This is a genomic window from Rubritalea tangerina (genome assembly GCF_042683245.1).
Lineage (GTDB): Bacteria > Verrucomicrobiota > Verrucomicrobiia > Verrucomicrobiales > Akkermansiaceae > Rubritalea > Rubritalea tangerina.
This window is the reverse complement of record NZ_JBHUJB010000009.1, coordinates 57672-115342: the sequence shown is the minus strand read 5'-3', so window position 1 is coordinate 115342 and position 57671 is coordinate 57672. Positions and strand designations below refer to the sequence as shown.

Annotated in this window: 52 protein-coding genes (1 of these 52 only partly in view); 37 read left to right on the top strand and 15 right to left on the bottom strand. The window is 49.3% G+C overall.

The genetic code is table 11. The features are described from left to right. Both ACFSW8_RS01825 and ACFSW8_RS01820 read left to right on the top strand, forming a co-directional pair. A protein-coding gene (locus ACFSW8_RS01825) for a sulfatase family protein (protein ID WP_377089922.1) crosses the window boundary here: on the top strand, positions 1 to 235 show its end. The gene continues 1340 nt to the left of window position 1, outside the view; the window shows 235 of its 1575 coding nt (coding positions 1341–1575); its start codon lies beyond the left edge, outside the window; it ends in the stop codon at positions 233 to 235. A gap of 9 nt (positions 236 to 244) precedes the next feature. Next, a complete protein-coding gene (locus tag ACFSW8_RS01820; protein WP_377091534.1) occupies positions 245 to 1729 on the top strand; it encodes a sulfatase in 1485 nt (494 codons plus the stop codon). An 86-nt stretch (positions 1730 to 1815) separates the two neighbouring features. Here ACFSW8_RS01820 and ACFSW8_RS01815 read toward each other — a convergent pair whose 3' ends face one another. The 11 genes from ACFSW8_RS01815 to ACFSW8_RS01765 all read right to left on the bottom strand — a co-directional run bounded on the left by ACFSW8_RS01815 (position 1816) and on the right by ACFSW8_RS01765 (position 16905). After that, positions 1816 to 3069, bottom strand: a complete 1254-nt coding sequence (locus tag ACFSW8_RS01815) for an aspartate aminotransferase family protein (protein WP_377089923.1) — start codon at positions 3067 to 3069, stop codon at positions 1816 to 1818. Positions 3070 to 3227: 158 nt separating this feature from the next. Further along, positions 3228 to 3986: an Hsp33 family molecular chaperone HslO gene (locus ACFSW8_RS01810; protein WP_377089924.1), complete on the bottom strand. Its 759-nt coding sequence runs from the start codon at positions 3984 to 3986 to the stop codon at positions 3228 to 3230. Between the two features lie 210 nt (positions 3987 to 4196). Beyond that, entirely contained in the window at positions 4197 to 4568 is a 372-nt protein-coding gene (locus ACFSW8_RS01805; protein ID WP_377089925.1) for an Hsp20/alpha crystallin family protein, read from the bottom strand. Positions 4569 to 4585: 17 nt separating this feature from the next. Next, positions 4586 to 4948, bottom strand: a complete 363-nt coding sequence (locus ACFSW8_RS01800; RefSeq protein ID WP_377089926.1) for an Hsp20/alpha crystallin family protein — start codon at positions 4946 to 4948, stop codon at positions 4586 to 4588. 178 nt (positions 4949 to 5126) lie between these two features. After that, positions 5127 to 6656, bottom strand: a complete 1530-nt coding sequence (locus tag ACFSW8_RS01795) for an RtcB family protein (RefSeq protein WP_377089927.1) — start codon at positions 6654 to 6656, stop codon at positions 5127 to 5129. Between the two features lie 310 nt (positions 6657 to 6966). Then, the gene (locus tag ACFSW8_RS01790; protein ID WP_377089928.1) at positions 6967 to 9834 is read right to left on the bottom strand and encodes a S8 family serine peptidase; all 2868 of its coding nucleotides are present in this window, start codon (positions 9832 to 9834) and stop codon (positions 6967 to 6969) included. 477 nt (positions 9835 to 10311) lie between these two features. Next, a complete protein-coding gene (locus ACFSW8_RS01785; protein ID WP_377089929.1) occupies positions 10312 to 11259 on the bottom strand; it encodes a LysM peptidoglycan-binding domain-containing protein in 948 nt (315 codons plus the stop codon). An 835-nt stretch (positions 11260 to 12094) separates the two neighbouring features. Next, the gene (locus ACFSW8_RS01780) at positions 12095 to 13333 is read right to left on the bottom strand and encodes a BaiN/RdsA family NAD(P)/FAD-dependent oxidoreductase (RefSeq protein WP_377089932.1); all 1239 of its coding nucleotides are present in this window, start codon (positions 13331 to 13333) and stop codon (positions 12095 to 12097) included. A gap of 228 nt (positions 13334 to 13561) precedes the next feature. Then, positions 13562 to 13855 carry a hypothetical protein gene (locus ACFSW8_RS01775; RefSeq protein ID WP_377089933.1) on the bottom strand — a complete coding sequence of 98 codons (294 nt, stop codon included), beginning with the start codon at positions 13853 to 13855 and terminating at the stop codon, positions 13562 to 13564. 15 nt (positions 13856 to 13870) lie between these two features. Next, positions 13871 to 15775, bottom strand: a complete 1905-nt coding sequence (locus ACFSW8_RS01770; protein WP_377089935.1) for an ABC transporter ATP-binding protein — start codon at positions 15773 to 15775, stop codon at positions 13871 to 13873. Between the two features lie 221 nt (positions 15776 to 15996). After that, positions 15997 to 16905 carry a PEP-CTERM sorting domain-containing protein gene (locus ACFSW8_RS01765; protein WP_377089937.1) on the bottom strand — a complete coding sequence of 303 codons (909 nt, stop codon included), beginning with the start codon at positions 16903 to 16905 and terminating at the stop codon, positions 15997 to 15999. 107 nt (positions 16906 to 17012) lie between these two features. Between ACFSW8_RS01765 and ACFSW8_RS01760 the strand changes: the two genes are divergently transcribed. The 15 genes from ACFSW8_RS01760 to ACFSW8_RS01690 all read left to right on the top strand — a co-directional run bounded on the left by ACFSW8_RS01760 (position 17013) and on the right by ACFSW8_RS01690 (position 33785). Next, the gene (locus ACFSW8_RS01760) at positions 17013 to 18137 is read left to right on the top strand and encodes a helix-turn-helix domain-containing protein (RefSeq protein WP_377089939.1); all 1125 of its coding nucleotides are present in this window, start codon (positions 17013 to 17015) and stop codon (positions 18135 to 18137) included. A gap of 113 nt (positions 18138 to 18250) precedes the next feature. Beyond that, complete coding sequence (locus ACFSW8_RS01755) at positions 18251 to 20971, top strand: helicase-related protein (RefSeq protein WP_377089940.1); 2721 nt, start codon at positions 18251 to 18253, stop codon at positions 20969 to 20971. Positions 20972 to 21051: 80 nt separating this feature from the next. Further along, positions 21052 to 21642, top strand: coding sequence for a LysE family transporter (locus tag ACFSW8_RS01750; protein WP_377177295.1), 591 nt, complete (start codon positions 21052 to 21054; stop codon positions 21640 to 21642). A gap of 79 nt (positions 21643 to 21721) precedes the next feature. Then, positions 21722 to 22930: a hypothetical protein gene (locus tag ACFSW8_RS01745; RefSeq protein ID WP_377089942.1), complete on the top strand. Its 1209-nt coding sequence runs from the start codon at positions 21722 to 21724 to the stop codon at positions 22928 to 22930. A gap of 27 nt (positions 22931 to 22957) precedes the next feature. Then, positions 22958 to 23626, top strand: a complete 669-nt coding sequence (locus tag ACFSW8_RS01740; protein WP_377089943.1) for a MotA/TolQ/ExbB proton channel family protein — start codon at positions 22958 to 22960, stop codon at positions 23624 to 23626. Between the two features lie 21 nt (positions 23627 to 23647). Next, positions 23648 to 24070 carry an ExbD/TolR family protein gene (locus tag ACFSW8_RS01735; RefSeq protein WP_377089945.1) on the top strand — a complete coding sequence of 141 codons (423 nt, stop codon included), beginning with the start codon at positions 23648 to 23650 and terminating at the stop codon, positions 24068 to 24070. Next, positions 24067 to 24645 carry a peptide deformylase gene (def, locus tag ACFSW8_RS01730; RefSeq protein ID WP_377089946.1) on the top strand — a complete coding sequence of 193 codons (579 nt, stop codon included), beginning with the start codon at positions 24067 to 24069 and terminating at the stop codon, positions 24643 to 24645. The genes ACFSW8_RS01735 and def overlap by 4 nt, the downstream gene beginning before the upstream one ends. A gap of 461 nt (positions 24646 to 25106) precedes the next feature. Then, positions 25107 to 27032 (top strand): beta-N-acetylhexosaminidase, encoded by a 1926-nt coding sequence (locus ACFSW8_RS01725; protein ID WP_377177293.1) that lies wholly within the window; start codon positions 25107 to 25109, stop codon positions 27030 to 27032. 177 nt (positions 27033 to 27209) lie between these two features. Continuing rightward, a complete protein-coding gene (locus ACFSW8_RS01720) occupies positions 27210 to 29033 on the top strand; it encodes a GreA/GreB family elongation factor (protein WP_377177291.1) in 1824 nt (607 codons plus the stop codon). Positions 29034 to 29154: 121 nt separating this feature from the next. Next, on the top strand, positions 29155 to 30438 hold the full coding sequence (gene eno, locus ACFSW8_RS01715; RefSeq protein ID WP_377089950.1) for a phosphopyruvate hydratase: 1284 nt from the start codon (positions 29155 to 29157) through the stop codon (positions 30436 to 30438). Between the two features lie 114 nt (positions 30439 to 30552). Next, the gene (locus ACFSW8_RS01710) at positions 30553 to 30915 is read left to right on the top strand and encodes an FtsB family cell division protein (RefSeq protein ID WP_377089951.1); all 363 of its coding nucleotides are present in this window, start codon (positions 30553 to 30555) and stop codon (positions 30913 to 30915) included. A gap of 202 nt (positions 30916 to 31117) precedes the next feature. Further along, entirely contained in the window at positions 31118 to 31612 is a 495-nt protein-coding gene (locus ACFSW8_RS01705; RefSeq protein ID WP_377089953.1) for a lactoylglutathione lyase family protein, read from the top strand. Positions 31613 to 31670: 58 nt separating this feature from the next. Then, positions 31671 to 32384 carry a phosphoribosylaminoimidazolesuccinocarboxamide synthase gene (gene purC, locus ACFSW8_RS01700; protein ID WP_377089954.1) on the top strand — a complete coding sequence of 238 codons (714 nt, stop codon included), beginning with the start codon at positions 31671 to 31673 and terminating at the stop codon, positions 32382 to 32384. Positions 32385 to 32576: 192 nt separating this feature from the next. Next, positions 32577 to 33446, top strand: a complete 870-nt coding sequence (locus ACFSW8_RS01695) for a phosphoenolpyruvate hydrolase family protein (protein WP_377091536.1) — start codon at positions 32577 to 32579, stop codon at positions 33444 to 33446. An 18-nt stretch (positions 33447 to 33464) separates the two neighbouring features. Then, the gene (locus ACFSW8_RS01690; protein ID WP_377089956.1) at positions 33465 to 33785 is read left to right on the top strand and encodes a Dabb family protein; all 321 of its coding nucleotides are present in this window, start codon (positions 33465 to 33467) and stop codon (positions 33783 to 33785) included. Between the two features lie 89 nt (positions 33786 to 33874). On the opposite strand, the gene ACFSW8_RS01685 is transcribed toward ACFSW8_RS01690, so the two are convergent. Both ACFSW8_RS01685 and ACFSW8_RS01680 read right to left on the bottom strand, forming a co-directional pair. After that, positions 33875 to 34651, bottom strand: a complete 777-nt coding sequence (locus ACFSW8_RS01685; RefSeq protein WP_377089959.1) for a PEP-CTERM sorting domain-containing protein — start codon at positions 34649 to 34651, stop codon at positions 33875 to 33877. Between the two features lie 92 nt (positions 34652 to 34743). Continuing rightward, complete coding sequence (locus ACFSW8_RS01680) at positions 34744 to 35352, bottom strand: MBL fold metallo-hydrolase (protein WP_377089960.1); 609 nt, start codon at positions 35350 to 35352, stop codon at positions 34744 to 34746. Positions 35353 to 35475: 123 nt separating this feature from the next. Here ACFSW8_RS01680 and ACFSW8_RS01675 point away from each other — a divergent pair, with 123 nt between their 5' ends. From ACFSW8_RS01675 to ACFSW8_RS01640, 8 genes are all read left to right on the top strand, one after another. Continuing rightward, positions 35476 to 35877, top strand: coding sequence for a hypothetical protein (locus ACFSW8_RS01675; protein WP_377089963.1), 402 nt, complete (start codon positions 35476 to 35478; stop codon positions 35875 to 35877). Between the two features lie 62 nt (positions 35878 to 35939). Then, entirely contained in the window at positions 35940 to 36698 is a 759-nt protein-coding gene (locus ACFSW8_RS01670; RefSeq protein ID WP_377089964.1) for an RDD family protein, read from the top strand. Positions 36699 to 36705: 7 nt separating this feature from the next. Beyond that, complete coding sequence (locus tag ACFSW8_RS01665) at positions 36706 to 37680, top strand: stage II sporulation protein M (protein WP_377089965.1); 975 nt, start codon at positions 36706 to 36708, stop codon at positions 37678 to 37680. Further along, positions 37670 to 39154 (top strand): DUF4129 domain-containing protein, encoded by a 1485-nt coding sequence (locus ACFSW8_RS01660; protein WP_377177289.1) that lies wholly within the window; start codon positions 37670 to 37672, stop codon positions 39152 to 39154. Before ACFSW8_RS01665 ends, ACFSW8_RS01660 begins: the two co-directional genes overlap by 11 nt. A gap of 17 nt (positions 39155 to 39171) precedes the next feature. Next, entirely contained in the window at positions 39172 to 40353 is a 1182-nt protein-coding gene (locus ACFSW8_RS01655) for a DUF4350 domain-containing protein (RefSeq protein ID WP_377177287.1), read from the top strand. After that, positions 40350 to 41342, top strand: coding sequence for an AAA family ATPase (locus ACFSW8_RS01650; protein WP_377089969.1), 993 nt, complete (start codon positions 40350 to 40352; stop codon positions 41340 to 41342). The genes ACFSW8_RS01655 and ACFSW8_RS01650 overlap by 4 nt, the downstream gene beginning before the upstream one ends. Positions 41343 to 41384: 42 nt before the next feature. Continuing rightward, a complete protein-coding gene (locus tag ACFSW8_RS01645; RefSeq protein WP_377177285.1) occupies positions 41385 to 42761 on the top strand; it encodes a DUF58 domain-containing protein in 1377 nt (458 codons plus the stop codon). Between the two features lie 5 nt (positions 42762 to 42766). Further along, on the top strand, positions 42767 to 43600 hold the full coding sequence (locus ACFSW8_RS01640; protein WP_377091540.1) for an SIR2 family NAD-dependent protein deacylase: 834 nt from the start codon (positions 42767 to 42769) through the stop codon (positions 43598 to 43600). Positions 43601 to 43616: 16 nt separating this feature from the next. On the opposite strand, the gene ACFSW8_RS01635 is transcribed toward ACFSW8_RS01640, so the two are convergent. Together ACFSW8_RS01635 and ACFSW8_RS01630 are read right to left on the bottom strand one after the other, a co-directional pair. Further along, positions 43617 to 45239 carry a hypothetical protein gene (locus ACFSW8_RS01635; protein WP_377089970.1) on the bottom strand — a complete coding sequence of 541 codons (1623 nt, stop codon included), beginning with the start codon at positions 45237 to 45239 and terminating at the stop codon, positions 43617 to 43619. Positions 45240 to 45253: 14 nt separating this feature from the next. After that, positions 45254 to 45682 (bottom strand): hypothetical protein, encoded by a 429-nt coding sequence (locus ACFSW8_RS01630; RefSeq protein WP_377089971.1) that lies wholly within the window; start codon positions 45680 to 45682, stop codon positions 45254 to 45256. A gap of 161 nt (positions 45683 to 45843) precedes the next feature. On the opposite strand from ACFSW8_RS01630, the gene htpG reads away from it, so the two are divergent. The 12 genes from htpG to ACFSW8_RS01570 all read left to right on the top strand — a co-directional run bounded on the left by htpG (position 45844) and on the right by ACFSW8_RS01570 (position 57506). Further along, complete coding sequence (gene htpG, locus ACFSW8_RS01625) at positions 45844 to 47679, top strand: molecular chaperone HtpG (protein ID WP_377089972.1); 1836 nt, start codon at positions 45844 to 45846, stop codon at positions 47677 to 47679. A 98-nt stretch (positions 47680 to 47777) separates the two neighbouring features. Continuing rightward, entirely contained in the window at positions 47778 to 48308 is a 531-nt protein-coding gene (locus ACFSW8_RS01620; RefSeq protein ID WP_377089973.1) for a dihydrofolate reductase family protein, read from the top strand. 204 nt (positions 48309 to 48512) lie between these two features. Further along, positions 48513 to 49115 carry a nitroreductase family protein gene (locus ACFSW8_RS01615; protein ID WP_377089975.1) on the top strand — a complete coding sequence of 201 codons (603 nt, stop codon included), beginning with the start codon at positions 48513 to 48515 and terminating at the stop codon, positions 49113 to 49115. 167 nt (positions 49116 to 49282) lie between these two features. Further along, the gene (locus ACFSW8_RS01610) at positions 49283 to 50239 is read left to right on the top strand and encodes a PhoH family protein (protein ID WP_377177283.1); all 957 of its coding nucleotides are present in this window, start codon (positions 49283 to 49285) and stop codon (positions 50237 to 50239) included. A gap of 285 nt (positions 50240 to 50524) precedes the next feature. Next, positions 50525 to 52156 (top strand): HD family phosphohydrolase, encoded by a 1632-nt coding sequence (locus tag ACFSW8_RS01605; RefSeq protein WP_377177281.1) that lies wholly within the window; start codon positions 50525 to 50527, stop codon positions 52154 to 52156. Between the two features lie 2 nt (positions 52157 to 52158). After that, positions 52159 to 52590, top strand: coding sequence for an rRNA maturation RNase YbeY (gene ybeY, locus ACFSW8_RS01600; RefSeq protein WP_377089979.1), 432 nt, complete (start codon positions 52159 to 52161; stop codon positions 52588 to 52590). Between the two features lie 228 nt (positions 52591 to 52818). Then, a complete protein-coding gene (locus ACFSW8_RS01595; RefSeq protein ID WP_377089981.1) occupies positions 52819 to 54405 on the top strand; it encodes an NAD(P)/FAD-dependent oxidoreductase in 1587 nt (528 codons plus the stop codon). A 13-nt stretch (positions 54406 to 54418) separates the two neighbouring features. Next, on the top strand, positions 54419 to 55036 hold the full coding sequence (locus ACFSW8_RS01590; protein WP_377177278.1) for a ribonuclease HII: 618 nt from the start codon (positions 54419 to 54421) through the stop codon (positions 55034 to 55036). A 42-nt stretch (positions 55037 to 55078) separates the two neighbouring features. After that, positions 55079 to 55513 carry a YraN family protein gene (locus tag ACFSW8_RS01585; protein WP_377089984.1) on the top strand — a complete coding sequence of 145 codons (435 nt, stop codon included), beginning with the start codon at positions 55079 to 55081 and terminating at the stop codon, positions 55511 to 55513. A 226-nt stretch (positions 55514 to 55739) separates the two neighbouring features. Further along, a complete protein-coding gene (locus ACFSW8_RS01580; protein WP_377177276.1) occupies positions 55740 to 56315 on the top strand; it encodes a MotA/TolQ/ExbB proton channel family protein in 576 nt (191 codons plus the stop codon). Next, entirely contained in the window at positions 56312 to 56725 is a 414-nt protein-coding gene (locus ACFSW8_RS01575) for an ExbD/TolR family protein (RefSeq protein WP_377089986.1), read from the top strand. Before ACFSW8_RS01580 ends, ACFSW8_RS01575 begins: the two co-directional genes overlap by 4 nt. A 1-nt stretch (position 56726) precedes the next feature. Next, positions 56727 to 57506 (top strand): hypothetical protein, encoded by a 780-nt coding sequence (locus ACFSW8_RS01570; protein ID WP_377089987.1) that lies wholly within the window; start codon positions 56727 to 56729, stop codon positions 57504 to 57506. The last annotated feature ends 165 nt before the right edge of the window (positions 57507 to 57671 follow it).

Genomic DNA, 57671 nt, shown 5'->3' with positions numbered 1-57671 from the left:
TGCTGTGCCTCAGCATTATGGTGTGCGGACTAAAACTCATAAGCTATTTTATCTGCCTGCGACTCAAGAATGGCAGATGTTTGATTTGGTGAAAGACCCAGAGGAAATGGTTAGTGTGTATGAGAACCCTGAGTATTCGAAGGTTAGGGAGGAACTTACGCAGGAGTACTATCGTCTCCGCGCATACTATGAGGCTCCTAGCTACGAGGAGTATGCACCTAAAAAGAAAAAATAGAAACTCGTGATGATGCGCCTTCGTTCTTTTATAAAACCAACAGGAATTGTCTCCGTATTCGGTAGTTTATTGTTATTACCGCTGCAGGCTGAGGATCAAAAGACTCAGTACAACGTGCTGTTTATGATCGCGGATGATCTAACAGCTACGGCTCTTTCTTGTTATGAGAACAAGGCGTGTCAGACACCCAACATTGATAAATTGGCAAGTGCGGGGACACGTTTCACCCATGCATATTGTCAATTTCCCGTATGCGGGCCATCGCGTGCATCTTTCATGAGTGGCTACTACCCCCATGCTACGAAGACCTTTGGTTACACGAGTGGCCGTAAGGCAATCGGTGCTGAACGTGCGACTTGGAGTCAACATTTCAAGAATCACGGTTATCAGGCGACAAGGGTCAGCAAGATATTTCACATGGGCGTTCCTGGGGATATTGAGAGGGGGACGAATGGAGCTGATGATGTTGCGTCCTGGTCCGAGCGTTTCAATAGTCAAGGGCCTGAGGTGTTTTGTCCGGGGAAAGCTGTCTTGTTACAAGGGAATCCTGATGGGACAAAAAAAGTGCGCGGCGGGAACACGCTAGAGTACAACATTGCTGAAGGGGATGACTTGGTACATTCAGATGGGAAGACTGCAGCCAAAGCGGTTGAGTTGATTGCACAATACAAAAATCAACCCTTCTTTTTAGCCGTTGGATTTGTAAGGCCTCACGTTCCATTTGTGGCACCGGCAAAGTACTATGATGCGTATCCATTTGATCGAGTGCAACTACCTGAGAGTGTGGATGGAGATTGGGAGGACATTCCGAAGGCTGGAATTAATTATCGGACAAGCCCTGGGATGCAGTTAGATGACAGGATGAAGCGTGAGGGGATTGGTGCATATTATGCGTCTGTGAGTTATATGGATGCACAATTGGGTAAGGTGATGGATGCCTTAGAGAAGAATGGTTTATCGGACAATACGATTGTTATTTTCACTAGTGATCATGGCTTTCACCTCAATGAGCACGACTTTTGGATGAAAGTTGGTTTGATGGAAGAATCGTCACGAGTACCGCTTATTATTAAGGTTCCGGGGCAGAAGCCAGCAGTATGTCATTCCTTCGCCGAGTTACTGGATCTTTATCCGACAGTGTCTGAGTTGTGCGGACTTCCTGTACCTGAGCACATTCAAGGGAAGTCACTCAAGCCCGTGTTTGAGGATCCTACATTTAGTGTGCGTGACTTTGCATTCAGCGTGAATGGGAAGTCATTGTTAGTTCGCAACAAGAAATGGGCGTATATCCAGCATGGTGAAGATGCATCGTTAGGGATGCAGCTTTACGATATGGAGAATGATCCAAAGCAATTTACTAACTTAGCGCAGCAGGAAGGTTTCAAGGCGACTGTGGCGCAATTACAGGGGGTCTTGAAAGCAAAGTTGGAAGAGGTGCGCAGCAACGACCTTGGGATTGATTATACGCCTAGGAAGAAAAAGCGTAAGAAGTAAGATTTATCGAGATCAAAGCAAACGCCCTGAAGGTAGACACTTCAGGGCGTTTTACTATCTGTGAATGGTTATAGAATCACGAAGTATTATGAGGTAAGGGAATCGAGGGCTGTTCTCATGAGCGAGAGTGCTGTATCGACTTCTTCGGCTGAGACATTGAGCGGCGGAAGCCATCTGACGACTTCAGCACCTGCGGGCACTGTGAGTAAGCCAAGTTCGGTAAGTTTCAAGACGAGGGCTAAGGCAGGAGTGACGCCTTCAGCGGTGTTTATGCTATCGGCATTGAGTGCAATTCCTAGCATGAGGCCTTTACCTCTCACCTCACTAATCGCTGGGTGGTTCCATGTGTTCAGGGTGTCGCGAACCTGTTGTTCACGTTCAATGACATTTTTGTTGAGTTCGGCTTCTTTGATTTCACGGAGCACTGCGAGTGAGGCTGCGCAGGCTAGGGGATTTCCGCCGTAAGTCGAGCCGTGCGTTCTGGGGCCGAGTTGGCTGCTCAACGTTAGCTGTGGGGCAATTTCTCTATCTGAAACCCAGAAGGCACCGATGGGAAAACCACCGCCCATGCCTTTGGCCCATGAAATGGCATCTGGTTGGATTTCAGGTGCGATTGCTCTCCATGCCATGTCGTGGCCGAGTCTGCCGAATCCGGCTTGGACTTCATCGAACATGAGTAGAAGGTCATGGTCGATGCAGAGGGCTTGGAGGCCACGGAGGAAGTCAGCTGTAGCACTGAAGATGCCGCCTTCTCCTTGGATGGGTTCGAGGAGGATGGCAGCGGTTTTGTCAGTAATTTGTGCTTTGACTGAATCGAGGTCGTTATAGGTGGCATAGTTGACACCGGGGAGGATAGGAGCGAAGCCCTCCTGAATAGCGTCTTGTCCAGTGGCTGTCAGTGTTCCCATGGTTCTGCCATGGAATGAATTTCTGAAAGTGATTACTTCGTGTCTTGCTGAGCCATCTGGAGCTGGTCTGGCATTACCAAATTTACGAGCGAGTTTGATGAGCCCTTCATTGGCCTCGGCACCAGAATTTGAGAAGAAGACCTTACCTGGAATTTTGACGAAGTCATCGACGATTGTTTTGGCGAGCTCGGCTTGTTGAGGGATTTCGTAGAGGTTTGAGCAATGCATGAGTGTGCTTGCTTGTGCTTTGATCGCCTCAACGAGTCGTGGGTGGCAATGGCCGATAGAGCAGACCGCAATGCCGGTGCAGAAGTCTAGGTATTTCTTACCTTGGTTGTCCCATAGCCATGAGCCTTGGGCTTTCTCGGGGACGAGTGGAAACCTGCCGTATGTAGGAAGGACGTATTGAGTGAATGTGTCATGAACAGACATCGGAATAAAATAGTAAAGTGTTTGGGGTTGTTTGTGTGCTAGCGTCGGTAGCTAGCCATGTTTGTTAGGCCACTTGGAATAAACTGCATTATGCACCAGCAGTAGTCAGGGATAATCTGAGAAATGGTGCCCATGTAGTCATTCGGACCGAGGTGGTATTAAAACATGTCAGGGGTGATGATATGTTTACCACCACAGCGCGGGCATGTGATTTCGAGAGCATCATCATCCTGGAAAAGAGCTTCGGCATTCCCTTTGAATTGGGCGAGGGAGGGTAGGAACTTTTCAGGTGAGCAACCACAATGGAAGCGAAACTTACGGGTTTCGAGGAGTTTAGTGGGCTCCGTCTCTGTGAGTTTTTCGACATCTTCTGTGGTGAGGTTTTCTAGCCATTCGAGATCGCAATCTGGTTGTGCTGCAATGAGGACAAAGTTTTCGTCTGCGAGTTTGAATGCGCGAGCTGGGCGTTGTTCACTTTGGGAGTAGTAGCTCTCGATCCAGTGGACTGGGTCATTGTCTTCGAGTTCGATGGTGGAGCGTCGTGCTTCTTTACCGTCAACGACTGTTTGGCTGTAGAGGAGATTTCGGTCACCTTCTTTGACGCCTTCGGTGAAGAGGTGTCCAGTAATGCTTTCGTGGACTGAGCTCCCAGTGGCGAAGAAATTAACACGCGGGGCACGCAGGTTGACGGTCCAAGCAACGGTTTCGGCCCATGGGCGCGCGGTGAGGTGGAGTGTCAGGAATGCGAGCTTTTCTTTGATGATGGTATCGAGCTGTTCTTTATGACGCAGCTTGTTTTCCATGAGGTGGATATAGTAGTCCGTGTAGATGGGAGTGAACTGTCCACGCAGCATGAGAGCATTTCTGCCGCGTACGAAAATGGACTCAACTTTGGTGAAATCTTCTACTGTTTCCATGGTGGTGGTGTGCTCGAGATTGGCGTGGCAGCCGGCATGAGCATTTGGTGGTTAGGTGAGAATGAGTGGCGAATGCCGAGAATTTGCTGGGGTTTATGGCGTATGGAGTAATTTGTGAAGTGTAAAAGCGATTACTCCCACACCCTCCGAGGAGGATGCGGGAGATCTACTCTACCTACACAATGAAAACGGTTATTGGGTAAAGTGCTCTCAGTTGGATATCTCTATCTGACGTGGGAGGCTCTCTTTTCGGCGTCCAATATGAAGAGTGAGAACGCCGAGGTTAAAATGTGCTTCGATCGAGCTCGGGTCGAGGTCGGGGTGGACATTGAGCTGGAGTTCGTAGGCGGTGATGGGGGAGTATGAACGTACTGGTTTCCAGCCTTCAGGAAGGGCATCGTTGCGTTTTGCCTTTAGCTGAACGCGTTGTTTCTCAGTGGTGATTGCGAGTTGTTCTTTTGACACTCCCGGAAGGTCAACGGTGACGGTTACGCCTGTTTCGTTAGGGTTTGTCTGGTAGTGAGGGCGAACGGTGTTCTTAGTCTCAATGCCGGATGCTGGATTATTACAAAGTTGGTTCATTTCTTGGCAAGTGGTTGTTATTGGATGGTGATTGTTTTGAGTGCCTCGGTTTCTTTTTTGGGCAAAGTGATCTCGAGAACCCCCTGGTCGAGTTTAGCGTGGATGGCCTGAGTATCGACTTCGTCACCCAAGGCGAAGCGATGGCTTACTGGTTGGCGTTTATGGGGGGCGCCTTCTTTGGATTCGGCTTTGAGTTCGAGTGCTTTATTTTCGACCTTGAGGTTCAGTTCACTTTTTTCGAAGCCAGGGAGGTCCACACGGATGGCCCAGCCTTCTGAGGTTGAGAAGAGTTGGTGGTTCTGTGGGCGACTCACATCTTCGAAGAAGGAGTTGAAGTCGCGAAGTAAGCTGGAGTTGTGAAAGGGTGTGAATGTTCTCATCTGAATGTTTTATTGTTTGATTTCATAATTGCATCTTGTGTGCCAACTTTGGTTTGAATGTCATTTGTTGTTGTATGTGAGTGCTTTATTGGTTTTTTGGGCTTTCTTTCAGTTTTTTCTCATAGCTAGATTTTGTGACAAAATGTATCCATTGGTGTCATTTTGCCACGTCAGATTGTCACTCTTCGGTAAGCCAATCATGTTGGCGCATTTTTCTACGATTGGATCGATGATGGATTTGGCGGAGTTGTTTTGGTGTGAGTGGTTTTTCGTATTTAGGTGAACGGCCGGCCATAATGCAGCCGAGTGGGTGGATTTCTGCAATGACGTCAGCGAGTTGGTAGGATTGAATTTGTTGGCGGATCGTTGTGGGGGATTTGTATGCGATCGGGCATTCTGTGACATCGGGTTCGCCGAGAAACCAGCGGGCGTCGATGTGCTCAGTGCCGCTTGTGATGGCGTCTTGGATCTGTGGTCGAGCGCCACGTTGGAGTTTTTTGAGGAGTGCTTTTCGTGCGAGATTGCGTCCGGCACCGTGTGGTGAAAAGCTCAGGTATTCTCCTTGGTTTTTACCGAGAGTGAGAAGGATGGGGGCAGCCATGTTCAGAGGGATGAGACCGAGGAGTGGGTTGCCGTTGGAGTCAGACCAAGCCGGAGTTGCTCCTTTGCCATGGTAATAGAGGTTGTCCCTTCTCCAGACAAAGTTGTGTTCATTGCCAATTGAAGCCACTAATGGGCTTTGGATTTGCTGAAGAAACCTTTGATGAATGGTGGCGTGGTTAGCTTTCGTCCAACGGGAGACATATTGGAGTGCTTCCCAGTAGTTTTTCCCTTCAGGGCAAAGTGTGCTGATCCAGGCTGCTGCATCTGGAATATTGGAGGCGTATTTACGTGTGTGTTTTATAGCGGCTTCTAGGCCTCTTTTATAGAGGGCGGCTCCGAGGCCCCGGGAGCCATGGTGGGTGATGAGTACTTTGAGTTGTGTATGTGATTTAAGTGCGTTGGCCAGCTCTTGGTGCCCCTGGGCTGACAGTGTTTCTGTCAAGTCACTGGTAATTTTTATTTCTCCAAGGAAGGCGAAGTGATTTCCGTCTCCTTGGTCGGCCATATGCATATGCGCTTTGGATTCAAGCCTTCTGAGAAAAGGGTTGTTCCATATTGGCTCATCAAGGACGGGGTGGTGGATTTGCTCATTAGGAGCTCTGCCTCCTGGTCCAAATCGAGTGATCGACTGAAGTGAGTCAAGGAGATTAGCCACGGGAGCGTCTGCATCAAAGAAGCTGGCATGTAAGGAACAGCTGATGTCTGAGCTATGGGCTGCAGGGATGATCGCATCTTTGACAGCAATCGCCCCTCCCACGGGCATGCTTGCTACGTCGCTACCAGCAGGGCAGGCGTCGGGCATTAGGCTGCCCTCGACAACCATTGGGCAGCGGAGCAGTTCCTGCATTTGCTTCAATGTCTTTGTTAGGTTTTTTGTCTCTACGGGATCTGAAGCATCAATGGCTAGGCTTAGAGGGGCAGGTTGATCTCTGAGGGTGAGTGATCCGTGATGTTCTGGGTATTTTCTTTTGAGTTGTTTGATGAGGTAGGAAACGGATTGGATCCCTTTGTTAGAGATGATGTCTAATCCGCTTGCGTAGATTTGTTCGAGAACTGGTCCGTCATTGAAGCCTGCCTCGAGAAGGTGTGTTTTTTGAAATTTCAAAATAAAAAGAAGTAAGTAAAAATAGTGCATGGTGTGGTGAGACACCGCGACCACCTGTGGGTGGTCAGCTGGGAAAAGTGGGCACAAAAAAGCCCTGCGAGCGGCGTGCATCAGCAGGGCGGAGTATGAAGTATATCTCTACTCAGCCGTGCTAGAGTGCACGCTCGCTACGTCGGATGCGATATGTTGAGTTGAGAAGCATGATGTGTTTGTAGGTTGCTGTGAGGTGTGGAGTCAAGGCTGATTTTTATGTGCTGCTTCAATTGTTATGCAAGCGCGCTGATCTAATTGGGGGCATGTGGGATGATGATCATTCGACTTGTACGTGCAGGCGTATGAATAGGTGCGGGTCTGAGCTCTCTATGCTGGCCCCATCTTCTGAGATGATGAATCCAGTAGAATACCAATCTAGTAGATTATCCGACCATTGAGGGGTTAGGGTGACACCCTCTCGCATGGCGTCGGAGTATTCCAGAGTGAGGGAGTTCGATACTTTTGTGAATGAAATAGTTCTGTTAGGAGATGTGATGTCGCTTCCAAGAGCCCATTCTAACAAGTTGCTAGTACCGTCATTGTCGACGTCGGAATCGGGTTCGATATCTTGTCCGCTGAGTCCTAGTTGGCTGGCAAAAAGGGCTGATGGAGGGAGTGAGTTAAGGTAGCTATGGGTAATTTGGTTTGATGAGAGGGAATAGTTAAAGAGTTGGACTGTATCGATTGTAGCGGCGAGGTGATGGTTAGCAGTTGATGAAGATCCGATATAGCTGACTTGGTCGAAGCTTTGGGCGGGATGTGTGGAAGTGTTAGAGTGTGACGACCATGTGTTACCATCATTGAGAGTAAGGGTGGCTTGGGTGGGGGTGATATTGAGGGCAATAAATGACCAAGTGTTGGTAGGTGGGCTGAGCTGGCTTTGGCTTGTTGTGGTTTGGTTATTGCTTGTCCAAGTGTAGCCAAGTTGTTGTTGGTTGTTGAGAAAGATTTCGCATTCTCCGGTGGATGACAGGCCATGGAAGAGTATGGATTTCGAGTCGTTAGGGAGAGTAGGTTTGATCCAAGCGCAGAGGCTGAATGTGTCCGAGTCGAGATCAAGAGGGGGAAGTAGCATGGCACCGGTGATGCCGTTGAGAAAGAGGCCGGGGCCTTGACGGCCTTGGGTGAAGGCTGTTCCACTGGGTGTAGTTTGAGCGTTTCGACCATTTCCGGAGTCGTCTACGATGGAGTTATTCGACTCATTCATATTCCAACGTGCGAAAGCGCTTGGCCGATGACCTTGCATGATGAGGCTGAAGTGTTGCTGGCCGCCAAGGAGGGAGCCTTTATGGGTGATTTGTAGTTGGTAAAGTCCTTTGACTGGTAAACTGAGGATGATTTGTTCAACGTTATCGCGGTAGTTATCGCCATTTGTGGCAGGGGTAGATGGTGATGAGGGATTGAGTATCCAGGGGTATATGGTGTCTCCAGATGGGGTGATGAGTCGAATGTCTAGGTCGTTGACTAGGCTGAGCTGGGGGTTGTCTAGGCCTGAAATCGGGGTGGGGGGAACGGGGTCGGTCCAACATAATGTGATGCGCAAGGTCTGGCTTGTTCCATCCCAGTGAAAGTCTCTAGTGAATTCTGGGGACTCGTTAGAAAGGGTGTTTTCAGTGAGTGAGTGAAAGTTTGGGTTATTAGCCTGAGTGTCGAGGATTTGAAGAGCCTTGACGGTATTGACGAGTCCCCAGCCGTATTGGTAATCGGGACCAGGGTTGCCTAGGTCATCGGCAGTGTGGATGAGGAGGCCTTTTAAGCTGCTGGCTCGCATCCGTTGATTGGGGAACAAATTGGAATAATGTTGTTGGATGAGGAGTGCTGCACCCATGGCTGAGGGGCTAGCCATTGAGGTGCCGCTAAGGGAACGGTAACTCCCGTTAGATCCTGAATCTGCCGAGGTGAGGCTGACACCGTTCGCTACGATATCTGGTTTGATACGACCGTCATCTGTAGGCCCCCAGCTACTGAAGGTGGAGATATTCGCTTGGTTTACTGAGCGAGTGGCGTTTGAAACTCCGTCGTATGTAGCTCCGACGGTGATAACATTTTTAGCGACAGCTTCTCCAGCGATGGTGTCGTATTGGAGGTCTCTTTCTCGTGGTGGGTGTACGGCGTTTGAATAGTTGGCGACGCTCCATTGGTTTCCACCTAACCAAATGAAGCAGATTTCACCGTTTTGCGGGCCATCTGTTCGGTCATTACCTGCGGCCCAGAAAGAAGTGTAGTAGGGGGCAGCGGAGCAGATGTTATCTAGGTTCCAGACGTTTTGGTTATATTGGCCAAAGAGGGTATGTTCTGAGTTACTAGAGCTTACCCAATGCCAACCAGTGTATCCTGTAAAATTGGCATAGACCCAACCTGCAATGGGGCCGTAAGAATGGTTAGACGTTGTGATTTTGTCGTTATCATTAGGGGACGCTGCCGCAATGCTAGCAATTTCAGCCAAGTCATTATTCCAATCGTGGCTGAGGAGTGTGGCGGCTGGAGCTAGTCCGAGAGCAAGGCTATTGCTACCATTTCCTAGAATGGTGCCAGAGACATGCGTATGGTGGTACGAAAGCGTGGTTGCGGAATCGTTTGTGGTGACTCGACCTGAGAATTCATTATGGCTGGTTCTTGCTGCGTTGCTATCCCAAATGGCTGAGGACACACCAGCTCCATTGAGTTGGTAAGTGTTTCTGGCATTAGTTGCGTTGACGGTAATGGAGGCATTGACATTTTTCGTGCTGCGGTAGAGTGGGGCGCCCTCATGCATTCCCATGAGTTGGTATTCCATGCCTTCGTTGGTAGTTCCAGAGCGAGGTAGATTGGGGTGATTGGGGATGTGTGCTACTTGTTGTGTGTGCCAATTCTGTAGGCTGCGAACTACTTGTTGACGGACTTGTGGGTTTGCGAGCGTTGTCTTGTGGATTCTCGGCAGTGCGGACTGAGGGGGTAGGGTGTTCGTGTCGTGGGAGGATGTGCGTGTGTGGGGGGGATCTGGGGCTTGTTTACTCGAATTCGTCTCGTTCGTGATTGAGACGCTGGAGGGGGCAGCAGTAGCAAGTGGGGAATTGAGACTCAGAGATTGGTCCTGAGGTTTGACGCCATAAGGTGAGAGCAGGAGACATGTACCTGCAATCAGAAGGTAGCAATAGGGTTTCATTTTGGCTTACTTGGGGGGGAGTTTGCCAGATGCTAGTGTAGTGTCAGATAGGTCCTGTTTAAATGGATGAGAGAGTCATAGAGGGAAATTTGTTATAACCTTTTTATTAGGGTTTGCGTTTCCGCGTCAGTTGTCTCTTACACGCGAAACTTCCGACGCACTTTTCAAGCGCCATATGATAGCAACTCGACTTTTCATCATGTTATCCATTACTGCTCTGACACCGCACTAGGGCAAATCTCAGTATGCTCGATAAGTGATAGATGCGTCAATCAGTTGACTTAGCGGTGACGCATGGGGCTGATAGTATCGATGAAGAGCTAACCTTTGGTAGGTGTGAACTCAATTTGGATACCTAAATTAAGCTGCTGAAGGGTGTGGTTAGAAAAACGATAACAAAAGCGTGGGGGTGAAACGAAAAACGCTCAGAAGTGGTGACTTCTGAGCGTTTTTGCCTTCGTTAGAAAACAATCCAGATTAGTGCTGGTTATTTGGGATGTAGAGTTCTGAGCCCTGAGCGAGGACGGTGCTCTTGGAGAGCTTCAGTCCGTTCATTTCATTGATTTGTTCGACACTTGCTCCGTAGACTGAGGCAAATTCGCCGAAGGTCATTTGGCGGTTGACTGTGACAGTGCGTACCTTGGAGTGCTTGGGGGTGTGAGCCACTTTTTGAGTTTGTTGGCTGGGTTTGGAAGCTTTAGCGACAGGCTTTGGTTTGGGCTCTTGTTTCGCGATCGCTTGTGTTTTCTCCTGCTTTGCCGGTGCTTTACTAGGAGTAGCACTAGTGGTTTCAGTAGTCGCAAGGGCGATGCTCTGACCTGGACGTAGTTTGCGTGGGTCGAGTCCTTGATTTTGCTCCAGGATATTAGCGACTGTCGTATTGTTCTTTCGTGCGATGCCGTAGAGCGTGTCCCCTTTTTTGACTACGTAGTCTCTAGTGGAGCTGGTTGCTTGTGGAACTTCAGGCTGAGTGGCTGGTGGAATAGGGGCTGGGAGTACCTCCGCCTTAGCAATGGCCTTTGGTGTTTGTGAGACAGGTTCAGCTTTTGCAACGGAACTTGGTAGGCTGATGCTTTGGCCAATAGAAAGTCTGTTAGGATTGATGCCCTTGTTGGCATTCAGCAATGCATTGAGTGAGACTCCATGTTTGCGTGCAATTTTGCACATGCTGTCGCCTTTGACTACTTTGTAGTTCTCTTGATGACTGGGTGTCATCTGCGGGGCTTGCTTGGCGATCATTTGCTTTGGGGTGGCATTGTTTTTGGCCAGTAGCGCGTGCAGGGAATCGATCTCTTTTTCGAGTGCTTGGATGGTGCGTTCTTGGTCTGCGCAACGTGCGCGCAAGATGTCGGATTCACTTGCGGCAGAGGCAACTGGGCTGAGTGATCCAATGACGGTGGCTGTAACGAGGGCAATTGGTTTCATAGCACATCGATACTTTCTTAAAATTTTTAATTTGTAAAGATTGAAATTCAGGAAATCTTAGAAGCTAAAGGAATAGAAGCTTATATTTCAAGTGATGATATGTAGTAGAATCGTTTGAAATACGAAATCTAAGGTTAGATTCTAGCATGTAATTCGCTAGATAGTTAGAATTTTTTAAAATTCTAATAAGGGGCGCGGGTGGGGCGAGTGGCGGAAACGAGAGCTCATACCCAATCGGACTTCAAAAGAGACAAATGATGATTTTTGGGGGGGCTTGATATATTGCGCTACGCGAAAGAAATGTAGGGTCGGGCTGTTTGTTTATAAATCAGCGTTTCTGTTCAGTCATTACGGGCGTGTGGCACTGCTTCATGAGCCTTGATTTCTGAACACATTGGACCGTCAAGCGGCTCTTATGACTCACGGAGTGGTATGAGATGTGTTGAGTGGTCTCCTATGGTTTTCACCTTTGGATTGAGCATGGGGCTCGTGGTGAAGATAGAGTTTTCAAGACCAATGGGTTGAGGAATGGCAACTCAATCATTTTTATGCCTGAAGTCTTTCAGACTTCTTGTTGGTTTTTTTTGCAAGTCCCCAGAGTTGGCTTTGTCATTCTGGGCTAGGAGCCTAAACCTCGATGCGGTTTTTCAGGAGTTTGTATCCCATTGGGATCGGGTGGGGGGCGCAAGTTTGTTGGCGCTGTGTTACCCAATCGGACTTCAATATAGGCACATGCTCCTTATTGGGGGGCTTGATAGAGTGCACTCAGCGAAATAAAAATAGGGTAAGGAAAGTTTGCTCTCGCAATGATGGCCAATGCGTAGCTGAAACAAGGCTAGAGTGGGTAGTCTGTGGCGATTGCATCACCAGCGTGATGGCCACTCATCCAAGCGTTTTGGAAATTGAAGCCACCTGTGATGCCGTCGACGTTCATGACTTCACCAGCGAAGTAAAGGCCGGGGCATCGTTTACTTTGCATGGTTTTAAGGTTGATCTCATTGAGAAGAACGCCGCCAGCGGTGACGAACTCATCTTTGTTTAAGCTTTTACCCTGGACGGGCAATTTGCAGTGGTTGATGAGTTGGCTGAGGGTGTGGGCCTGATTTTTTGGTAGTTGTGCCCATGTTTGTTGTGGGGGGATCTGGGCTGTTTCCAACATTTTAGCCCAAAGTCGTTTGGGGATGGCGTCGAAGGGACAGCGTGTGGAGAGCTGGCGTTTCCCCCATTCGTTGCGCAGTTGGCTGATGCGCTGAGCGGCGTCGGTGTGGGGGAGCCAATTGACGTGGAGGGTGCATTGGTATTGGATGCTTTCCAGTTCACGTGCACCCCAGGCTGAGAGTCTAAGGATTCCGGGGCCACTGAGTCCCCAGTGGGTGATGAGGAGTGGGCCTTCGGCTTTGAGTTTGGTGTTCTCAATGCTGACATGAGTCTCTGTTACTGAAAGGCCTGGAAGGTCTTTAATTAATGGATGATCTATCTTGAACGTGAAGAGAGAGGGTACTGGAGGCTCGAGAGTGTGACCGAGTTGTTCGGCAAGTTTCGCACCAGCGGTGAGCCGGGTGCCACCCGTGGCAATTAGAACACAGCGGGCGCGGTGTGACTCCCCCTTGTCGGTGTGCACGAGGAAGCGCGCACCATCTGGCTGATTTTCTTCCAGGGGAATGATGGATTTTACGCCATTAGAAGTTTCTATTTGAACACCAGCGGAATGCGCTGCCTGCATGAGGCAGTCGATGACAGTCTGTGAGTCATCAGTGACGGGGAACATGCGGCCGTCGGCTTCAGTTTTGAGTTCCACGCCACGTGATTGAAACCAATCGACTGTATCTTGTGCGCCCCAGCGGTGGAGTGGACCGATGAGGCTTTTTTCACCTCTTGGATAGAATTTCGATAGAGCTTTGGGGTCGAAGCAATGGTGGGTGACATTACAACGGCCACCACCAGATATTTTTACTTTTGTGAGGAGTTTGGGGGATTTTTCGAGCATCAAGACATTCTCAGCTCCGTTCTCGGCGGCCGTGATGGAGCCAAAGAAGCCTGCTGCGCCGCCGCCAACTGTAATTAAGTGAAACATAAGCTAAAATTCGTTTGAGGCTTTTTATATGAGTGGAGTCAAAAGTGACACTAGGTGGTCAGAATATGGGCGAGTGCAAGAGGTATAAGCATTGATGTTTCTCTACCCAATCGTACTTTAAAAGAGACTAATGCTGATTTTTGCGGGCAATGGATCCATTCGCTACTCAAGAGAAAATAAGATCGGGCTCTTTGCTTACAAACCAGCGTTATTTTTCAGTCTGGATGCTTAGAGCGGGTAGGGGCCATCTTCATCTTCCCCATGCCATCCGAGTTTACGGAAGGCGGCAATGATTTGAGTGAAGGTGGTGTCTTCGCCCTCGGCTTCTTCGATCGTAGCGGAAGTGGTGAGTCCATTGATTGATTCAATGGAGATGACGGTTTGTTTGCCCTCGAAATTAATCCAATCTCCCCACGATTGTTTGTCATGGCTGGCGGGGAGTTTTTGTTTTTTGAGAGCGGAGACGACCTCGCGGATGGTGGCTGGTGGTTCGGAATCGGGTAGGTGGACGCGTGTTTCCATGGGGTGGTATGTCAGTTAGTCTTTTGAGTGGAATTCATCCCAAGCGGCTTTGACTGCGCTGAGTTCTTCCCAGCGGTCATAGAGTGAGGTGACTTTGGATTGAGCCTCTTTTAGCCGAGTTTCAAAGTCTTGGTAGTCGTGGGTGTGTTCTGCGTAGAAGTTGGGAGCGGCAATAATGGCTTCTTGTTTGGCGGCTTCTTCTTCAGCGATGAGGATATCTTCTTCGATAGTTTCGAGTTCACGCTCTTCGCTCCATTTTAGTTTGCGAGGCTTTTCGCTTTGTTGTTTCTTTGGTTTTTCTTTTTGTGCGAGCATGCTTTCGTAGTTGGCACGCTGGGCATCACGTTCGGCTTTTTTCTCGAGGTAGTAATCGTATGATCCGACGTTGTAATGGAGGGAGCCATCGTCTTCGAATGCGAGAATGCCTGTGCAGACACGGTTCAGGAAGTAGCGGTCGTGGGAGACGACAAGGACAGACCCTTGGAAGTGTGCGAGGGCTTCCTCAAGTAACCTGAGGGTGTTCAGGTCGAGGTCATTGGTTGGCTCATCCAAAACGAGGACGTTCCCCCCACGTTTGAGAATTTTTGCGAGGAGCACACGTGAGCGCTCACCTCCGGAGAGAAGCTCTATCTTTGTATTAATACGGTCATCATTAAAGAGGAAGCGCTTCAGATAAGCGCGTAGGCCGAGGGTCTCGTCACCTAGTTTGACGTATTCTTGGCCTTCTCCGACTTCGTCGAATATGGACTTTTGCTCATCTAACAACAATCGATTTTGGTCGACATAATTAATGTCTGTACGCGCACCGACTTTGACGGTTCCCTCTGAGGGTGGGAGCATTCCGAGGAGTGTTTTGATGAGGGTGGATTTACCCATGCCATTACGTCCGACGATACCGATACGTTCCTTGGGTTCGAGTTTGAAGTCGAGTTTGCGGAAGAGGGTGCGGTCTCCGACTGTTTGGGTGAGGCCATGGGCTTCGATGACAACATTGGGGAGTTTGGCCGCTGGTGGAATGATAAGGTCGACGTCGACTTCTTTTTCAGGCGGGGCTTGGTCGGCGACTTCGAAGTATTTCTCCATGCGGTCACGCGATTTGGTACGACGCGCTGAGGGGCGTCGTCTGACCCATTCGAGTTCCTTTTTGAGGAAGCGTTGGCGTTTATGTTCATTGACAGCTTCTTGGGCCATGCGCTCAGCGCGCGACACAAGGTAGTCGGTGTAGTTTCCATCGTAGGCGATGCATTTGCCGCGTGCGATTTCGACGATGCGGGTTGCGATACGATCGAGGAAGTATCGGTCGTGGGTGACGAAGAGGCAGGTTCCGTTGTAGCGCGAGAGGAAGGTTTCTAGCCATTCGATGGAGCCGGTATCGAGGTGGTTGGTGGGTTCGTCTAGTATGAGGAAGTCGGGTTGGGCGAGCAGAGCGCGAGCGAGGGCGACGCGTCGTTTTTCGCCGCCTGAGAGAGTTTTGATTTGGCGATCTGCTTCTGGGGCGTGAAGGTTGGTGAGGAGGGATTGGGCGCGAGAGTCGACGGTCCAAGCATCGTGGTGGTTGATCTTTTCGAGGAGTTCCGCACCTGCCTTACTTGTGGGGTCGCAGTTGTCGTAGGCCTCGAGCATATCGAGGATGTACTGGGCGCCTGAGAGTGTGGCCTCGAGAACGGTGTGTTCCTCGTTGAGCTCAAAGTTTTGTGGGAGGTATCCGGTGACGAGCTCATTACGGGTTGTCCATTCTCCGGAATCCGGGGTGTCTGCGCCAGCGCAGATTTTCATGAATGTGGATTTGCCTGAGCCATTTCGCCCGACGAGGCCGATGCGTTCCCCTTGATGGATTGCCAGAGTGGCACCATCGAGGACGGTGTGGTGGGAATAACTGACCTTTAGTTCGGATGCTGAGGCGATCGCAGGTTCGGACATGCGGGAGGTTTAGCAGCGAGCTGGCATTAGTCAATGGGGCAGGACTTGATTCTGCAGGTGAGTGCCGAGAGTGGCTTCATTGGGGGGATGTTTGGGGGATGTTGGGGGATGTTGGGGGATGTTGGGGGATGTTGGGGGATGTTGGGGGAGGGAAGCAAAGCGCCCCACAATGATGTTGTGGGGCGCGCTGAGGAGTTGATTGTTTATTTGTGAGCTTGGTGTTACTTGCGGCGGCGCATGACCAGAGCGAGGCCGGCTAGAGAGAGGAGGGCTGCGCTGGTCGGTTCGGGTACCGCTACAATGGACACTGAAATGGAATCAGCATTTTGGTTAAGTACCGCGCTCATACTTGGGTCTAGTCCATTGACGATAAAGTTGGATTGGTCGAAGTTCGTATATGCATTTGCGATGTTGTCCACGAGCGTGTAGGTTTCACCGATTGTAGCACCGGTGAAATCGACACGGAGCTTTGAAGCTGCGTCGACATTGAGATTAGCTCCCGCCAGGGTCAATGTGGAAGCGTCACCTCCGGAGAGCTCACTGAACATGAGAGTCGCATTAGAGCCAAGTGTAACGAAGTCTTGCGGGCTTGAGTCGAAGGTGACACCCGTCTCGAAATTTATGAGACCACTGGTGACTTCGAAGCCTTTTTGTACTTGGTAGACACTTCCACTTTCAAAGTTAACGGTACCGAAGCCCGTTCCTGAATAATCACCGCCGAAGGAACGGCCCAAAAACATATAGGCTCCAGCACCTGCGATATCAATGCGACCTCCTGAGTTTACATTGAGTGTGCCTGAGTTGCCGGAGCCAGCCCCGATCCAGAGGTCGGAAGAGCGGCCCACCCCCCCTGAGCGGAGTTGGAGTTCAAAACTGTTGGTATCAAGAGTCGAGTTGACGATGATGTCAGTGACAGCCGTACCATTAGCCAAGAGGTAATTTGCAGTGAGCTGAGAGGGTGCATTTACCACACCAGGTGGGTTTGAGGCATTGGTTGGAAGTACGCCTTCACTCCAGTTTGAAGCGTTATTGAAGTTAGTGTCTACGGCGTTTGTGAAAATATTCGCGGCGTAGGTGGTCGACAGGGCGCTGATAGTGGAGAGGCTGATCAGGGGTATTAATTTATTCATATCTGTATGCATTGAGGTCTTGCTAAGATAGGGTGAGTTTGGGTGTTTTGTCTTTGGATGATTGCGAAATAATTGTGTACTTTTGCGAAGTTGTGATATGAGAGGTTATGAAGAGAAAGCGTACGATAGGGGTCTTGATGGATTGGTACCGGCCAGGGGTGATTGATGGTCTCAAAGCATATTGTTCTGAGCATGAAGGGTGGCAGTTAGATGTACGCTGGGCACCAAGGGCTGATTGGGTTGATCGCGCTATTTTAGGGCAGTGGGATGCAGTGGTGAGTCATATATTGACTTCTAAGGGGACTGTAGAGTTGATTGAGAGCTTAGGTATGCCCCACGTGAGCTTGAACCGCTCTACCAAGGCTGCATTGAATGTTTTTAGTGATTTTTCCGCATGTGCTGAATTGATGGTGCAGGAATTCAAAAGTGTTGGGTGTGAAGTTTTTTTAGCTCCTGTGGTTGAGGGTGGAAATATTCAGGCTGAGGTGTTAGTTACGGAATTAGTGAGAGAAGCTGCAGGGTTAGGGGGGATGGAGGTTGTGGAGAGAAGGTTTGATGCGGGTGTTCCTTTCACGGAGAGGCTGGAGCAATTGGTTGCCTTTACAGGCGAACTGAAGGGGAAGCGGGTTGGGTTTGGGACGCCGCATACAGGGATTGCGTATGGCTTTATCTATAGCCTGTTAGGTGCGGGTATACGCTTGCCTGAGGATATAGCGGTTATCAGTTTGGCTAAGGATATTCAGAGGCCTGAAGAGATGGCGCGGGTGCCTGTGACGACGGTGGAATTAGATCATTGGTCGAGTGGGTATAGGGCGGCTGAGTTGTTAGCGCGGGCTGGGTGTGAGCGAGAGACTATCTATGTGAGGCCCATTGGTATTCAACGAAGGGAGAGTACAGGTGGGGGAGGGGCGCATGACCACAGGGTGGCTCGTGCACTGGAGTTGATAGAGTTATTGGCACATGAGCCGATAGGGGTTGAGGCGATTTCAAGCCGCTGTGGTATTGGTCGGAGGACATTAGAGCAACGATTTCATAAGGTCACAGGCAAGACGCTGATGGGGGCAATCAATGCAAAGAGGATGGATTTAGCAGAGGGGTATTTAAGGGGGGGCAATGACACTATAGAAGTTATCGCAGAAAAAGTCGGCTATAGTTCTGGGCATTATTTATCGCGGGTGTTTAAGCGTGAGATGGGGATGACCCCCGGGGCATACCGGAGAATGTTTCGCTAGTTAGAAATTGTTCTAAGGGGTTGGGATTTCGGAGGTTGTTGCTTGGGGGCTAAAGTGGGTTCAAAAAATGATTGCACAGTGGGTGATGGTGAGTAGCTTGCGCGTCCGCATTTATGGAAAGAGTAGAGATCATACCGGGGCAGAGATGGGTAAGTGATTCTGAGCCTGAAATGGGTTTGGGAATGATACTGAAGGTCGAGCATGCCACGGTGGAGATATTATTTCCAGCGGCTGAGGAGGCGCGTTGTTATGCACGTGAGAGTGCTCCTTTGAGACGTGTGATCTTTAAGAAGGGGGAGGTAATTTTGACCCATGAGGGTGAGGAATTGGTCGTCAATGCTACCAAGGAGGCCAGTGGCTTAGTGATTTATTTATGTGACGGTGGATCTGAGGTTCCGGAGGCGATGTTATCTGACCACATGGGATTTAATAAGCCACAGGATAGGCTTTTTGGTGCGCAAGTGGATGAGAACTCTGTGTTTCGTTTGAGAGCAGAGGCTTTGTACCGTCAGCATCAGATTCGAAAAAGTCCGTTGCGTGGCTATGTGGGGGGGAGGACCGACTTGCTGCCGCATCAGATTTCCATTGTGGATGAAGTGGCGAAGCGATTGATGCCGAGGGTTTTGTTAGCGGATGAAGTTGGGTTAGGGAAGACGATTGAGGCGTGTATGATCATGCATCGATTGCACCTGACGGGGCGCGCTGACCGAGTGTTGATCTTGTTGCCAGAGCCATTAATTAACCAATGGTTTGTGGAGCTGCTGCGTCGATTTAATATGCTTTTCAGCATCTTTGATGAGGAAAGGTGTGCATCGATTCAGGAGAACGACCCGGAGGGTAATCCTTTTCTGGATAGTCAGCTAGTGATCGCGAGTGTTGATTTTCTTGCGTACAATGAGGAACGAGCTGAGCAAGCGCGGGAGGCAGGTTGGGATTTATTGATTGTCGATGAGGCTCACCACCTTGAGTGGAATCGAGACGAAATGAGCTGGGAGTATGCGCTTGTGGAGTCTTTTGCTTGGATCGTGAATTCATTATTGTTGCTGACAGCGACGCCACAGCAGCTCGGTGTGGTGGGGCATTTTGCTCGACTGCGTTTGTTAGATCCTGAAAGGTTTTGTGATCTCGATGGATTCATTGAGGAATCTGAGGGGTATGGGGAAGTAGCGCGTCTCGTAGAGAAGATAGAAGCGGGTGAGGCTGTGGAGTTTAGTGCCTTTGATGGATATTCGGAGAGTGTGAAAGCATTGGCTGCGGGTGGGGAAGCTGAGCAAGAAGCCTTGGTGGAGTCCTTGGTGGATAGTTTTGGTACAGGCAGGGTGATGTTCCGAAATACGCGACAGAATTTGGATGGGTTCCCTGAGCGCAAAGCGCATTTGGAGCCGATTGCGGGAGAAGACTACCAAGAAAAGTTAGATTGGTTAGTTGAGTTGATTGGGCAAGTAGGTGATGAAAAGGTTCTCTTAATTTGTCATACCAAAGAGCTTGTTGAGGAGCTGTCTGAGGCATTGCTCGATCGTATCCAAATCAATATAGCGCATTTTCATGAGGACTTAAGCTTGAACCAGCGTGATAGGAATGCAGCGTATTTTGCCGAGGCTGGTGGGGCTCAGTTATTGTTGTGTTCTGAGATCGGGAGTGAGGGGCGCAATTTCCAGTTTGCTCACCATTTGGTGTTATTAGATTTGCCCGAAGATCCAGAATTGTTGGAGCAACGCATCGGGCGCTTGGATCGCATTGGTCAGACTGAAACTATTAACATCCATGTGCCTTATTTGTTGGATGGACCTGAAGAGGTTTGGGCACGTTGGTATCATGAGGGCTTAGGGGCATTTGAGCAGAATGTTCACGGTGTGACTGAAGTGTATCACCATGTTTATGATCAGCTGGTCGAAGCGAGTGAATCGTTAGATAGTGATGCTTTGGATGCAGTGATTGCGGAGACTCAGGCGAAGAAGCTGGAAGTTGGTGAGAAGCTCTCTGAGGGTTACGACAGGTTGTTAGAGATTAATTCACATCACCCAGAGAGGGCGAAAAAGATCATCAAAGAGATAGCGAAGATGGATAAAGATCCGCATTTTGAGGACTTTATAATTCGCATGTTGGATCAATTTGGTGTCGAGGTAGAAGATCTTGAGGATAGGAATTATTTATTAAAGCCGGGCAAGATAACAACAGATGCATTTCCTGACATTCCTGACGAGGGGATGAGCGTGACCTTTGATAGGTCGGTGGCATTGAGTCGTGAAGAATTACAGTTTTTAAGCATTGATCACCCAATTGTTAGGGCGTGTTTTGATTGTATGCTTGGCACGGAGTTAGGGAATTCGGCATTTGGAGTCTGGGAAGCACCTGGGGAGAAGAAGATTTTATTGGAGAGTTATTTTATAGTGGAGGCATTGGCGCCAGGCGAGCTGCATGTGGATCGTTTTTTACCTGCGACACCGATTCGTGTGGCAGTGGATCACGAGGGTAATGATTTGTCGCAGGACAAGGCATTGGCTCAAGCCAAGTTACGTAAAGGAGGGGTGCGCAAGTTGTTGGATAAGCCGGTGGTTAAAACCACATTGTTGCCAAAGATGCTCGAGCAGCTTGAGGGCATTGCAGTGGTTGAGCTGAAGGGGATTGTGGCTAAAGCCAAGCGTGAGATGCGCAAGCAGCTTAAGGGGGAGATTGAGAGGTTGAAGCGTTTAGCCGAGACCAATCCGATGATTGGCGAAGAGGAAGTGAACGCTCTTGAGGAACATCGGGATGCCTTAGAGGAGGTGATTGTTCAGGCGCGACTGCGTCCGGACGCCATTCGCATGATTTGGAAGGAAACAGCGCTGCAATAGGAATAAGTCTGCACTGGTCAATGGGGAATGGTGAGGTTTAGGGTCATGTGGTGCTGGACTGGCTGACATTTTTATTGGTCATGGGACTGGGGCAATTTTCCCCTGGTCCAGACATGGTTTTGTTGACTCGCACTGCACTCTCGGAGGGGAAGTCAGCGGGGTTGATGACAGCCTTGGGGATAGCTTGTGGCCTAGTGGTTCATGGTGGCATTGCGGTAGCTGGGGTCGCTACCCTTATGGCGGAGAGTGGCGTGTTGAGCTTGGTGTTGGGCAGTCTAGCTGCGATTTATTTGAGTTATCTTGGCGTTAGCTTGCTGAGGCATTCTCTGGTAGAAAAGGGATTGGAGTGGAACGCTGGAAGTGCTTGTGGACTGGGGGTGTGGGGGCATTGGAGGCGCGGTTTTTTGTGCAATTTGTTGAATCCGAAGGTGATGGTTTTTTTAGCGGGGGTAGTGACGCCGTTTTTGGCCTTGAATGAAGGGGGATGGTGGCCGTGGGTACTGTGGACGAGTATCTGGGTGGAGGGTTTGATTTTATGGAGTTTCTGGGTGCTATTGTTGCAATGGGATTGGGTGCAGAGCTGGTATAACAAGGTGGCTAAGTGGGTCGATATGATGTTTGGATTGGCATTGATTGCCATGGCCGTGGTTTTGCTTGTGCATGTGATGTGACGTATTTGTTGCTCAGAGCGTGTGAACTAACTGGTTGCGTTTTCTGGAAAATCCTCCAGTTTAGTGGGGCTTTCGGAGTATGAGTGATGCCAAGATCAAGATAGCGGGTGTGACAGTAGCGGTGCTGCTGCATTTGATCGTGGCTGGGGTGCTGACTCAGGATGCGATCATGCGCGTGCTGTTCCCAAAGAAGGCACATAAGGAGATGGTGGAGCAGACAGCTGAGACTGAGCCAGTGATGAGCTTCCGCTTTGTAGCACGTCCCGAACCTTTGCCCACGCCGCCGGCTCCCAAACCGGAGGAACAGACACCACCTCCACCAAAGGTTGCGGATAAGCAACGCTATAATCGTACGACAGATGAACAGCCTCAGGAGAAGCCGAAAGATGCGAAATTTTATGGTGATGCAGACACGGTAGCTCAGAGTACTGCAGATGCTGTTGCAGGTGCCCCAGAGATGCCCTCGGTACGAGGGAAAGACAAGCAACGGACGAGTTTAGCTTCTAGCTATCAGGACGGAAGTTTAGAGAATGAGAATTTAGGCAAGCCTTCGAAGCCAACTGAGCCGGTTCCGACGGAGATTCCTAGTCCTTCTGAGGTGGAGAGTGTTGCGGAGAATTCTTCGAATGACGACAGCCAGAACCAGAAAGTGGAGCAAATGGATGCGGGGAAACCGCTGGCGGGGTCCCGAGTGCCGTTAGCTGATTACTTAGAGGCAGTTAACAAGCTCCCATCTGAGCTGAAGTCAGCTGATCCGATTACAGATTTGCCGGAGAGCAATAAGGGGAAAGCGGACAGCGAGAGTCAAAAAGAGCAGAGACCAAAAGAGGTAGCCAAGGGGAAGGATAAGCCCAAACCAAAACAGAGAACGAAGCCGATCATGCCGATTGAGAGGTCTTCGCAGCCAGGGTTTCGTCCTGAGGTTGAGGCGAGTAAAATGGTAGGTTCTATCTCACGCCGTGGTGGGGTGTCATCGCTGGATACTGAAGCGACCCCGCTAGGCAAGTACAAGAAGTCGGTGCATAACTCGATTGCGAAAGAATGGTACCGACGCGTTGGGCAGAATCCGGATTTGATTAAGCCTGGCTTGTTGCAAGTACGTTGGTACGTATACGACAATGGGAAGGTGCGCGACATTAACATTCTCCAAGAACTTCAGGGCTCAGAGATCCAAAAGGGCATTACTATACAAGCGATATCACGGGCAAAGATTCCGAAGATGCCTGCAGCGCTGAAGCAAGAACTGGCGGGGGATCCCGTGGAGATTACGATTTCATTTCAATTTTAACATTTAAATAAGAACACCGACATGAACATGCATCACTTACTCGCAGAGGCTCAGGGTCTCGCAAAGATTTCAGAATTTTATGATAAGGGCGGGATTATCATGTACGTGCTGACATTTTGTTCTGTGTTGACGGTGGCAGTGATCGTGTACAAGGCATTGGATTTAGGGCGTAAGCGGGTGCTTCCTGAGGATTTGAAGAAGGATATCGACGTGGCTGCCAATCATGGGGATGACAGTGCCTATGCACGTGTGGCCCAACAATCTGGTGAAGGGCGTTCGGTTTTGGCTCGTTTGTCACAGGTGGTGGTGCAGCGCAGTGAGCACTCTGGCCCCAAAATTCGAGATGCTGTACAGGCGAAGGCGCATGAAGAGATCGTGAAATTGCAAGGTGGGATAGGGATCTTAGATGTGGTGATTGTTGTTGCTCCAATGCTTGGGCTTTTGGGGACGGCAAGTGGCATCACGACGGTGTTTGATGGGATGAGTTCGATGGGTGATATTAAGATGAGCATCATGGCTGCTGGGGTTGCTGAGGCTCTCACGACTACGATTGCCGGTCTCGCTGTAGCTGTGCCGGCAGTGATCGGTCATAGTATTTTTAACCGTAAGATTGAGACCTATGCCTCGCAGTTAGAGGTAGTGGTTGGCAATTTAGTGAATGCGGTTTCTGATGATGGTGGGGAGGAGAAGGCTTAAGCGACAGCACCTGAAGAGCTCATGCAATTTTACAGACCAAGAAAGCCGATTCCCGCGATTCCGATAGTGTCGCTGATTGATATCTTAGTGATTCTATTGATTTTCTTCATTGTGACGATGCAGCCCAAGCAGAAGCGCACGATTTTAGATATTTCGATGCCAGTGGTTGGGGACATGCCTACGAAGCAGGTGCAGGATATTCGTTCTGTACTGGCCTTATCAAAGGATGGGGAGATCACGCTCGATAGTGTGCGTATTCATGAGAGTATGCTCGATGGGTATTTGGCGCAGTTGAAGACGGAGAATCGGAAGTTGGAATTAGAAATGGATAAGCAGGTGCGCTTGGAGCAGATGATTATGGTATCAGAGGCATTGACCCGTGCAGGCTTCGAGTCTAATCTCCCGACCCGCGTCCGCGATTCAAAGCAACAAACAGATTCATGATTTTAGATATAATGCAGTTAGGCGAGCCTGTGCTCCGTAAGAAGTGTAAGCCAGTTGAGAAGGTTGATGCTGAGTTAGAGAGCTTTGTGCAGGATATGATTGTCACCATGAATGATGCAGAGGGGGTTGGCTTAGCGGCACCGCAAGTGGGGGCTGATATTCGTTTAGCGATTGTCGACACCTCCCACGACCCAGAGTGCGTGAGCTTTTTTAAGGTGAACGGTGAAGATGCAAAGATGGAGGACTACATGCCGCTGATTTTCATTAATCCAGAGCTCGAACTTTCTGGCCCTCATGAAAACGAGATGGAGGGCTGTTTGAGTATTCAAGAGATTCGGGCGAAAGTGAAAAGGAAGTCGATAGTCAAAGCGACTTTACCTCAACTGGATGGATCAGTGCTTGTTGTGGAGACTGACGGATTGTGTTCACGAGCAATTCAGCATGAGGTCGATCACCTCAATGGGATTTTATTTACTGATCGTATTAGCTCTACCACAAAGGCTCGCCTGAAAAGGAAGCTTAAGAATCTCGCTGAGACAAAGTGGGAGTACCCCTCTCAAAGAGAGGACGCGTAATAGAGTGGAATGGCAGATGAGCACCTAAATCGGTGCTCATTTTTTGTGTGGAGTAGGTCACCATCTTCGGTTTGTTAAGGGTGGAGGAGGTAGTAACAAGAGTGTTCTAACAAGTGTTAGGTGCTATTGTGATTCGTACTTTATTTGTATTACTACTACGAATAAATTCCCCAGTAGGTGGCCTTAGTGATTTCACGTGTATTTTTCTGAATGAAAAGGAGCGGGGGCTTGTTCTATGTAGGGGAAGGTGGGTGGCAATTTGACCGTACGGATGTTTCGATACGTTCATTGATAGAATGAGTGCAACCATGCTGAATTTCAGCATGGAGTGAGGTGGCTATTTCTTTGACGCGAGTGAGGGCTAGGTAAGGTTTAGATCACAGCTATGCTGCACCATTGATGGTGTGTGGAGCTGTGACATGCACCTTATTATGACACCTATTTCTCTATCTCGATTGGTCGTGGCAGCAACTGTCGCGTTATGCACTGATTTTATAGCTCTGGCGAAGTCGCCTGCATTGATTCCACAGGCGGCGGTTATGGAGGCGAAGCAGGGGGCGTTTAGCGTCTCTGAGGCGCTGAGTTTTGGCGCTGTTGGTGGATGTGATGATGAGGTGGCGTTTTTTGCGTCTGAGATGCGCAAGGTTACAGGTTGGAAGGTGCCAGTAGGTAAGAACGGTCAGGTTGTTTTTGAGAAAGTGTCAGGGTCAGGTGAAGGCTATCAGTTAGAGATTAATAGTGCTGGAGTTACAATTCAGGCTGCCAGTTCTGCAGGATTATTTTATGGATTTCAAACATTGAGGCAGCTCTCTCCGGTGGAGGTGTTTGCGAAACGTCAGCAGGCCTCACTTGTGAATGGTTGGGAGCTTCCTGGGCTTAAGATTCAGGATCAGCCTCGTTTCGAGTGGCGTGGGGTTTTGGTGGATGTTTCAAGGCATTTCCAACCAAAGGAAGAGATGTTGAAACTGTTAGACTCAATGGCAATGGTGAAGCTCAATGTTTTGCATTGGCATTTGACTGATGACCAAGGGTGGAGGCCGGAGATTAAGGCGTATCCGAAGCTGACATCTCAGAATAAGGGGAAGTACTACAGTCAGGAGGACTTGAGAGAGATAGTGGCTTATGCGCAGGAGAGGGGGATTACGATTGTGCCGGAGATTGATGTGCCTGGTCACAGTGGGGCGGTGGCTCGGGCGTATCCAGAGTTGTGTGTGGCGAAGAAAGACGGAAAAGGGAGGCATAATGTGTATGATGTATCCAATCCAGAAGTGTATACCTTTTTGGACAATGTTTTTGGTGAATTGAGTGCTATTTTTCCGGGGAGTTACATTCATTTGGGAGCGGATGAGGTTGGGAAGGGGGCGTGGCGTCATGATGCAGGCTGTCAGGCTTTCATGAAGAAGAATGGGATTAAGGATCTACATGGTTTGCAGGCTCACTTTGTGGGGCGGGTGTCAGCTTTGATTCGTAAATATGGGAAGAAGCCTATTGCGTGGGATGAAGCGTTAGAGGGAGGTGCAGACAAAGGCTTGGCGATTATGAGTTGGCGTGGTGTTCAACCGGGAATGGAAGCTGCTAAGCATGGTCACAAAGTGGTTTTGTGTCCAGTTTCGGCTCTCTACTACGACCGGGCGAATTCGCGTTCAGCGAGTCATCCTAATGGCTATTCTGCCAACACAGTGACATTGAGTCAGAGTTATTATTTTGAGCCACATATCCCGGGGTTGAGCGATGAGGCGAAGGCGTGCATTATGGGAGCTCAGGGGTGTGTTTGGGGAGAGAAAATCCGTGGGGGTGACCATTTACAGCGTCAGGTTATGCTGCGTGGAGCTGCTCTTTCCGAGGCGCTTTGGTCACCGCGGGCGTCACTGGACTGGAATGATTTCTTGGGGCGTTTAGAAGTGCACCGCGGGAGACTCAGTGCAAGTGAAGTCCCCTATTGGTGGGAAGAGGAGACAACTGCTCAGCAAGTAGGCTCATGGTCTCAGTTAAAGGCGGAGAGAGAGGCTGTTATTTTGCCGCTCGATGGGAAGATTAAGAGAGCAGGATTGCACGAATTTTTATTTCATCGAACTCAGGGTGAGGGGAGTTTTCACATCTTCAAAGCTGAAATGTTAGAGGATGGCAAGGTAGTGGCTGAGGATGCGCATGTTTACACAGCGACTGTGGAGCCACGGCGTCCGAATCAGTATTATTTATTGCATTTGGAGGAATTCAAGCCGGGGGCGAGTTATGCACTGAGGTACACGATTGAGCCAGTGAAGGGGGGAAGTAGTGGAGTAGTGATGCATCTTCCGGCGCTTGAAGCTGATCGGTATGCTAAGGATCGCAGTCCAGGGGCTGGGAAGTCTAATATTTCTGGTCAGAAGCAGCCGGATGAGCTTTAGAGGTCATTTTTTCGCAAGCGATTGATGGGTAGTGATAAGGGCTTGCAGTGTTTTGCGGGTTCGGGTGCTACATTGGGTAAATGAGAATGTGAGAAAAAATTAGAGTCGACGAAAGAGCGCAAATTTTTTTATGGTATAGGATTGCTATTTGTATGCCGTAGATACAAGCTCCTCTCCATGCATTCTGATGTAGCACCACTCGTAGAAGCGGGGCGGATTTCTGAAGAAGTCGGCGCACGATTATCACAACTTGCCCCAGGGCAATATTGTCTCCACAAAAGCTGGGGAGCCGGCAAAGTGATCGACTGGGATATTCGAAGCGGGAAGATCACGATTGATTTTGAGAAGAACGAAGCTCAGACAATGGGGCTTCAGTTGGCGATCACTAAGACTGAGCCGTTGGCAGCCGACCATTTTAGAGCACAGAAGTTAGAGGCAATGGAGGAGTTGCGTGCATTGGCGCACAATGATCCTGTCGAGCTCGTGCGTCGTACATTGAAGAGTAATGGGGGGACTCTTAAGATTGATCAACTTGAGCGTGAGTTGATTGGTTCAGTGGTGCCGGAGGAAAATTACAAGAAGTGGTGGGACGGAGCGAAGAAGCTATTGCGTGAGAGTCGTGCAGCGATTGTGCCGACAAAGCGCACCGAGCCACTTGTGTTGAGAGATGAGAATGTCTCTCCAGCTGATTCGTTATTGCAGGATTTTGAAGCTGCTCGTGATTTCAAAGCCAAGGCGCGTGCGCTGGAGGCCATCATTAAGGACTTTAAGCATTTCAAAGGAAACAAGGAAGCTCAGGAGGCTATCAATAAGAGCATTGATGAGTCAGTGCGCAAGGGAATGAAATTGCACTTGGGGCAAGCTTTAGACCTGTTAGTTGGCCGTGACGAAATGATGGCAGCATCCGAGGTTATGGAGTTGGATGCATCCGCATTACGTGTGTCTGATGTGATCGCTAATGAGGGAGCTAAGATTGGTGAAGAGCTTGGTTCTCTTCCTGCAGCGCGCCAGCGTATGGTGTTTGAGGCTTATCCGGCAGCCTTTGGTGATGCGTGGGTTGATGAATTACTAGCGATTTTCGACATTGTAGGGCCGAGAGGTTTGGCAGAGATTGCCAAGCTATTGATTGAAGAAGATCAGAGTGCTGAGTTGTACACGTTCTTGCGTCGCCACATTGGTGGGCGCACATTGGGAGCGGACTCGTTATTGTGGGTATGCCGTGAGCGAAAGAAATCATCTGAGCCCGTGTTTGACGTGGAGGTGGGCAATGCCATTTTGAGTCTTCTTGAGCGTGATGTGATGGAAGACGGTCCGCGCAAGAGCAGCCGACTTCAATCATATTTCATGGAAGATCGAGCATTGATTGCGGATTTGCTAGAGAATACTGAGAACAATGAAGTACGCAACTTTGCGAGAAAGCTTCATCAGAGTCAGATCTTTGCAGAGCTTGACCGCAAGTCCTTGATGGCACGTGTCATCAAAGCCTGCCCTCAGACTCAGGAACTCGTCACGGGTGATGGGGCTGAGAAGAAGGATGACGGAGTGATCTCTTCATGGGACAGCATTGCGAAGAGGAAAGAAGATTTGGAAGATTTGATTTCCAATCAAATCCCTCAGAACCGTGAGGACATCAAGATTGCACGTTCTTACGGTGACTTACGCGAGAATGCTGAATACCACATGGCGAAAGACCATCAGAAAGTATTGATGCGTCGTCAGGCGGAGATTGAGGCATCATTGGCGAGCGTGCAGGGAACAGACTTTTCCAACGTCGACAGTTCTGAGGTTAACATCGGTACTGTAGTTGGTTTTAAGGACGCGGCTGGCAACTCGGTCACGTACACAGTCTTGGGGGCATGGGATTCTGACACAGATAACAATGTTATTTCTTATCTTTCTGAGTTAGGCAACAGCATGCTCGGCCTCAAAGTAGGAGATAAGACAAAGGTGCAGTCCGTGGAAATGACTGTGGAAAGCATCGCACCCTACTCTAAAGGCTAAGAGACAATTTCCTAGCGGGATGCATAGAGTGTGACCCGCTTGCCACCTTTCTAGTGATAGGAGGTGGATCCAACACATGGCTCTTCACCACATTTGAGCCCAAACCACATTATAAAAAATTATGGAATTCACAGCAATTGAAGATATTCGCGCACGCGAGATCATTGACTCCCGCGGTAACCCGACGGTAGAGGTTGACGTAACGCTTGCAGACGGTTCGTTTGGCCGTGCAGCAGTACCTAGTGGCGCGTCCACAGGTGAGCACGAAGCATGCGAACTCCGCGATGGCGACAAGGCGCGCTATCTTGGTAAAGGGGTTGCAAACGCAGTTGCAAACGTAAACGACAAGATCGCGCCTGAGCTTATCGGCCTCGACGCTACTGACCAAGCTCTCATCGACCGCACTATGCTTGAGCTGGATGGAACTAAGAACAAGACTAGCCTTGGAGCTAATGCGATTCTTGGTGTGTCTCTCGCTACAGCGCACGCTGCAGCAGCTTCTTGCGACCTTCCGCTTTTCAAGTACCTTGGTGGTCCTAACGCAAAGGTGCTTCCAGTGCCGATGATGAACATCGTTAATGGTGGTTCACACTCCGATGCTCCTATCGCATTCCAGGAATTCATGGTGCGTCCAGTTGGCGCTCCAACATTCAAGGAAGCAATCCGCATGGGTGCAGAAATCTTCCACGCACTTAAGAAGGTACTTCACGACCGTGGTCTTTCTACAGCAGTCGGTGATGAAGGTGGTTTCGCTCCTACATTTGACGGCACATACGACGCACTTGATACAGTTTCCAAGGCTGTTGAGAACGCAGGCTACAAGCTTGGTGAAGAGGTGACATTCGCACTCGACTGTGCAGCTTCCGAGTTCTTCGAGAACGGTGTATACGACTATTCTAAGTTCGAAGGTGAAGGCGGCCAGAAGCTTTCTTCTGAAGAGCAGGCAGCATTCCTCGCTGAGCTTTGTGAGAAGTACCCAATCGACTCCATCGAAGATGGTTGTGACGAAAATGACTGGGATGGCTGGAAGGCACTTACCGACAAAGTTGGTGACAAGGTTCAACTCGTTGGTGATGATCTCTTCGTAACTAACGTTGAGTTCCTTCAGAAGGGTATCGACCTTGGTGTTGCGAACTCCATCCTCATTAAGGTGAACCAAATTGGTACACTCACTGAGACTTTCGACGCAATCGAGCTCGGTAAAGTGAATGGTTACAACTCTGTTATTTCCCACCGTTCAGGTGAGACAGAGGACAACACCATTGCTGACATCGCGGTTGCTACCAATGCGGGCCAGATTAAGACTGGTTCAATGAGCCGTTCAGACAGAATTGCAAAGTACAACCAGCTTCTTCGTATTGAAGAAAAGCTTGGTGCTAACGCAATCTATGCTGGCACTCTCTAAGTTTTTCTGTTAAGGAAACTTAGAAGCAAACTTTTCCTCATGGCTCTGAAAGGGGCCATGAGGAATCTGCGTATTTAGTGAAGTCGCTCGCGAGGGCGCAAAAAATTCCCCGGAATGGCACGAGTATCAACAGCGAGAGTAAGAGCGCGTCGGCACGCAGACCGGCGGATGTGCGCGCGCACTCAAGCGTTGAAGAAGCTCAATGTTTTTGCCTTTTATAGTTTAGTGATCATTGCGTGTTTTGGGGTGATCGCGACGTGTTTGCCAGAGTTTCGGAAGTTACAAGCTTCTGAAGAGGAGTTGGCTGAAGTGCTTGAGCAGAAGCAGGCGATGGATGATCGTGTGGATCAACAGCTGAGAGAGTATCGCGCCTTGGAGCAGGATCCTTATTTTTTGGAGATCTACGGTCGTGATCGTTTGGACATGTACAAAGATGGAGAGCGTATCTTCCGATTCTCACGCGATAAGAAGCTCTAGTGTGGTTTGAGCTATGCCCTCGACATCATTGTCTGATCTTAGGGGGGAGGATGTGGCTCTGGTTAATCGCCTTTTTCACGAGGAACGGGCTATTTTCTGATCAATTTCGTTCTTCTTTAGTACTGACTTTTGGTAGAAGCAGCGGGTGTTTAGTGAGTTTGTTCTTACCTATTTGTTAGGTTTCTGATATTGCTCGGATGTTATGTCTGAATATCCTAGAACTTTGTCCCACATTGGGCTCTCTGTGCCCAATTTAGAGCGAGCAGTAGAATTTTACCGAGAGGTAATGGGGTGGTATGTGATTATGGAGCCCACTGAGATCCAGGAAGACAAGAGCACGGCGATTGGGCAGATGTGCTCCGACGTTTTTGGTGATGGTTGGGGGAGCTTCAAGATTGCACACATGTCGACTGGTGATCGGATGGGCGTGGAGTTATTTGAGTTTCGCAATAACGAGAAGCCTGAGGAATTTGAGTATTGGCGCAGTGGAACATTTCACTTTTGTGTGCAAGATCCTGACCTTGAGGGTTTGTTGGAAAAGATTTTAGCGCATGGAGGGAAGCAGCGGATGCCGGTGCGCCATTATTATCCGGGCGAGAAGCCTTATCGTATGGTGTATGTAGAGGATCCTTTTGGTGTGGTGTTTGAGATTTATTCACATTCTTACGAATTGACATACTCTGCAGGAGCGTATTGAGGGGGAAACGCGCATGCTATAGCTTGACCATTGTCGATCTTAGTTTTAGGGAATTGGCATGCAACCACTTTACGAAGGCAAGGCCAAGAGACTCTATACGACTGATGACCCGAATGTTCTCCGTATGGAGTACAAGGATGAAGCCACAGCATTTAATGCTGAGAAGAAGGCTGAATTTGAAAACAAGGGGCGTCTGAATACAGCGATTACTTTGGCTATCTACCGCATGTTGGAAGCTAAGGGGGTGGAGACGCATCTTGTGGAGGCGATTGATGACATCAACTTGTTGGTGAAGTCTGTGGATATTCTCTTGGTAGAGGTGATTGTTCGTAATGTGGCAGCAGGTTCATTCTGCAAGCGCGTTGGTGTAGAAGAGGGGACTGAGTTTAAGCAGCCGATTGTGGAATTTTCATACAAGAGTGATGAACTCGGCGATCCATTGATTAATGACGACTACGCTCGCGAGATGGGTTTGGCGACTCCTGAAGAGTGTGCTGAACTCAAGCAGAAGGCTTTAGTCATTAATGATGTAATGATCGAGTTCTTCAAGCATGCAGGATTGAAGCTAGTTGACTTTAAGATTGAGTTTGGTCGGACCAAAGACGAGGAGGCTAAGATTGTATTGGCAGATGAGATCAGCCCGGACACATGCCGTTTGTGGGATATTGAAACTGGCAAGAAAATGGACAAAGATCGTTTTCGTCAGGACCTCGGTGGAGTGATGGAGGCCTATGAGGAGGTTCTCAAGCGGGTTGAAGATGCAGTGAAGTAAGCTACTGACTCCGTCATTTTTATTGAGCCTCACTCTTGAATGGGAGTGGGGCTTTTTTTGTGGATTATGTGTATGTGGAAGTGTGGGTAGAGTGGTTGCGAATGTTATAGCAGTCATCTAGAATAGTTCAGCGGCTTGCTCGAAGGTGTGGTCAAGCAAGCTACAGAACCTTTTCATTTACCAATAGATATTATGCCGAATCCATGGACAGGGGTGGGGAACCCATATACACGACAAGAAGTTATTGAGCGTTTTAACAACACGCTTTCGAAGGGGGAGTCAATTATTGTAGCAGGTGCTGGCACAGGCATTTCTGCCAAGTTTATTGAGAAAGGTGGAGCAGACATGATTATCATTTACGCTTCAGGTCGTTTCCGCATGGCTGGTGCGGGGTCTGTTGCAGGGATGATGGCGTATGGAGATGCGAATGCGATTGCTATGGAGATTGGCGAGTACGAAGTTTTGCCGGTTGTCAATGAGACTCCGGTGATTTGTGGTATTCACGCCTCTGACCCACGTCGCCGGATGTGGCATTGGTTGCAGCAGGTGAAGGCGATGGGTTTTTCTGGAATTAACAATTTTCCGACCCACACGATTATTGATGGGCATTTCCGTCAGACACTTGAGGAGACTAACATGGGGGTACAAAAAGAGATCGATGCTGTTGCATTGGCTTCGAAGATGGATATTTTCTCTATCACCTATGTTGGTACTCCGGAGGAGGCAAAGAAGATGGCTGAAGCTGGTGCTGACGCCGTGATTGCTCATGTGGGATGTACAGTGGGAGGGTCGATTGGGGTGACAGATGCTTCTATCGGTCTAGATGAAGCAGCCAAGGCGACTCAAGCCATCTGTGATGCCGTACATTCTGTGAACAAGAACACGTTTGTGTTATCTCACGGCGGTCCAATTTTAACACCTGAGGACGCTGCCTACATCAACGAGCACACTGACACAGTAGGTTTTGTTGGAGCTTCAAGTATTGAGCGTATGGCTGTGGAAAGTTCCATCACAGATCTCACTCGGGAGTTTAAATCGATTCCAGTAAAGAGAATTCACTAAGTTAGAAGGGAGAGAATAATGGTTAGGCATTTAGGATTTTTCCAATTCAAAGAAGGTGTGAGTGATGAGGAGATTGCAATGTGTTTTGATGAGCTCAGGGCAATGGTGGGGCAGATTCCAGGTTTGCTGAGTATCGAGCATGGGCTGCATCAATCAGACGAGGGTCTTGATGATGGATTCACGCATGCATTTTGTATGACCTTTGAGTCAATCGCAGCGAGGGACGCATATTTACCGCACCCTGTTCACATGCAGCGAGTGGAGCTCTTTCAGCCACGGCTTGAGCGAGTGATTGTATGTGATTTTGAGGTGCAAGACGCCTTCAAGGCGACTGTGTAGACTGACAATTTTCATGCCATTTCGATGGCTTTTTGACATAAAAAATGGCTCGGTAGGTTTCCCCGCCGAGCCATTTTATTGCGTTACCATCACGTAAGAGTGTTTCTTCGCCGCCTGAGGATGAGGGCAACTCCGCAGAGGCCCATGAGGCTAGGGATGCTGGGTTCCGGTACCACCTCGATGGTGATTGCGGCAAAGTTAGTAGTTGTGTTGCCGCCAGTATTTCTTTGTGGAACGGAAATGGTCCACGAATCATCAGTAATGTCAGAGACGGCAACTTCATAGATGGTTTTCCCATCACCTGATCCGTCGGGGTTTAAGTAATCGTTAGGGGTGCCAAGGGTGCCTTGGGTGACATTAAATGTGGGGTTTCCAGCGCTATTTTCGGCGCCATTTGAGTATGCTCGTACGACGAGACTTTGGCCGGCAGACAGGAAGCTTTGGATTCCAGAGAGGTTGACGGTGATACCAGCTCCACTGTTGTCATCGAAAAACTCGGTGAAGACTAGGTTTTCATCACTCGTACCTGTAAAGTCTCCGCCTGATCCACTGGCCCAGGTGGCGCCTGTGGTCCATGTGAGGGTGAGGCCAGAGAGGACTCCTGGCATATTACGGCTTGTCTGAACGTTTAGGAAGCCATCTGCTCCAAAACCGTTTTGATAGGTTCCCGCATTAGGATCGAGAGGGGCGTACCAATTAGAGGTGCCAAGAGCGGTGATTAAGCTAGTTCCTGGGTTGTTAGGATCTTCGATCTGGCTGATATTTCCAGAGTTTCGATAGAAGCTAATGCCAGCAAGTATGGCGGCGTGGCTAGTGGTTGCTGTGAGGCAGAATGCCGTAGCAAGGATGCTTATGTGGGGTTTCATAGTGGGAGAAATAAATGAACCCTAGCATGATAAGTAGATGTGCTTATTTTTGTAAAGGGGGAAATTACTTAGGGGGGAGGTGTTAGATTGTTCTATAAGAATTGGTTATGTTCTTTTTCGTGTGCGACAGTGGTTTGTGGCCCATGGCCAGGGCAAACGACGGTGTTTTGTGGGAGGGTGAGAAGTTTTTGATGGATGCCGGTGACGAGTTGTTGGTGTGAGCCACCTGGGAGGTCGGTTCTGCCGAGTGATTCATTCATGAGAGTATCGCCGACAAAGACGGCTTCGAGTTCGGGGAAATAAAAGCAGATAGAGTCTGGGGAGTGGCCTGGGATGTGAGAGATTGTGAACTCGAGGTTTCCAATGGTATAGTTTTCTTGTTCGCTGAGGAGTGTGTCTGGGGTGAAGGGAGTGATTTGTATAGGGAGGCCCCAATTTTCGCGTGCTTCTTTTTGGCGCACGAGCCTTTCTGAATAGGGGGAATGCATGAGAACTTCCACTCCGAGCTTCTGTAAAGCTTCGACATCTTCAACGTGGTCGAAATGTTGGTGAGTGAGGAGGAGGTGAGTCGGGGTTAGTTTTTCCTGTTGGATGACTTCATTAATGAGAGCTGGAGCATCAACGACGATGCATGTGTCGTTGTGGTTAATGATGTACCCGTTGGTGAAAACATGTCCTCCTGTGTAGCTGAAAATTGGCATGGGTGTATTTTTCTCACGCGCGCGGTCAATTCAACTTAAAATCTCAGACTTCGACCTTGTTCTGTGATAGCAAGGTCTCTAGATATAGAGCCAATGATTTTGAGAAGTTTGTTTTGTATGATTATGTTGGCTGGGGTCGTGGTGGCGGACGACATGGCGAAGTTGAATACGATGTTGGAGGCTCGAGTCGAGGCTAACAAGAAATACCGTGATCAATTCATGGAAGATGCCAAGGAATCGGACTATGCAAAAAAATTAGTGCCCCTTGAGAAGGCATTGGGCGAGGAATGGGTACATTTTTTGAACTTGGTAAAGAAGTCCGATGATAAGTCATTGAAGGTGGCGACCTTGAAGTTAGAGGTCATGGATGAAATGTGTGGTTGTTACTACGATCTCGAGTGGTCTGAGTCACTGATGGAGAAAGTAAAACTTAGAAATCAATTAGCTGAGTGGAAGAAGAAGCTTGAGCAGCTCAAAGAGATTGAGGGGGCGAGTGCTGCTAAGCCAGAGAGTGAGACAAAGTAATTAATCTAGGCATGTTCGGGGAGGGGGAGTAGGCGCACAGCAGTGTGAGAGGGGACATTAGTATGACAAGAGAAAGGACAGATCGGAAAATTGACACACTACAGAATGTGGAGCTGGGTGATGGTGTGGAGATACAGCTACGTGTGGCCGGTCCATTTGTAAGGTCTATGGCCTTACTGATTGATTATCTCATTATTACGGGTGTATTGATTGTTCTCTCGATGATTGTTGGGGGGATAGCAGCGGGGACGAATGCGAACATTGGTATGGGGGTGATGTTGATTTGTTTGTTTTTAATGTCTTGGGGGTATTTTGCATTTTTTGAGGGAGGGAAGCGTGGTGCAACGCCAGGCAAAAGGTCAATGGGGATAAGGGTTGTGGACAGGTATGGTAATGCTCCAACGCGCGGACAGGTATTGGTGAGGAACATTTTGAGGTTTGTGGATATGATGCCGGGCATTCCGACTGCAGGACTAGGGATGATGTTAGGTGGGTATGGTGCGGGTTTGGGGACGAGTTTATTATCTAAGAAGTTTCAGCGAATTGGGGATTTAGTGGCGAATACAGTGGTGATTTATACCAAGCCGGTGGAGCATGTGCATGCGACTGTTCCTCCAGCCTTGAGTAAAGTGGCGCCGCCAGTGGCGTTAACACGCGAGGAGCAAGCAGCTGTGATGGCATTTCGAGCACGTGCGGGATTATGGTCTGAAGCTAGGCGTATAGAACTGGCGGATCATGCCTCTGCTGTGTCTCAGGGGACAGGCAAAGACGGGATGGCCCGTTTGTTGGGAGTGGCGCATTGGTTAACTGAGGGGAAGTGAGGAAGGGATGAACGCGAAGGAGTTTGAGAGTAAGAAGGCTGAGAAGTGGAGTGATTACGACCACAAGATTCAGCTGCTAGAGAAAGGAAAGGCTGATCAGGTAGAGCAGATCGAGCTTATTCCGAAGCAATACCGCGAGCGATGTGTCGAGTTATCTACGGCACGTCATAGGATGTATGGTGAGCAAGTTTGTGAGTTTCTCAACCAACAGGTAATTAGAGGCCATAAAGTATTGGCGAGGAGTTCGACAAGCTTTGTACAGGCGGTATTTCTTTTTTTACTAAGGGATTTCCCGAAGGCGGTTCGTGGTGAGTGGAAGTTGTTTGTTTTGTGTTGGGTATTTTTCTTGGTGCCACTTATTGGGATGTGGGTATCGGTATCCTATGATTTGGAATGGGTACGCAGTATTTTGGGAAGTCAAGGGATGGCTGAATTAGATGCGACATGGTCTAAGGACAGTGATGCTGTGAGTGATTTTCGTGACGAGACCGGAGCTAACTTCTTGATGTTTGGCCATTACATCCACAACAACATTGGCATTGATTTCCAGATCATAGCGGGGGGGGCGATTGCTGGGGTTGGGAGCCTTTTCATTTTATTGATGAATGGGCTCGCGATAGGTGGGGCAATGGCCTACGTGATAGAATATTGTGATGCGGAGAAGTTTTTTTGTTTTGTATCTGGGCACTCGTCTTATGAACTAACAGGAATGGTCATAGCAGGTATGGCTGGTATGCGGATTGGTCTTGGGATTATCAGCCCTGGGAGGATGACGCGGGCAAAGGCATTGTTAGAAAGTGGGAAGAGAGGCTTGCCGCTTGTCTATGGGGCATTTGTCCTGACATTTGTTGCGGCGTGTGTGGAGGGGTTTTGGTCAGCAGAGAATTTTGCTCCAGTGATTAAATATACGGTGGGGATATTGGGCTGGGTGGCCTTGGCTATTTATTTTATTTTTGTGGGAAGGGGGCACGGTGAGGCTTGAGAAAGTGACGGCGGAGATTCGGCCACGTGGGCGTTGGGAGTCGATTGATTTAGGGTGTGCCTTGGTGCGTGAAAACTTTGGCAAGGTGATGGGGGCATGGTTTTTATGTGTGGTGCCACTTTGGCTTGTGCTCATAGCAATGGGGCAGTTTTGGCCATGGGCTGAGGGGCGGCCATGGGTAGCGGGGTTTCTATGTCTATGGGTTTTACCGATTTGTGATCGTGTACCTTTATTTGTATTGAGTCGTCGTTTATTTGGTGAAGACACTACGGTGTCGGAACTTTTGAGGGCATTTCCTGCGATGGTTTTTAGGCGTTTTTTCGTTACAATATTGGCGGGGCCATTGGCGATGGGAAGGGGCTTAAGTCAACCTGTGCTGGAGCTTGAGGGATTGCGAGGCAAGGCGTATACGGATCGTGTGAGTTTACTCTCAAGGAGTGGTGGAGAGGGGGCCACTCAAGCATCATTAATTGGGGCGGTATTGGTCTTAGCGACAGTATTTTCGATGAGCTTTGTGTTTATGAGTGTGGTTGGATTATTTGGAGATCCAGTTGTGATTGAGGAATTTTGGGTGGAGCATGTGCTTGAGAGTGATGCTGATTTTATACCTGAGCCATATGTTTGGACTGGATTGGGATTGTTGTTAGTGGCTATCACATTGATCGAGCCATTTTATGTGGGGGCAGGTTTTGCAATGTATATCAATAGTCGTACGATCACTGAAGGTTGGGATATTGAGTTGGCCTTCAAGCGGATGAGTGAGAGGGTGAGTAGGCTGCTAGAGAGTACGACAAAGAAGGTTTCGTTAGTCTTGCTCTGTAGCATGGCTTTTTTGGGTGGAGGGATAGAAGTGCAAGCGGCTAATGAGCGACTTGAGAGAGTGTTGGAGGATGAGGCCTTCACGGTTCATAGAGAAACTGTGGAGGTGCCTAAGTCACCGGATGGTGGAGATTTTAGCCTCGGTAGTGGAGGGATGGCTGGAATGGGGGGATTAGCTCAGCTCATTTTTTGGGGAGTGCTAGCGGCGCTTGTAGTTGGTTTGATATGGTTGATTGTGAAAAATCTGCACACCTTTCAGAGAGGGGAGCAAGTGCGTGTTGAGAAGCAACCCAAGATTAGAAGTGTGATGGGGATGGAGGTTGCACCTGAGACTTTACCAGAGGATATTGTAGAAGCTGCGCGCAGGGCGTGGGAGGGTGGCGAGAGGCAATTGGCTCTGAGTTTACTTTATCGTGGCGCTATTTCATGGTTCGTGCATTCTGCAGAGCTTGATATTGATGAAGCTGACACGGAGAGGGAATGTTTAGAACGCGTGGTGTCTAGTCGTCAGGATTCGGTTTATTTTGGGCTGTTGACTGAGCACTGGGTTCGTTTGGCATATGGGAAAGTGGAGCCAGAAGAGGGTGACTTTCTTCGCTTGTGCCACGACTGGCCCTATCAGACGGTGACGCCCATAGAGGGAGGTAAGTTATGAGGTATGGGCTGATTACCATGATTATACTGAGTCTGATTGGGTTAGTCTCATGCGACCAGGAGCCCAAAGAGACACGTGAGAGAGTTATTGGCTATATGGGCCGAGCTCGTCAGAATCCTTATCTAGCAGCAAAGAGGTACCTTCAAGCTGGCGGACACGAGGTTGCTTCAATGAGTGGGGTTCTCAAGTTTTCAGATGATGAGGGGCTGGTATTTACTCCGGCGTCTAGCATTCGATCTGTTGGAGATACAGATAGGGTGATGGACTGGGTGGATGAGGGGGGGCATCTGGTGGTTTTTTTGCAACGTGGCGAAGATTATTGGTATGACTTAGGAGAGGTGAGTGATCATGATCCGGAGTTATGGGCAGAGGATGGTGAGGAGCTTAGTGGAGGTGTGGAATTAATGTTACAATGGCTCGATCTAGAGGTGGTAGAAGAATGGGAAGAAGGGGATAAATGGGATCGAAAGGAGAGCCAGTATGCGAGTGGAGAGGTGTTACCCAATGTCGATGAATGTATTGTGAGTCTGGGTGGGGAGGAGAAGTTTACTTTATTGCTGGGCGGGCATCTAAGGATTCAGACCATGGATGGCGAGTATTTCAATGATTGGAAAGATCAGGGGGAGCAACACCGCTTTTATAGCCGGGAGTATGGGTATGGTAGAGTCACTTTGCTTACTGACGCTCGTGCTTTTCGAAATCCATATCTAGGCATGGCGGATCACGCTAAAATGTTAGATTATTTGGCGATAGGTGGCGGCGCAGTGGTCTTTTCGCTAGGTGAAGTTCCAGGTTTTTTGACCTTACTCAAGGAACATGGATGGATGGGCTTGTGGGGGATCCTCGCTTTATTGGTAGTATGGCTTTGGAAGAACATGCCTCGATTTGGGCCAATACTAGATGTAGAGGAGGGACACTCACGAAACTATGCACAGCAGGTGATGCATGCGGGGAAGTTTTTTTGGCGGAGCAAGAGAGAGGATGTTTTACTACTTTCTTTGCAGGATGCAGTTAGGTCGCGTAGTGGACACATGCAGCAAGAGGCTGTGCATTCGACAGATTTATATGAGAAGCTCGCTCAGAGCTCCGGCATTGACTATGAGATGGTAGAAGATGCTATGACGCGGCGCGAAGCCCGTGATGCAGCCACGATGGTCAAGACAACTCGAACACTTCAATTATTACTTCAAAGCATATGAATGATTATCAAGCCAGTGAACTTTCACCTGCTCCTAACGAACATGAGGGAGAGACAATGGGGTTAGCCCGGAGATTGCGCACAGAGTTGCGCAAGGTAGTGTTTGGTCAAGACATGGTAATTGACCAAGTGATAGCAACTTTTTTAGCTGGCGGTCATGTTTTATTAGAGGGAAAGCCGGGACTGGGGAAAACGCATTTGGTAGTGGCATTAGCGCACACCTTTGGTGGGCAATTTAGCCGTATACAATTTACACCTGACTTGATGCCGTCGGATGTGACGGGCTTTACATTGTTTGACATGAAGAGTCAGACTTTTCAGGTAAGGAAGGGGCCAATTTTCACAAATTTATTATTAGCGGACGAGATCAACCGCTCTCCAGCAAAGACTCAGGCAGCATTGTTAGAGGTGATGCAAGAAAGGCAAGTTACGATAGATGGTGAGACCATCAAGTTAGCACCTCCATTTATGACTTTAGCGACGCAGAACCCTATTGAGCAGGAGGGAACCTATCCATTACCAGAGGCTCAGCTTGATCGTTTTTTAATGAAGGTAGTGATGGATTACCCGAGTCTTAGTGACGAGAGTCAGGTAGTGCGGGATGTGACATCTGGTGTTGGTTTATCAGCAACTTCAGTAGATCAGTTGTACAGTCCAGAGGATATCATAGCTGCGCAGAAGCAGGTGAGAGAGGTTCGCTGTGTAGATGAAGTGGTGCAGTACGCTGTAAATATTGTTAGGGCTTCTCGCAGTACGCAGGGGATTAGTCTCGGGGCTGGGACCCGGGGGGCTATCAGTTTAGTTAGAGTCGCGAAGGCGTTCGCTTATATGGCTGGTAGGGATTTTGTTGTGCCAGATGACATTAAGCAGTCTGTTTTACCTGTATTGAGGCACAGAGTTCAGCTTGCTCCGGAGCTTGCGATCAGTGGGCACACTGTGGATGATGCCATCGGTCAGATTCTCTCGAAAGTGGAGGCCCCACGTCAGTAGCCAGTGATGCTAGGCAATACGATAGTAGGCAGCGTGAGTGCCTTGACTTCATTTCTGACTGGCTTGTTGCTTTATGTGGGTCCGGTCGTAGTGATAGTTTTGTTGTGGAAGTGGCTGAAGCTAAAGCCAGCTGTGGGAGCGCTTTATGCTGCGAGTGTTTGGTTATGTCTTGGGCTAGTGGCATCGGTTGTACCTGGTTTGGAAGGGTTATGGTGGGGGGGCTTGGTTGTTTGGAGTGTGTTGGGGATATTGGATGCGGTATTGTTATCGATGGTTCCTGCGCCTGAGTTTCGGCGCAAATTGCCGGGGAGGTTTGCTATTGATGTCGCGGCGGATGTGGAGCTCGAGTTAGTGAGTCGAGCACGTTGGGCGACTCGCTATGCGGTGTATGATGGTTTACCTATGGTGGCGGAATGTGAGGCATTGCCATGGTCTGGGAAAGTAAGAGCCGGTGGGAAGGTTCACATTTTTTACCCACTTAAAATTCGCGAGCGAGGTCGTTGTAGGCTTGAGGAGGGGTATGTTGAGATCACATCTCCATTTTGTTTGTGGAGCAAGCAGGTACGCGTTGGAGAGAGTGATGAGACGCGAGTGTATCCGAATTATGAACCGGTGATTCAGTTTGCTTTATTGGCGATGGAGAGCAGTCCTGAGCAGATGGGGATAGTAATGAAGAATCGTGTTGGCTTGAGTAAGGATTTCCATCAATTGAGAGACTATCAGCTGGGTGACACACTTTCTAAGGTGGACTGGAAAGCAACATCGAAGAAGCTACAGTTGATTTCAAGAGATTATCAGGAGCAGCGAGATCAGAATGTCATTTTGGCAGTTGACTGTGGTCAGCGCATGAGAGCTATGGATGGCGACATCCCCCAGTTTGATCACTGTCTCAATGCCATGCTTTTATTGGCTTACGTGGCCTTGAAGCAGGGGGACAATGTTGGAGTTATGAGTTTCGGTGGTGAGCAGCGATGGCTTCCACCGGTCAAGGGCGTGAATTCGATGACGACAATATTAAATCATCTCTATGATTACAGAACCACGGCGGCTCCGAGTGATTATGCGGAAGCTGCTGAGAAGTTGTTAATGAATCAAAGTCGTCGTTCCTTGGTAGTTTTTCTTTCTAACATCCGGGGGGAAGATGGTTCTGATATCATTGATCCTTTACGTTTGGTAAGGAAGAGGCATGTGACTGTGTTAGCAAATTTGAGGGAAAAGGAAGTCGTAGACAGTTTTGAAAAACCTGTGGGGAGTTTAGAGGAGGCCTTGGCGTTAGGAGCCACCCAACAGTACCTTGATGAGAGACAAGCAATACTCAAAGAGCTAGCGGCTCATGGGATATACTCGGTCGATGAGACAGCTCAAGATTTACCAGTGGCATTGGCCAACGCTTATTTAGTAGCGAGAGAGAGAGTTTGATACAGATGAGTGATGAGGCACCAGATGCAATGAATTCAGTGTACCAGCATGCCGCAGAGGTGATTGGGGAGGCCGAGGGGATCTTTTTGACAGCTGGAGCGGGGATGGGTGTCGATTCTGGATTGCCGGATTTTCGTGGCGATGCAGGTTTTTGGAGGGCTTATCCATTGTTAGAAAGTGAGGGCTTAGGCTTTCAAGATTTGGCTAACCCTCAATGGTTTGAGAGCGACCCTGAGCGGGCCTGGGGCTTCTATGGTCATCGTTATGCTCTGTATAAAGTGACTCAACCGCATGCTGGATATGGCATTTTACGGCAATGGGTAGAGGGGCGTGAGCATTTTGTTTTCACCTCAAATGTAGATGGTCATTTTCAGAGGGCTGGGTTTGATTCGGTATACGAATGTCATGGGTCGATCCGTCATCTGCAATGTGTGAGGGCGTGCACTGAAGCTATTTGGCCCATGGATGAGCTGGGTTTTGAGGTATGTGAGGAAAGGTTGAGAGCGGATGGTGATTTACCTAGGTGCCCTCATTGCGGAGGGCTAGCTCGCCCCAACATTCTAATGTTTGGGGACTACCACTGGCTTCATCAGCGCAGTGAAGGGCAGTACGACCAACTGGAGGATTGGCGATGGAAGATGCGTGGGAAGAAGGTGGTGACGATTGAAATGGGTGCAGGGACCGCGATTCCAACCGTTCGATTGGCTTCAGAAAAGATGCCAGGAACCACGGTGCGGATTAACCCACGTGAGGCTGATGGTGGTAGCGAAGTGCTGTCAGTGGCAAGTGGTGCCTATGAGGCATTGCAGCGCATCAATACGCTATTTGAAGGGGCGTGATCCTGTCTTGATTGGATTAAGTGGTGCTAGGTGGTGCGAGAGATTGTTTTGCTTTCATCAGAGCCTTATGCCAGTCGGATTCTTTTTGGCCATCGGGGAGGGCGTCCAGCAGGTCGCTGATTTCTTTGTGTTGTGTAGCATTGAGTTTTAGCTTGGGGATGGTTTCGAATGCGGCGTAGATGAGGGAGCCGTTTTCGAGTTTTTTTCCATGCTTGAGGGCTTTGAGTGTAAGGGTGGTGATTTCTTTTTCATTAAAGAGGTCATGCTGTTCCTCCAACAAGATGGGGTACCAACTAGGGTTATTGGCATTTGCTAATTTTTTGGCCCAAATTTTAGTGGCTTTTTGATTGGATTGACTGAGGGATGTGAGGAGGTCATTCATGAGGGAGGATTTTTCAGTGTATCCTGAGCTGAAGGCTGAACCTTTGGCTTTGAAGGCATTGATAGGCGCTAGATCTTGGATGGCTTGGATTATCCAGGTTTCTTTTTGTTTGATGTTGATCGCTTTGAGATCGCAGTAGGCATTGACGATGCGTAACCCGAGACTATCGGTGGGGAGTTTATTTTCTAGGATGAGTTGTTTGATTTGTGGATTGGAGTGGTTGTGATTCTCAGCGAGGAGTTCGAGTAAGTGGAGAGCTCTCCATGATTGCGATGGGTCTGGATGGATTGCTGCGAGGGATATTTCGGAGATTTTATCGAGAGTGGCTGGGGCGATGGTGGTTGGGGGATCTTGTTCCTGTGCCTCTTCAAGTAGATCTGTGGCCCAGGTGAGTGTGCCTTCGATAGCTGTGTCACTGAGAGCTCTGATGCTATTATCTTTGATGTGAGTGAGTCGGTTTTCTTTGAAGACGGTGGTGAAGCTCACTCTGTAGTCATTTGATACTCCGTGCCAGGTGATTTCTTCAGCAGTCTTTTTGACTGGTTTACCTAACAATGAGATGGTTTGTTCGGGAGTCATGCCGACATGGATGAGGCGTGTGGGGCCGTCGAAGTTGTAGCGTTTTTCGAGTTCACTGGAGAGGGTGGCAGGAGTATGTTTGGACTTAATTTTGAGTTCCATCCTTTCGACCATTTCTTCATAGACTTCTCTGGGACATGCTAGGTGGGTCCACTCGAAGGCCATGAGGCGAAGTTTATCACCGAGGATTTGAGCTTTTTTGACGGCTCCTCCTGGAAGCAGGCTGAAGCGGACAATGTTACTATTTTCGATACGCTTGACATGGTGGACCATTGGTCCACAGAAGCAGACACCATCATCAAACCAATCGCTTGCTTGCAGAAGAAAGACGCCATAGGTTGCGCCATCGGCAGTGAGGTAATAGGCATTTTGGAAAGAATTATCGACAGTGGTACAGACTCCACCTTCGACACGAATGGAGGTATTATTCTTTCGAACTTCTAATTCTAGGAGTGGGTGTTTGGGGTATTGGATTTTGACGAGTTCATCTTCATAAGTTTCCCACTCGGTCCATTCTTTTTGTTGGAGGAATTTGGTGAGAGCGTCGGTGGCGTCTTCGGGGGTGTTACCGCCAGCGTAATTCCCAGTGGTGGGTGGGCCATTGACTTTCCACCAATGTTCTGAGGCTTGAGTGACTGAGAGGCTTGAGAGTAGGAGGAGGTTTAGAAATGTTTTCATTGGGTAGAGGTGGCTTATTTGCGTTTTTTATAGAATCCAACGGGTGCTGGTTGGCGTTCTGGTTTATTTTTCGGGTGGTACATGGAGATCCAGAGTCGGACTTTGGTGCCATTGGAGATGGTAATCTCATAGCAATCGAGAGGCTTACCATCTGGGCTGTTACCGCCACTAAAGAGTCGTTTGAAGCGAATGGGTTTCCCCTCTGGGCCGAGGAGACTGTTCAAGTAGTCTCGTTCGGCTTTTGGTCCCCCAAATTCGTCTTTGCTTCCCACGAGGATGGGGTTGTTTTCAGAGTAGCCGTAGGTTTTGTCATCGGACATGAGCTTTTTGTTCACCCCGCTGGGGTGCTTGGTTGCTGGGTCAATGGGTTTGAGGACTTGGGGGGCATCTTCAGCCATTAGGCTGATAGTACAGCTCATCAGTGCGACACAGAATAAACGCATAGGATGTTACTAACAGAACATGATGGATGGAAGCAAGTGGGAAGGTGTTGAGGATGGAATTATCTCTGATGGATCATAATGGGGGGAATATATGAGTGAGGAATGAGGCTTGCATGCTGGGGCAAATGGCCTAGATTGCGCGCTTTAGAAATAAGCAAACTATGGCTACAGCAGAAAAACATGGGTTTCAGGCAGAGGTGAAACAGCTTCTGGATATTGTCATTCACTCGCTCTACACAGACCGAGAAATTTTCATTCGTGAATTGGTATCCAACGCGTCTGATGCGCTTGAGAAGGTTCGTTTGAAGCAACTCACTGAAAATGACATTTATCAGGGAGACGCTGAGTTAAAGATCTCGCTCACCACAGATGAGGAGAACAACACTTTAACGATTGCTGATTCTGGCATCGGGATGACTCGTGAAGAACTCTCTGAGAATCTTGGAACGATTGCCCATTCAGGAACAAAGGCATTTCTTGAGCAGCTCAAGGAAAAGGGAGATAGCAACGCGGATGTGATTGGTCAGTTTGGTGTTGGTTTTTATTCTGCATTCATGGCTGCCGACGAAGTGGAGGTATACACACATTCGTGGGACAAGAGTGCTGAGAACCTGAAGTGGACCTCAGACGGCGCCACTGGCTACACGGTAGAGGAAGTTGACGAGCAGACTCGCGGCTGCAAGATGGTGATCAAGCTCAAGGAAGGCCAAGAGGAATTCGCTAAGGCTGATCGCGTGAAGGAGATTCTTGAGAAGTACTCAAACTTTGTGACTTTCCCAATTGAGCTCAATGGTGAGCGTGTGAACAAAGTTGACGCGCTATGGCTCAAGTCGAAGAGCGAAGTGTCTGAAGAAGAATACAATGAATTTTATAAGTTTGTAGCGCATGCTTGGGATGAGCCCAAGTACACCATGCACTTCAGTGCTGATGCACCACTAGCGATCAATGCACTTCTGTTCGTGCCTAACGAGAACCAAGAGCAATTTGGAATGGGGCAGATGGAAGCTGGTGTTTCTCTCTACTGCCGCAAGGTGCTTATTGATTCTAAGCCTCAGAAGCTGCTACCTGAGTGGCTTCGTTTCCTTCGTGGAGTCATTGATTCGGCTGACCTTCCGCTCAATATTTCTCGTGAGACAATGCAGGACAGCGCGCTCATTCAGAAGCTTAATAAGCTGATCACAAAGCGTTTCCTCAAGTTTTTGGCCACCGAGGCAAAGAACGATCCGGAGAAGTACAATGAATTTTACGGTAAGTTCAGCCGTTTCCTAAAGGAAGGGATTGCGACCAGTTTCGAGCACCAAGAGGCATTAGGTGGGCTCATTCGATTTGAATCTACAATGACGGAGGCGGGGACTCAGACGAGCTTTGCTGAGTACATCGACCGGGCTAAGGACGGTCAGGAAGAAATTTATTACCTCGTAGGAGCCTCAAGAGACATCCTTGAAAAGGGTCCCTATCTTGAAGCTTTCAAGGCTCGTGGTCTAGAAGTTGCTTTGTTTACCGATCAAGTGGACCAATACGTTCTCGATTCTATGCCTGAGTTCAAGGGTAAGAAGCTTGTGCCTGCGGATCGCGCAGACCTTGAGCTCGACGACCTTGAGACTGAAGGTGAGGCACTTGATGCTGCCTCAGTGGAAACACTCTCTAAGTTCATGAGTGACACACTCGGTGAGCGCGTAGAGAAGGTGGAAGCGGGCAAGCGTCTGGTAGATAGTCCTATTGCAGCACTTGCGCCAAAGGATGCACCGAATGCTCAGATGATGGCTATGATGAAGGCAATGGGACAGGAAGTGCCTGCTCCTAAAGTGACGCTTGAAATCAATCCACGTTCTGAGGTGATTAAGAATCTTGCTGGCCTGCAACAACGCGATGCAGATCTTGCTGGGCTCGTGACTCAGCAGCTGACTGACAACGCACTATTGGCGGCGGGTCTTCTGGAGAATCCACAGGAAATGGTTTCTCGCATGAACGATCTTCTCGCTCGCGTGGCGAAGTAAGTTTTGACTTTGAATTTAGGCGGCCACCGGGGAATCTCGGTGGTCGTTTTTTTGTCGGCACAGTCGACAGGCCTTAGCCAATAGGTTAGATGATAGATATGGCAAATTTTGTGTATATCGCAGCGAGCTTGGACGGTTATATTGCGACTGAAGATGGTGGGGTTGAATGGTTGGACTGTGTACCAAATCCTGAGGGGAGTGATTTAGGTTTTGCGGCTTTCATGGAGCGAGTTGATGCTTTGCTGATGGGGAGGAATACTTTTGAGAAGGTGGTGAGTTTCGGAGTTTGGCCTTACGAGAAGCCAGTATTTGTTCTTAGTGCTTCACTGAAGCAAGTGCCAGAGGGCTACGAGGGAAAGGTGGATTTGGTTAGTGGTGCACTCGCTGAGGTGATAGGCAAGCTGGAGGGGAAGGGGTTTAAGAAGCTCTACGTAGATGGAGGCAAGTTGATTCAGAGTTTATTAAGGGAGGATCGAGTTGATAGATTAATTGTGTCTCGCATACCTGTTTTATTAGGTAGTGGGATCTCATTATTTGGGGAGCTGTCTGAGCCATTGCATTGGCAGCATATTAAGTCCGATGTGCTGCTGGGAGAAATCGTGAAGAGTGAATATCTGCGGAAACGCTAGTGGGGGGGGAATCGTTCCGACTATTGCCAGCAGCTTGGTCTTAATTGGGAAACTGTGTCTGTGGGTGTTGTGGGTGAGGCAGTCTCAGAAAAGTTTCATAAAGTGTCAGCTTCGCTTGCATGCGGAGAGTTCTGTGGCATAGAGTATGGTGCTCGTTAGAAATTTCTAGGCGAGCAACTACTAACATCCATTCTAATCATAGTTGTGAACACGAGAGAAAACATTGAGACACGCCGATCCATTAAGCATTACGACCCAGAACACGTGATGCCGCAAGAGGATTTAGCTGAGCTGATTCGGTTGACTAAGTTAGCGCCATCGTCCTTTAACATGCAGAATTATCGTCTGTTAGTCATTCGCGATAAAGAACTGCGTCAGAAGATACGGGCCGCGGCATGGGACCAGGCGCAGGTGACAGATGCGAGTGTATTATTTATTATGTGTGCGGATTTGAACGCGCATGAGGCTGACCCAGCACAATATTGGGGGCACGCACCTCAGGAGGTTCAGGACATACTAGGACCGATGATTAAGCCATTTTATGAGGGTAAGGAGCAGTTAATTCGGGATGAAGCAAATCGCTCGACGGCATTGGCGGGGATGACATTGATGTTAGCGGCACGCGAGTTGGGATACGATTCTTGTCCGATGATTGGATTTGATCCGCAAGCTGTGTCTGAGCTGGTCAATTTACCAGAGGGGATGATGCTTGGTTTTATGATTCCGGTAGGCAAGCAGAGCCAGGGAGCATGGGATAGAGGAGCAAGGCTTTCTGACGAGACAGTGGTGCACTACGACACATTTTAGGGAGTCATATAACGACTCACTCTAGTTGCTAGGGATACAGCTGGTGTGAGTTCTTGGAGATAGCTGGTAGGGCGATGTATGTCATACCAGCTATTTTCTTGCTCAAGAAATGCATGATGGGCTTGCATCTTTGTGTGGTATCATAGAGTTATACAGCTATGCCCACCATGGATATGATTGAGGAACGCCTGGAGTTTGAGACTCCACAATTTGTGCATGCGCTTTTTGCCAATGAGACGAGACAATTGTCTTATATTGACGAAAAGCTGGGGGTGAAGGTGGTGACGCGAGAAGGGTGGATCTTATTGCGCGGTGATGCATTGAATGTGGAGAAGGCAAAGCGTGCGATTTTGGATTTAGAGGAAGCGCGCCGCAGTGGCTCTGAAATCACAGGGAAAGATTTTCGAACTGCCATTGATGTTGCGGCGGCGGGTGGTGGGACAGGTGTGGCTCAAATGGGGAAGATCAAGCTTCTAGGGACGAGTGGTCGCAAGCCGGTCGTGCCACGCACTCCTCAGCAGGTAAAGTATGTGCAGTCGATGGCGGCCAATGATGTTGTATTCGGGCTGGGGCCAGCTGGAACGGGTAAGACATATTTGGCGATGGCAATGGCCTTGAGTTTACTGAAGGCAAAGAAGATTCATCGGATCGTGTTGACGCGTCCAGCAGTGGAGGCTGGTGAGGCCTTAGGGTTCCTGCCTGGTGATTTACAGGAAAAAGTGGCTCCTTACCTGAGACCTTTGTACGATGCAATGCATGACATGCTCGACCCTGAGACTGGCAAGCGTTACATGGAAGATGGTACTATAGAGATAGCACCATTAGCGTATATGCGTGGGAGGACACTGGCAAATTCCTTTGTCATTTTGGATGAAGCTCAGAATACGACACCGGAGCAGCTTTTCATGTTGTTAACGCGGATTGGGGAAGGATCACACTGTGTGGTGACTGGAGATACCTCGCAGATTGACTTAAAAAAAGGGCAGCAGTCTGGCTTAATAGAAGCTCAAGCTGCACTCAAGGCGGTAGAAAGTGTGGAATTCATACGATTTTCTGGAGCTGATGTGGTGAGGCACCCTGTGGTGGCGCGCATTATTGAGGCCTATGATGCTTATCGAGGGTAAGGGAATCGAGTGGTTCATGGGCTTGCGTGAGTTGGAAGCCCAATGGGGCAAAGGCTGTTTTTTTGGGTAGGGGCAGGGTATCATTTAATTAGCAAGTTCAGTCGATGCGGGGTGGATAGAGACAAAGTGTCTCTAACTGGGGGAATTTGTAGATTGCAATGTGTGAGGTGGCGGGGTAGAGCTGAGGCTGTGAAAGGGCGTCTGACGTCCTATCGTACTGATAAAAGGAGAAAACCCGTGGGAGTTATTGATCTATTAAAGAGGAGGCAGCTGGCTCAAAAAGGCATGTCCTCTGGCAAGAAGCGGCGTACGCAAGGGGAGCGTGCGGTGGTTGGTTCGATTGACCGCAGTTTATTTTTTCGTATCTTTTTGTATCTCTTATTTGTGATATCCAGCAGCTTGTTTGTCTATGCTGCGGGGAATGCGGAAGCGAGGTTGATACCTACTGAGACGGCAGTATTTGTGAATGTGTTGATGGCGTCTGGTTTGATTGCGTTATTCGACATGCAGCATTTGCACAGGGTACGCAATGGGCGTGTAGCCTTAGTGTTTGGCAGTATTTTGCTCCATTTGGCCCTGATCTATTTCATTTCGATGATGGTTGGGGGGATGACGCAGGACAGCAGTTATGTCTTATTGTTGATGCCGTATGCTTTCGCACCCTTGGTGAACTCAGTACTCTTGGGGCGTCTTAGTGGGATGTTCACCACCTACGTGGTGACGATGTTGGGCTCTTTATTGGCGCCATCGGTAGTGGGGATGCAGTACATGGTGCTGAGTTTGATTACGGGATTGGCTGTGGTGATATTGACCAAGCGCGTAAGGCGCCGTGGTGCCTTGTTGAGAGCAGGTTTTTATGCGGGTTTGGTAGTTTTATTGGTGGGGGTTTCATTTGAGTTAATTTTATTGCCGGAGGATGCTGGTTTATTCCAGGCGATGGTGAAGAAGATGCTTGGGGCAGTGGGTGTGAGTCTCTTGATTGCGATGGTGGTGAGTGGGATTTTACCTGCACTCGAGTCATTTTTTGGCATCACGACAGACATCAGTTGGTTAGAGATGAGTGATTTGAATCACAAGTTACTGCGTCAAATGCAGCTGGAGGCACCTGGCACCTTTCATCACAGCCTGATTGTGGCCTCATTAGCAGAGGCGGCGGCTGAGGAGGTGGGGGCCAATGCGACGATGTGTCGTGTGTGTTCTTATTTCCATGACATTGGCAAGATGAAGAAGCCGACGTACTTTATTGAAAACCAGGGGGAAGAGAACCCGCATGATGCCCTGACGCCGAGCATGTCAGCCTTGGTGATTATTGCGCATGTGAAGGATGGGGTGGATTTAGCGATTAAGCATAAACTCAATCCGATGATTGTGGATGTGATTCGTGAGCACCATGGTGATTCATTGGTATATTATTTTTATCACAAAGCGCGGGAGGCGCGGCGTGAGGCTGAGAAGAAGGCGGGTAAAGGTTTGGAGAACGTGGAGGATTTGCCTGATGTGAATGAGGAAAATTTCCGATATGCTGGGCCAAGGCCACGCACTCCTGAGAGTGGAATTATCAGTTTAGCTGACTGTGTGGAGAGTGCTTCACGCACCTTGACGAAGCCGACGCCAGCAAAGATCGGAGCACTCGTGGATGACATTGTCAGCAAGCGCATTGCTGAGGGGCAGATGGATGACTGTGGTTTGACCTTGAAGGATCTAAAGAAGATTCGTGAAAGTTTTGCAAAAACATTACGCAGCATGTTGCACAGCCGTATTGATTACCCGAGAGAGGAGGATCGTAAGACTGATGCGGAGTTGCGGATGGCTGGAAGGCCATCGAGTTTACAGCGTAAAGTTGAGACTCCACTTGAGAAAAGGAAGTCAGGTAAGCAAACAGTCAAACAGACTGTGAAGTCTGCGAAGTCGGCATAGTGATGGTCGAGGTTTATAATAACCAGGAGGTAAAGGAGCTTCCTGCATCTTTGATGGAAAAGTGGGAGGCGGCGGCGAATGCGGCATTACCGATGGCATTAGCTCATCCCGCAAACGGTGGAGGTGTCCTAGCGGGACTTGATTTTGTGGAGGTAAGTTTGGTGGATGATGCGACAATTGACCAGGTGCATCGGGATTTCATGGATATTCCCGGGGCCACTGATGTGATTACCTTTGCGCATGGAGAGATCGTCATCAGTGTGGAAACAGCCCAAGCCTATGGGGAGCAATATGGAAATAGTTTTGAACATGAGTTGATGCTGTACATCATTCATGGGCTACTGCACCTCTCTGGGCATGAGGATGCGGAGGCGGGTGAGCGTGAAGCAATGGAGGAGATTCAGGCACGCATTTTAGAGGAAGTTTGGTGCTAGCGGATAGAAGGAAGCATTGCCAACACGAGGCGGCAAGGTTTGAATTTTATTGAGAATAGCTACAATCCCTCTAGGCGAGAGAGATTGTAAATGGCACATCGCATTTCATGCGGCAAGTGGCATCGTTATGCATGTATGGACTGTCAGCTTGAGCATTTCTAGTTGGTGGAAGCTCGCTAAAGGCGAAGTCGTCTTGACTATCTAGAGGAGCTCACGCATGAGTGGGGCATGGCGCGTTACGAACTGGTAGACATCATTTTGCCTTTAGAGAAATCTGAGGATCTTGAAGCTCAGAAGAAGGCGATTTGTAAAAAATTGCATGTCAAGCCTGAGCGCGTGAAGGCATTTCGACTACAGAAGCATTCTATTGATGCGCGAAAGAAGCAGATTAAGATTCAGATGCGTATGGAAGTGGGGGTGGATGGTCCCTTGCCTGAGTATGAAAAGCCTGAGCCTCACTATTCAAGGTTGAAGGGGGGAGAGAAAGTGATTGTGATTGTGGGGTGTGGTCCTGCGGGGATTTTTGCCGCCCTTCGTAGCATTGAGCTGGGCTTTAAGCCAGTGATTGTAGAGCGAGGGAAAGATGCTTCAGCGCGTCGCTTCGATTTGGGGCCAATCATGAAGGAGGGGAGGGTGATAGAAGATTCCAACTATTGTTTTGGTGAAGGTGGAGCAGGCACCTATTCAGATGGGAAGCTCTACACCCGTGCGACTAAGCGTGGTCCGGTGCGTGACGTTTACGAGACCTTAGTAGCTCATGGGGCACCTGAGAAGATCTTGACTGATGCGCACCCGCACGTGGGATCGAATTTGTTGCCAAATGTGGTAAAGGCGATGCGTCAATCGATCCTAGAGGCCGGAGGTGAGGTCCATTTCGAGTCCAAAGTCATCGATTTCTTGATGAGTACTGGAGGGAAGAAGATGACTGGCGTGGTCTTAGCTGATGGGCGTGAAATCTCGGGCGAGGCGGTGATTCTGGCTACTGGGCACAGTGCTCGTGACATCTACAAATTACTGGCGGACAAGGAGATTTTGATGGAGCAAAAACCTTTTGCTGTGGGGATGCGCATTGAGCACCCGCAACCGTTGATTGACTCTATTCAATATAGTTATGAGCGTGGGATGGAGCGCCCAAGAATTCTACCTGCAGCTCGCTATCGACTTGCCACGAAGATTGATGGGAGAGGGGTTCACTCGTTTTGTATGTGTCCGGGGGGCTTTATCGTGCCGGCCGCTACGGAGAACGACGAGGTGGTTGTGAATGGAATGAGTTTAGCGCGGCGCGATTCCCCATTTGCGAATAGTGGGATGGTGGTGACTGTGGAGCCTGAGGATACATTGGCGTTTCAGAAGGAGCATGGCATTCTAGCAGGTATTGCGTACCAGAAAGATCTAGAGATTAAGGCCTCAAAAGCAGGAGGAGGGGTGCAAAAAGCACCAGGGCAGAAGGTGGTTGATTTTATTGCCGGCAAACTCTCTGACACCTTGCCCAAAACAAGTTATTTTCCGGGGCTCACATCGGCCCGATTGGATGAGATATTGCCACACGATGTCTCTTACCGGATGAAGATTGGGTTGAAGAAATTTGGTCGCCAGATGCAGGGCTACGTGGGGGAAGAAGCTAATTTATTGGGCTTTGAGACGAGAACTTCGAGTCCTCTGAGGATACCTAGAAATGAGGAGAGCTTTGAGCATCCTGAAGTCGAGAGGTTGATTCCTTGTGGTGAGGGAGCAGGTTATGCGGGTGGTATTGTTTCGGCAGCCCTAGATGGTGTGAAATGTGCTGAAGCTGCGAGTGCATTGGTTCGACGCTAAGAGGGAGAGAACGATGCCTGATTTATCACTAGAACAAAAAGCGCATGCTGAGGGGCACTCCTTGGTCGTGGGTGTCGATGAGGCTGGTCGTGGTCCACTTGCGGGTCCTGTGTCTGCTGCGGCGGTGCTTTTGCCAGAGGGATACACACATCCATTACTCGATGACTCAAAGAAGCTCAGCGAGAAGAAGCGGGAGCAAATATTTGAGGACTTGATGGAGGATGAACGAGTGGTGTGGGGGCATAGTTATGCTGAGGTGGATGAGATAGACTCTATCAATATACTTAAGGCGACTCATGCGGCGATGGCACGAGCTGTCCAGCAACTTGATCTTGATTCACCCTATTGCTTGATTGATGGCTTGGCTGTGCCTGGTTTTCCGTTTGCCTCTGAAGGAATTGTGAAGGGGGATGGGAAAAGCTTATCGATAGCGGCGGCGAGTATTATCGCCAAGGTAAAGCGCGATCGGGCGATGAAGACGTATGCCGAGCAATATCCCGAGTATGGTTTCGAAAAGCACAAGGGGTATGGAACAAAGGCACATCTTGCAGCGTTGCATGCACATGGACCGTGCGTTTTGCATAGGCAATCATTTGCGCCTGTGGCTCAGCTGAGTTTCAAGTTGGATTGAGGGTTTCTTGCACGGGCTAACAAATTCTGTTAGGTTGTGTGAATGATGCGCTGGTTATGGGGTTGGGTTCCGAATCGTTTGCTGGACCGGGCGTTTTATTTTGAGCGTGGGGGGGAGGTTTTAAGCAGTGGAGAGGTAGGGGTATTGGGGGAGCGTATTGCTGTGGCATATTTGAGGCGGATGGGAAGGAAGGTGCTGTATCGGAATTACCGTGGGCCACGAGGGGGGGAGATTGACATTATTGTAAGGGATGGGGAGGTATTGTGTTTTGTGGAGGTTAAGGCGCGAAGGCGGCGTGAGGGGAGTCGTCCATTGGATGCGGTTGGCAAGGAGAAGCAGGATTTGATTGAGAGGGGAGCGCGAGCGTGGTTGAAATTATTGCCTGACACGGATTTTGTATGGCGTTTTGATGTGGTTGAGGTGGTCTTGGAGGATGGGGAAGTGCCTGAGGTGACGGTGGTTGATGAGGCCTTTTGAGCAGATCCGGGTGCTTGGTTAAGATCGGTGTAATTTCCTAAGAATCGGGCTTTGCAGTCCGCTAACGATTGTTTATGTTGGCGGGAGAATGTGGGATTTAATCAAACAAGGAGGACCTCTTATATGGGTTCTATTAGCGCTATCCTTTGTTGCGACGGTGGTCATATTGGAGCGTATTTTGTATTTTCAGAGGAATCGCGTGCATGTGGGGAACTTGATTTTAGGTTTGGCAAATCACGTGAGAAAGAAGGCCTATGGCGAGGCGCTTCACGAGGCAGCGAGGGCACCTGGGCCGGTGGCACGGGTGGCACATGCCACATTAATGCGCCACCACCTCCCACGTACTGATTTGCGTGATATTGCCCGTGAGGCAGGCCAGCTGGAGGTTCCAAGAATTGAGAAGAACTTACGAGCGCTCTACACGGTTGCGCTTGTGGCCCCGCTGGTTGGGATGATGGGGACAGTGATGGGCTTGATTGAGACTTTTGACGGGATGCAAGAGCGTGCTGGCTTTTCTTCAGCCAAGATGATCAATGATGGGGTGCACGAATGTCTCATCACCACAGCTGTGGGCTTGATGGTGGCTGTTCCAACCTTTTTGTTTTACATGTACTTTTTGGGACGCGCCAAACGCATGGTACACCGGATTGAGCGTGCGGGTATTGAGATGGTGAATGTGATTTGTGACGCCCGTGAGGCGACGAGTGACATTGTTTCATTTGGTGATGAGGCGAAGCAGGCGCGTATGAGTCAGACTCAGGCTGTGGAAGAATCTGCGAGCAAGAGCTCATCTGAGCAATGAAGTTAGAGATGTCATTGCCAGAGAAGCCTGGCTTTTTACACGCATTGCCATTGATTGATTTATTGGCGTTGGTGATGCTTTTTCCCTTATTGACCTCATCGCTTGCACCGCAGGCGGGAGCTGAAGTCGAGTTACCTGAGACAGATTTTCGTCTGCAGAGGGTATCAAATCCTATCGTGGTGAGTATAGTTGGGGGGATTGAGCCACAGTTTTGGGTGGGCAAAGAGCGTGTGGAGCGAGAAGATTTACTGGCGGAGGTGCGCGAGCGTGCAGGAGAATGGGGCGAAGGTGGGACACCTGCCGTACTGTTGAAGATTGATAAATCGGCACAGAACCTAGGGATGGATGTGAGTTATGCCTTGTTACGTGAGGGCTACCGGTGTTTGTGGGGGGCCAAACTGACGCAATAAGATGGTGTTTTCTCGGCAGAAACGGATTCAGAGGGATCGTGAAGCTGGCCTGGTATTTAGTTGGCGTGGGGGGATCGAGGGCAATCGTGGCGGGATGGTCTTGTCTTTGTTAATGGCAGTGGGGCTATTTGCCTTTGCGTTTTGGGGCATTAGTATTGATTTTAAGAGTTCGCAGCTTCCTCAGCGGAAGTTTGCCAAGATATTATTGTTGGATGAGGTTTCCTCAGACATGGCCTTGTGGGTGGACCAGAACTCCCCTTTTCCGAGCCGCTGGGATCCGCAGACTGATACGCGGCATCAAGCGAGGGTGCAGGCTTCTTTGAACGAGGTTTTTCAAGAAATCACCGAGCCACCGAGTCCATGGAAGGAGATGCCGGAGGTTGAGGTTCCCCTCTCTCAGCCGCGATTGGTTGAGCGAGGCCGTGTGGAGTTGGGTGGACTACCCGTACCACACGAGCGGGCGAAGCGTCCTGAGGTGTTGGAATTGGTGATGTCCTTGGATGCACTGGGGGGATTAGAGTCTCGGCAGCCGGAAAGTATCAGCCCGATTGAGGCTCCTGTACCAAAGCAAGCGTACGGGAGTAATTACCGTTTCACAGTGATGTTGGATGCTGATGGGAGGGTGGTTTACTGTGTGCCAGTTGAGTGGCAGGAAAATGGTTTTGCTGGGGAGGTAGAGAACTGGTTGAAAGGGCAACGTTTCAAGCCGAATCCGGGGCAGTCGAGCGAGTTAGGAGAAGTTAGTGTGGGAGTGGAGGTGAAAAACTATGCTGGAAATTAGTTTTCAGGACTTAGCGATTTCGGTTCTGGTATTTGCGATGTTGATGCTGGGATTTTTGTTGGTTGGGAGGAATTCTACTGACCGGCAATTGCGGAGGCGGGCACGTCGTGAGATTATGAGTTGCAGTGTTTGTGGTCATCTGTACCAGGACAAGAGCGGGCAAAA

Coding starts and splice junctions, on each gene's coding strand:
- ACFSW8_RS01820 (WP_377091534.1), top strand. CDS start 245: ATGATGCGCCTTCGTTCTTTTATAAAACCAACAGGAATTGTCTCCGTA.
- ACFSW8_RS01815 (WP_377089923.1), bottom strand. CDS start 3,069: ATGTCTGTTCATGACACATTCACTCAATACGTCCTTCCTACATACGGC.
- ACFSW8_RS01810 (WP_377089924.1), bottom strand. CDS start 3,986: ATGGAAACAGTAGAAGATTTCACCAAAGTTGAGTCCATTTTCGTACGC.
- ACFSW8_RS01805 (WP_377089925.1), bottom strand. CDS start 4,568: ATGAACCAACTTTGTAATAATCCAGCATCCGGCATTGAGACTAAGAAC.
- ACFSW8_RS01800 (WP_377089926.1), bottom strand. CDS start 4,948: ATGAGAACATTCACACCCTTTCACAACTCCAGCTTACTTCGCGACTTC.
- ACFSW8_RS01790 (WP_377089928.1), bottom strand. CDS start 9,834: ATGAAACCCTATTGCTACCTTCTGATTGCAGGTACATGTCTCCTGCTC.
- ACFSW8_RS01785 (WP_377089929.1), bottom strand. CDS start 11,259: ATGAAACCAATTGCCCTCGTTACAGCCACCGTCATTGGATCACTCAGC.
- ACFSW8_RS01780 (WP_377089932.1), bottom strand. CDS start 13,333: ATGTTTCACTTAATTACAGTTGGCGGCGGCGCAGCAGGCTTCTTTGGC.
- ACFSW8_RS01775 (WP_377089933.1), bottom strand. CDS start 13,855: ATGGAAACACGCGTCCACCTACCCGATTCCGAACCACCAGCCACCATC.
- ACFSW8_RS01770 (WP_377089935.1), bottom strand. CDS start 15,775: ATGTCCGAACCTGCGATCGCCTCAGCATCCGAACTAAAGGTCAGTTAT.
- ACFSW8_RS01765 (WP_377089937.1), bottom strand. CDS start 16,905: ATGAATAAATTAATACCCCTGATCAGCCTCTCCACTATCAGCGCCCTG.
- ACFSW8_RS01760 (WP_377089939.1), top strand. CDS start 17,013: ATGAAGAGAAAGCGTACGATAGGGGTCTTGATGGATTGGTACCGGCCA.
- ACFSW8_RS01755 (WP_377089940.1), top strand. CDS start 18,251: ATGGAAAGAGTAGAGATCATACCGGGGCAGAGATGGGTAAGTGATTCT.
- ACFSW8_RS01750 (WP_377177295.1), top strand. CDS start 21,052: ATGGGACTGGGGCAATTTTCCCCTGGTCCAGACATGGTTTTGTTGACT.
- ACFSW8_RS01745 (WP_377089942.1), top strand. CDS start 21,722: ATGAGTGATGCCAAGATCAAGATAGCGGGTGTGACAGTAGCGGTGCTG.
- ACFSW8_RS01740 (WP_377089943.1), top strand. CDS start 22,958: ATGCATCACTTACTCGCAGAGGCTCAGGGTCTCGCAAAGATTTCAGAA.
- ACFSW8_RS01735 (WP_377089945.1), top strand. CDS start 23,648: ATGCAATTTTACAGACCAAGAAAGCCGATTCCCGCGATTCCGATAGTG.
- def (WP_377089946.1), top strand. CDS start 24,067: ATGATTTTAGATATAATGCAGTTAGGCGAGCCTGTGCTCCGTAAGAAG.
- ACFSW8_RS01720 (WP_377177291.1), top strand. CDS start 27,210: ATGCATTCTGATGTAGCACCACTCGTAGAAGCGGGGCGGATTTCTGAA.
- eno (WP_377089950.1), top strand. CDS start 29,155: ATGGAATTCACAGCAATTGAAGATATTCGCGCACGCGAGATCATTGAC.
- ACFSW8_RS01710 (WP_377089951.1), top strand. CDS start 30,553: ATGGCACGAGTATCAACAGCGAGAGTAAGAGCGCGTCGGCACGCAGAC.
- ACFSW8_RS01705 (WP_377089953.1), top strand. CDS start 31,118: ATGTCTGAATATCCTAGAACTTTGTCCCACATTGGGCTCTCTGTGCCC.
- purC (WP_377089954.1), top strand. CDS start 31,671: ATGCAACCACTTTACGAAGGCAAGGCCAAGAGACTCTATACGACTGAT.
- ACFSW8_RS01695 (WP_377091536.1), top strand. CDS start 32,577: ATGCCGAATCCATGGACAGGGGTGGGGAACCCATATACACGACAAGAA.
- ACFSW8_RS01690 (WP_377089956.1), top strand. CDS start 33,465: ATGGTTAGGCATTTAGGATTTTTCCAATTCAAAGAAGGTGTGAGTGAT.
- ACFSW8_RS01685 (WP_377089959.1), bottom strand. CDS start 34,651: ATGAAACCCCACATAAGCATCCTTGCTACGGCATTCTGCCTCACAGCA.
- ACFSW8_RS01680 (WP_377089960.1), bottom strand. CDS start 35,352: ATGCCAATTTTCAGCTACACAGGAGGACATGTTTTCACCAACGGGTAC.
- ACFSW8_RS01675 (WP_377089963.1), top strand. CDS start 35,476: ATGTTGGCTGGGGTCGTGGTGGCGGACGACATGGCGAAGTTGAATACG.
- ACFSW8_RS01670 (WP_377089964.1), top strand. CDS start 35,940: ATGACAAGAGAAAGGACAGATCGGAAAATTGACACACTACAGAATGTG.
- ACFSW8_RS01665 (WP_377089965.1), top strand. CDS start 36,706: ATGAACGCGAAGGAGTTTGAGAGTAAGAAGGCTGAGAAGTGGAGTGAT.
- ACFSW8_RS01655 (WP_377177287.1), top strand. CDS start 39,172: ATGATTATACTGAGTCTGATTGGGTTAGTCTCATGCGACCAGGAGCCC.
- ACFSW8_RS01650 (WP_377089969.1), top strand. CDS start 40,350: ATGAATGATTATCAAGCCAGTGAACTTTCACCTGCTCCTAACGAACAT.
- ACFSW8_RS01640 (WP_377091540.1), top strand. CDS start 42,767: ATGAGTGATGAGGCACCAGATGCAATGAATTCAGTGTACCAGCATGCC.
- ACFSW8_RS01635 (WP_377089970.1), bottom strand. CDS start 45,239: ATGAAAACATTTCTAAACCTCCTCCTACTCTCAAGCCTCTCAGTCACT.
- ACFSW8_RS01630 (WP_377089971.1), bottom strand. CDS start 45,682: ATGCGTTTATTCTGTGTCGCACTGATGAGCTGTACTATCAGCCTAATG.
- htpG (WP_377089972.1), top strand. CDS start 45,844: ATGGCTACAGCAGAAAAACATGGGTTTCAGGCAGAGGTGAAACAGCTT.
- ACFSW8_RS01620 (WP_377089973.1), top strand. CDS start 47,778: ATGGCAAATTTTGTGTATATCGCAGCGAGCTTGGACGGTTATATTGCG.
- ACFSW8_RS01610 (WP_377177283.1), top strand. CDS start 49,283: ATGGATATGATTGAGGAACGCCTGGAGTTTGAGACTCCACAATTTGTG.
- ACFSW8_RS01605 (WP_377177281.1), top strand. CDS start 50,525: ATGTCCTCTGGCAAGAAGCGGCGTACGCAAGGGGAGCGTGCGGTGGTT.
- ybeY (WP_377089979.1), top strand. CDS start 52,159: ATGGTCGAGGTTTATAATAACCAGGAGGTAAAGGAGCTTCCTGCATCT.
- ACFSW8_RS01595 (WP_377089981.1), top strand. CDS start 52,819: ATGGCGCGTTACGAACTGGTAGACATCATTTTGCCTTTAGAGAAATCT.
- ACFSW8_RS01590 (WP_377177278.1), top strand. CDS start 54,419: ATGCCTGATTTATCACTAGAACAAAAAGCGCATGCTGAGGGGCACTCC.
- ACFSW8_RS01585 (WP_377089984.1), top strand. CDS start 55,079: ATGATGCGCTGGTTATGGGGTTGGGTTCCGAATCGTTTGCTGGACCGG.
- ACFSW8_RS01575 (WP_377089986.1), top strand. CDS start 56,312: ATGAAGTTAGAGATGTCATTGCCAGAGAAGCCTGGCTTTTTACACGCA.
- ACFSW8_RS01570 (WP_377089987.1), top strand. CDS start 56,727: ATGGTGTTTTCTCGGCAGAAACGGATTCAGAGGGATCGTGAAGCTGGC.